This window comes from Streptomyces pilosus, assembly GCF_014649835.1.
GTDB lineage: Bacteria > Actinomycetota > Actinomycetes > Streptomycetales > Streptomycetaceae > Streptomyces > Streptomyces pilosus.
Window position 1 is genome coordinate 56,928 of record NZ_BMTU01000013.1, and the last position, 57,671, is coordinate 114,598.

Annotated in this window: 45 protein-coding genes, 1 tRNA gene and 1 riboswitch (2 of these 47 cut by a window edge); of the genes, 14 read left to right on the forward strand and 32 right to left on the reverse strand. The window is 72.8% G+C overall.

Annotation, left to right across the window (positions count from 1 at the left end; translation table 11 throughout):
* From hutI to hutU, 4 genes are all read right to left on the reverse strand, one after another.
* Positions 1 to 227 carry the beginning of an imidazolonepropionase gene (gene hutI, locus IE118_RS26760; RefSeq protein WP_189560623.1) on the reverse strand. Its footprint begins 949 nt before the window's first position, so the window shows 227 of its 1,176 coding nt (coding positions 1-227); it begins with the start codon at positions 225 to 227; its stop codon lies off the left edge, out of view.
* A 20-nt stretch (positions 228 to 247) separates the two neighbouring features.
* Positions 248 to 1,591 (reverse strand): formimidoylglutamate deiminase, encoded by a 1,344-nt coding sequence (locus IE118_RS26765; protein WP_189560624.1) that lies wholly within the window; start codon positions 1,589 to 1,591, stop codon positions 248 to 250.
* Complete coding sequence (locus IE118_RS26770) at positions 1,588 to 2,790, reverse strand: allantoate amidohydrolase (RefSeq protein WP_189560753.1); 1,203 nt, start codon at positions 2,788 to 2,790, stop codon at positions 1,588 to 1,590. Before IE118_RS26770 ends, IE118_RS26765 begins: the two co-directional genes overlap by 4 nt.
* 92 nt (positions 2,791 to 2,882) lie before the next feature.
* Entirely contained in the window at positions 2,883 to 4,553 is a 1,671-nt protein-coding gene (hutU, locus tag IE118_RS26775; protein ID WP_189560625.1) for a urocanate hydratase, read from the reverse strand.
* A gap of 132 nt (positions 4,554 to 4,685) precedes the next feature.
* On the opposite strand from hutU, the gene IE118_RS26780 reads away from it, so the two are divergent.
* On the forward strand, positions 4,686 to 6,107 hold the full coding sequence (locus IE118_RS26780; RefSeq protein ID WP_189560626.1) for a type III PLP-dependent enzyme domain-containing protein: 1,422 nt from the start codon (positions 4,686 to 4,688) through the stop codon (positions 6,105 to 6,107).
* Positions 6,108 to 6,239: 132 nt separating this feature from the next.
* Here IE118_RS26780 and IE118_RS26785 read toward each other — a convergent pair whose 3' ends face one another.
* Complete coding sequence (locus tag IE118_RS26785) at positions 6,240 to 6,824, reverse strand: hypothetical protein (protein WP_189560754.1); 585 nt, start codon at positions 6,822 to 6,824, stop codon at positions 6,240 to 6,242.
* Positions 6,825 to 6,933: 109 nt separating this feature from the next.
* Positions 6,934 to 7,776 carry a MurR/RpiR family transcriptional regulator gene (locus tag IE118_RS26790; protein ID WP_189560627.1) on the reverse strand — a complete coding sequence of 281 codons (843 nt, stop codon included), beginning with the start codon at positions 7,774 to 7,776 and terminating at the stop codon, positions 6,934 to 6,936.
* Positions 7,777 to 8,083: 307 nt separating this feature from the next.
* Here IE118_RS26790 and IE118_RS26795 point away from each other — a divergent pair, with 307 nt between their 5' ends.
* Positions 8,084 to 9,823, forward strand: coding sequence for an LCP family protein (locus IE118_RS26795; RefSeq protein ID WP_189560628.1), 1,740 nt, complete (start codon positions 8,084 to 8,086; stop codon positions 9,821 to 9,823).
* Positions 9,824 to 9,908: 85 nt separating this feature from the next.
* Positions 9,909 to 10,331 carry a hypothetical protein gene (locus tag IE118_RS26800; protein ID WP_189560755.1) on the forward strand — a complete coding sequence of 141 codons (423 nt, stop codon included), beginning with the start codon at positions 9,909 to 9,911 and terminating at the stop codon, positions 10,329 to 10,331.
* Positions 10,332 to 10,698: 367 nt separating this feature from the next.
* Here the strand turns inward: IE118_RS26800 and IE118_RS26805 are convergent, their stop codons facing one another.
* Positions 10,699 to 12,087, reverse strand: coding sequence for a cystathionine beta-synthase (locus IE118_RS26805; RefSeq protein ID WP_189560629.1), 1,389 nt, complete (start codon positions 12,085 to 12,087; stop codon positions 10,699 to 10,701).
* Between the two features lie 162 nt (positions 12,088 to 12,249).
* Here IE118_RS26805 and IE118_RS26810 point away from each other — a divergent pair, with 162 nt between their 5' ends.
* The 3 genes from IE118_RS26810 to IE118_RS26820 all read left to right on the forward strand — a co-directional run bounded on the left by IE118_RS26810 (position 12,250) and on the right by IE118_RS26820 (position 15,755).
* The gene (locus IE118_RS26810; RefSeq protein WP_189560630.1) at positions 12,250 to 13,278 is read left to right on the forward strand and encodes an SGNH/GDSL hydrolase family protein; all 1,029 of its coding nucleotides are present in this window, start codon (positions 12,250 to 12,252) and stop codon (positions 13,276 to 13,278) included.
* A 183-nt stretch (positions 13,279 to 13,461) separates the two neighbouring features.
* Positions 13,462 to 14,682, forward strand: coding sequence for an acetyl-CoA C-acetyltransferase (locus tag IE118_RS26815; RefSeq protein ID WP_189560631.1), 1,221 nt, complete (start codon positions 13,462 to 13,464; stop codon positions 14,680 to 14,682).
* Positions 14,683 to 14,972: 290 nt separating this feature from the next.
* The gene (locus IE118_RS26820; protein WP_189560632.1) at positions 14,973 to 15,755 is read left to right on the forward strand and encodes a hypothetical protein; all 783 of its coding nucleotides are present in this window, start codon (positions 14,973 to 14,975) and stop codon (positions 15,753 to 15,755) included.
* 49 nt (positions 15,756 to 15,804) lie between these two features.
* Here IE118_RS26820 and IE118_RS26825 read toward each other — a convergent pair whose 3' ends face one another.
* Positions 15,805 to 16,116: a hypothetical protein gene (locus IE118_RS26825; protein ID WP_189560633.1), complete on the reverse strand. Its 312-nt coding sequence runs from the start codon at positions 16,114 to 16,116 to the stop codon at positions 15,805 to 15,807.
* Positions 16,117 to 16,217: 101 nt separating this feature from the next.
* Here IE118_RS26825 and IE118_RS26830 point away from each other — a divergent pair, with 101 nt between their 5' ends.
* Complete coding sequence (locus tag IE118_RS26830) at positions 16,218 to 16,448, forward strand: DUF4287 domain-containing protein (RefSeq protein WP_189560634.1); 231 nt, start codon at positions 16,218 to 16,220, stop codon at positions 16,446 to 16,448.
* A gap of 83 nt (positions 16,449 to 16,531) precedes the next feature.
* Here IE118_RS26830 and IE118_RS26835 read toward each other — a convergent pair whose 3' ends face one another.
* The gene (locus tag IE118_RS26835; protein WP_189560635.1) at positions 16,532 to 17,437 is read right to left on the reverse strand and encodes a Bax inhibitor-1/YccA family protein; all 906 of its coding nucleotides are present in this window, start codon (positions 17,435 to 17,437) and stop codon (positions 16,532 to 16,534) included.
* Between the two features lie 459 nt (positions 17,438 to 17,896).
* A tRNA-Leu gene (locus tag IE118_RS26840) sits at positions 17,897 to 17,983 on the reverse strand.
* A gap of 390 nt (positions 17,984 to 18,373) precedes the next feature.
* Here IE118_RS26840 and IE118_RS26845 point away from each other — a divergent pair.
* Both IE118_RS26845 and IE118_RS26850 read left to right on the forward strand, forming a co-directional pair.
* Positions 18,374 to 19,144: an ABC transporter ATP-binding protein gene (locus tag IE118_RS26845; RefSeq protein WP_189560636.1), complete on the forward strand. Its 771-nt coding sequence runs from the start codon at positions 18,374 to 18,376 to the stop codon at positions 19,142 to 19,144.
* Positions 19,145 to 19,213: 69 nt separating this feature from the next.
* Positions 19,214 to 21,742, forward strand: coding sequence for an ABC transporter permease (locus IE118_RS26850; protein ID WP_189560637.1), 2,529 nt, complete (start codon positions 19,214 to 19,216; stop codon positions 21,740 to 21,742).
* A 58-nt stretch (positions 21,743 to 21,800) separates the two neighbouring features.
* On the opposite strand, the gene IE118_RS26855 is transcribed toward IE118_RS26850, so the two are convergent.
* From IE118_RS26855 to IE118_RS26920, 14 genes are all read right to left on the reverse strand, one after another.
* Positions 21,801 to 23,102, reverse strand: a complete 1,302-nt coding sequence (locus IE118_RS26855; RefSeq protein WP_189560638.1) for a class I SAM-dependent methyltransferase — start codon at positions 23,100 to 23,102, stop codon at positions 21,801 to 21,803.
* A 267-nt stretch (positions 23,103 to 23,369) separates the two neighbouring features.
* Positions 23,370 to 24,761, reverse strand: a complete 1,392-nt coding sequence (locus IE118_RS26860; RefSeq protein WP_189560639.1) for an NAD(P)/FAD-dependent oxidoreductase — start codon at positions 24,759 to 24,761, stop codon at positions 23,370 to 23,372.
* A gap of 454 nt (positions 24,762 to 25,215) precedes the next feature.
* On the reverse strand, positions 25,216 to 26,157 hold the full coding sequence (locus IE118_RS26865; RefSeq protein WP_189560640.1) for a Ppx/GppA phosphatase family protein: 942 nt from the start codon (positions 26,155 to 26,157) through the stop codon (positions 25,216 to 25,218).
* On the reverse strand, positions 26,154 to 26,687 hold the full coding sequence (locus IE118_RS26870; protein ID WP_189560641.1) for a DUF501 domain-containing protein: 534 nt from the start codon (positions 26,685 to 26,687) through the stop codon (positions 26,154 to 26,156). The genes IE118_RS26865 and IE118_RS26870 overlap by 4 nt, the downstream gene beginning before the upstream one ends.
* 31 nt (positions 26,688 to 26,718) lie before the next feature.
* Positions 26,719 to 27,195, reverse strand: a complete 477-nt coding sequence (locus tag IE118_RS26875; protein WP_189560642.1) for an FtsB family cell division protein — start codon at positions 27,193 to 27,195, stop codon at positions 26,719 to 26,721.
* A gap of 117 nt (positions 27,196 to 27,312) precedes the next feature.
* A complete protein-coding gene (gene eno, locus IE118_RS26880) occupies positions 27,313 to 28,599 on the reverse strand; it encodes a phosphopyruvate hydratase (RefSeq protein WP_189560643.1) in 1,287 nt (428 codons plus the stop codon).
* 265 nt (positions 28,600 to 28,864) lie between these two features.
* Positions 28,865 to 29,593 (reverse strand): LysM peptidoglycan-binding domain-containing protein, encoded by a 729-nt coding sequence (locus IE118_RS26885; RefSeq protein WP_189560644.1) that lies wholly within the window; start codon positions 29,591 to 29,593, stop codon positions 28,865 to 28,867.
* Between the two features lie 4 nt (positions 29,594 to 29,597).
* Positions 29,598 to 29,767, reverse strand: a riboswitch (cyclic di-AMP (ydaO/yuaA leader).
* 205 nt (positions 29,768 to 29,972) lie between these two features.
* Positions 29,973 to 30,965: a LysM peptidoglycan-binding domain-containing protein gene (locus IE118_RS26890; RefSeq protein ID WP_189560645.1), complete on the reverse strand. Its 993-nt coding sequence runs from the start codon at positions 30,963 to 30,965 to the stop codon at positions 29,973 to 29,975.
* Between the two features lie 147 nt (positions 30,966 to 31,112).
* Positions 31,113 to 32,444, reverse strand: a complete 1,332-nt coding sequence (locus tag IE118_RS26895) for a cytochrome P450 family protein (protein WP_189560646.1) — start codon at positions 32,442 to 32,444, stop codon at positions 31,113 to 31,115.
* A gap of 172 nt (positions 32,445 to 32,616) precedes the next feature.
* Positions 32,617 to 33,609 carry a nucleoside triphosphate pyrophosphohydrolase gene (locus tag IE118_RS26900; protein WP_373303230.1) on the reverse strand — a complete coding sequence of 331 codons (993 nt, stop codon included), beginning with the start codon at positions 33,607 to 33,609 and terminating at the stop codon, positions 32,617 to 32,619.
* 49 nt (positions 33,610 to 33,658) lie between these two features.
* Positions 33,659 to 34,309 (reverse strand): SurA N-terminal domain-containing protein, encoded by a 651-nt coding sequence (locus tag IE118_RS26905; RefSeq protein ID WP_189560647.1) that lies wholly within the window; start codon positions 34,307 to 34,309, stop codon positions 33,659 to 33,661.
* Between the two features lie 169 nt (positions 34,310 to 34,478).
* Complete coding sequence (locus IE118_RS26910) at positions 34,479 to 35,975, reverse strand: serine/threonine-protein kinase (protein ID WP_268248973.1); 1,497 nt, start codon at positions 35,973 to 35,975, stop codon at positions 34,479 to 34,481.
* A gap of 38 nt (positions 35,976 to 36,013) precedes the next feature.
* A complete protein-coding gene (locus IE118_RS26915; protein WP_189560649.1) occupies positions 36,014 to 36,637 on the reverse strand; it encodes a hypothetical protein in 624 nt (207 codons plus the stop codon).
* 147 nt (positions 36,638 to 36,784) lie between these two features.
* Positions 36,785 to 38,860, reverse strand: a complete 2,076-nt coding sequence (locus tag IE118_RS26920) for an N-6 DNA methylase (RefSeq protein WP_189560650.1) — start codon at positions 38,858 to 38,860, stop codon at positions 36,785 to 36,787.
* A gap of 202 nt (positions 38,861 to 39,062) precedes the next feature.
* On the opposite strand from IE118_RS26920, the gene IE118_RS26925 reads away from it, so the two are divergent.
* Both IE118_RS26925 and IE118_RS26930 read left to right on the forward strand, forming a co-directional pair.
* Positions 39,063 to 39,575, forward strand: coding sequence for a hypothetical protein (locus IE118_RS26925; RefSeq protein WP_189560651.1), 513 nt, complete (start codon positions 39,063 to 39,065; stop codon positions 39,573 to 39,575).
* A gap of 23 nt (positions 39,576 to 39,598) precedes the next feature.
* Entirely contained in the window at positions 39,599 to 40,396 is a 798-nt protein-coding gene (locus IE118_RS26930) for a hypothetical protein (RefSeq protein ID WP_189560652.1), read from the forward strand.
* A 99-nt stretch (positions 40,397 to 40,495) separates the two neighbouring features.
* Here IE118_RS26930 and IE118_RS26935 read toward each other — a convergent pair whose 3' ends face one another.
* The 7 genes from IE118_RS26935 to IE118_RS26965 form a co-directional block, all read right to left on the reverse strand.
* Positions 40,496 to 41,275 (reverse strand): HNH endonuclease family protein, encoded by a 780-nt coding sequence (locus IE118_RS26935; RefSeq protein ID WP_189560653.1) that lies wholly within the window; start codon positions 41,273 to 41,275, stop codon positions 40,496 to 40,498.
* Between the two features lie 279 nt (positions 41,276 to 41,554).
* On the reverse strand, positions 41,555 to 45,088 hold the full coding sequence (mfd, locus tag IE118_RS26940) for a transcription-repair coupling factor (protein WP_189560654.1): 3,534 nt from the start codon (positions 45,086 to 45,088) through the stop codon (positions 41,555 to 41,557).
* Between the two features lie 574 nt (positions 45,089 to 45,662).
* The gene (locus tag IE118_RS26945) at positions 45,663 to 48,242 is read right to left on the reverse strand and encodes an ABC transporter permease (RefSeq protein ID WP_189560655.1); all 2,580 of its coding nucleotides are present in this window, start codon (positions 48,240 to 48,242) and stop codon (positions 45,663 to 45,665) included.
* Complete coding sequence (locus IE118_RS26950; protein WP_189560656.1) at positions 48,239 to 49,027, reverse strand: ABC transporter ATP-binding protein; 789 nt, start codon at positions 49,025 to 49,027, stop codon at positions 48,239 to 48,241. The genes IE118_RS26945 and IE118_RS26950 overlap by 4 nt, the downstream gene beginning before the upstream one ends.
* Positions 49,028 to 49,573: 546 nt before the next feature.
* On the reverse strand, positions 49,574 to 50,458 hold the full coding sequence (locus IE118_RS26955; protein WP_229846947.1) for a cellulose-binding protein: 885 nt from the start codon (positions 50,456 to 50,458) through the stop codon (positions 49,574 to 49,576).
* A 203-nt stretch (positions 50,459 to 50,661) separates the two neighbouring features.
* Complete coding sequence (locus IE118_RS26960) at positions 50,662 to 53,154, reverse strand: SUKH-4 family immunity protein (protein ID WP_189560657.1); 2,493 nt, start codon at positions 53,152 to 53,154, stop codon at positions 50,662 to 50,664.
* A gap of 9 nt (positions 53,155 to 53,163) precedes the next feature.
* Positions 53,164 to 54,180 (reverse strand): SMI1/KNR4 family protein, encoded by a 1,017-nt coding sequence (locus tag IE118_RS26965; protein ID WP_189560658.1) that lies wholly within the window; start codon positions 54,178 to 54,180, stop codon positions 53,164 to 53,166.
* Positions 54,181 to 54,531: 351 nt separating this feature from the next.
* On the opposite strand from IE118_RS26965, the gene IE118_RS26970 reads away from it, so the two are divergent.
* The gene (locus tag IE118_RS26970) at positions 54,532 to 55,065 is read left to right on the forward strand and encodes a YwqJ-related putative deaminase (RefSeq protein WP_189560659.1); all 534 of its coding nucleotides are present in this window, start codon (positions 54,532 to 54,534) and stop codon (positions 55,063 to 55,065) included.
* Positions 55,066 to 55,100: 35 nt separating this feature from the next.
* Positions 55,101 to 55,595 (forward strand): SUKH-3 domain-containing protein, encoded by a 495-nt coding sequence (locus tag IE118_RS26975; RefSeq protein WP_189560660.1) that lies wholly within the window; start codon positions 55,101 to 55,103, stop codon positions 55,593 to 55,595.
* 25 nt (positions 55,596 to 55,620) lie between these two features.
* Here IE118_RS26975 and IE118_RS26980 read toward each other — a convergent pair whose 3' ends face one another.
* On the reverse strand, positions 55,621 to 56,928 hold the full coding sequence (locus IE118_RS26980) for a sensor histidine kinase (RefSeq protein WP_189560661.1): 1,308 nt from the start codon (positions 56,926 to 56,928) through the stop codon (positions 55,621 to 55,623).
* A gap of 161 nt (positions 56,929 to 57,089) precedes the next feature.
* Here IE118_RS26980 and IE118_RS26985 point away from each other — a divergent pair, with 161 nt between their 5' ends.
* Positions 57,090 to 57,671, forward strand: partial view of a hypothetical protein gene (locus tag IE118_RS26985; RefSeq protein WP_189560662.1) — the 5' portion only. The gene runs 297 nt beyond the window's last position; the window shows 582 of its 879 coding nt (coding positions 1-582); the start codon lies at positions 57,090 to 57,092; its stop codon lies off the right edge, out of view.

Genomic DNA, 57,671 nt, shown 5'->3' on the forward strand with positions numbered 1-57,671 from the left:
ACCAGGTGGGAGTGGGAGTCGACGAAGCCGGGCAGGACCGCCCGGCCCGCCGCGTCGACCCGGTTGTCGGTGGCGGGTGCTTTCCTTGATTCACCGGTCCACACGACGCGGTCGCCCTCGATGACGACGGCCGCGTCCCGGACCGTGCCGAGGGGAGAGCCACTGCCGTCCGGGGAGGGGTCGTTGGTGACCAGCGTGGCGATGTTGCTGATGACGGTGCTGCTCATGGCGTCCTCGTGGATGGTCGTCAGGCGCGCAGGGCTTCGACTGCCCGCGCGAGGGCTCCGGGCACATCGGGTACGAGCGTGTGCGCGCCGTCGCGTACGACGTGCCGGCCCGCCACGACCGTGTGGCGCACGTCCGCGGCGGTCGCGGCGAATACGGCCGTCTCGGCGCCCAGCCGGGGCGGCGGCCCCGCCGTTCTGACGGAGTCGAGGGCGAGGGTGACAAGGTCGGCGCGTGCCCCGGCCTCGATGGTGCCGATGCCGTCCCAGCCGAGGGCGGCGTGTCCGTCGGCGGAGGCGGCACGCAGCAGCGCGGCGGCCGTCCAGTGGCCGCGGGTGCGGGAGCGCAGGCGCTCGTTCAGTTCCATCGCCCGCGCCTCTTCCAGCAGGTCGACGACGGCGTGGCTGTCGGAGCCGAGGGAGAGCGGGGAACCCTCGTTCTGCAGGGCGCCGGCGGGGCCGATGCCGTCCGCGAGGTCCCGTTCGGTCGTCGGGCACATGCAGGTGCCGGTGCCGCTGCCGCCGATGAGGGAGATGTCCTCGGCGGTCAGGTGGGTGTTGTGGACGCCGGTGGTGCGCGGCCCGAGCACGCCGTGCAGGGCGAGCAGCTGGGCCGGGGTGCACCCGTGGACCTCGCGGCAGGCGTCGTTCTCGGCGGTCTGCTCGGACAGGTGCACATGGAGCGGGGCCCGCCGCTCCTCGGCCCAGCGTGCCACGGTCGCCAGCTGGTCCGCCGGCACGGCCCGCACGGAGTGGATCGCCGCCCCGATCCGCGCGTGCTCGCGCCCCGCGAGGAGGGAGCAGCGTGCGGCCCAGGCGTCCGCGTCGCCGTCGGAGAAGCGGAGCTGGTGGGTGGTGGGCGGCTGTCCGAAGCCGGAGGAGAGGTAGGCGGTGTCGAGGAGGGTGATGCGGATGCCGGCGTCGGCGGCGGCCTCGACGAGTGCCTCGCCCATGGCGTTGGGGTCGGCGTAGGGGGTGCCGCCGGGGGCGTGGTGGACGTAGTGGAACTCGCCCACCGCCGTGACGCCGGCCAGCGCCATCTCGGCGTACACGGCGCGGGCGAGGGCGTGGTAGGTGTCCGGGGTGAGCCGGTCGGCCGTCGCGTACATGGTCTCGCGCCAGGTCCAGAAGGTGCCGGAGCCCACCTGGACGGTGGAGCGCAGGGCGCGGTGGAAGGCGTGGCTGTGGGCGTTGGCCAGTCCGGGGAGGGTGAGTCCGCGCAGGACCTCGGCGCCGGGCGGCGGGGCGGGCGTGTCCGTGCGGACGGCGGCGATGCGGCCGTCCTTCACGTCCACGGCGACGCCCGGCTCGACGTGGGCGCCGAGCCAGGCGTGCTCCAGCCAGTACGTCCGCGGGGCGGCAGTCACGTGCGGACCAGTCCTTCCAGTACGTCGGCGAGGGCGAGGACACCGGCCACGCAGTCGTCCTCGGTGGCGTGCTCGGCCGGGGAGTGCGAGACGCCGGTGGGGTTGCGCACGAACAGCATGGCGGTCGGGACGCGCGCGGAGAGGATCCCGGCGTCGTGTCCGGCGCCGGTGCCGAGGACGGGCACCGTGAGGTCCGTGCCGCTGCCCAGGATGCGGGCCAGTTCGTCGCGCAGGGCGTGGTCGAACTCGACGACCGGCGTGAAGGACTCGCGTTCGACGTCCAGGTCGACGCCGTGGGCGGCGGCGTGTACGCGGGCGGCCTCCCGCACCCCGTCCACGACGGCGTCGAGGCGTTCCTGGTCGGGGGCGCGGGAGTCCAGCCAGCCGCGCACCAGGGAGGGGATGGCGTTGACGCCGTTCGGCTCGACGGCGATCTTGCCGAAGGTGGCGACGGCGCCGGCCAGCTCGGCCTCGCGGCGGGCGGCGAGGACGGTCTCGGCGTAGGACAGCATCGGGTCGCGGCGGTCGGCGAGCCGGGTGGTGCCGGCGTGGTTGGCCTCGCCGCGGAAGTCGAACCGCCAGCGGCCGTGCGGCCAGATGGCGGACGCGATGCCGACGCGGTCGCCGGACAGGTCCAGGGCCCGGCCCTGTTCGACGTGGAGTTCGACGAAGGCGCCGATGCGGTCGAGCCGTCCGGGGTCGGCGCCGATCGCGTCGGGGTCGTGCCCGGCGGCCTCCATGGCCTGCGGGAGCGTGATGCCGTCGCCGTCGGTGAGCCGGTGCGCCTGCTCGACGGTGAGCGCGCCCGTGGTGAGCCGGGAGCCGACGCAGGCGAGTCCGAAGCGGGCGCCCTCCTCGTCGCCGAAGTTGACGATGCCGAGGGGCCTGGCGCGGTGCGTGCCCCTGCGGCGCAGTTCGTCGAGGGCGGCGAAGGCGGACACGACCCCGAGGGGCCCGTCGAAGGCTCCGCCGTCGGGCACGGAGTCCAGGTGCGACCCGGTGACGACCGCGTCGCCCCGCGCGGGGTCCCCGAGCCAGGCCCACTGGTTGCCGTTGCGGTCGACCTCGTAGGTCAGCCGCCGGGTGCGCGCCTGCTCCTCGAACCAGGCCCGGCAGTCGGAGTCGGCCCCGGTCCAGGCGAACCTGCGGTAGCCGCCGGAGGCGGCGTGGCGTCCGACGGGCTCCAGTTGCCGCCACATCTCGTGGAAGGAGGGCACGTTCCGCGGAGCCGGAGCCGGAGCCGGGGCGGAGGCGGGGGCGGCCGGGCGCACCGCCGGTGAGGTCCTGTCCCTCACGCCTGGTCCCCCTCGCGCATCGGCACCCGTACGCCCCGCTCGTCCGCCACGGACTCCGCGATGTCGTACCCGGCGTCGACGTGCCGGACGACCCCCATCCCGGGGTCGTTGGTCAGCACGCGCCGGATCTTCTCCCCGGCCAGGGCCGTGCCGTCCGCCACCGTCACCTGCCCGGCGTGGAGGGAGCGCCCCATGCCGACGCCGCCGCCGTGGTGGAGGGACACCCAGGACGCGCCGGACGCCACGTTGACCATGGCGTTGAGCAGCGGCCAGTCGGCGATCGCGTCGGATCCGTCCAGCATCGCCTCCGTCTCCCGGTAGGGCGAGGCGACCGAGCCGCAGTCGAGGTGGTCGCGGCCGATGACGACCGGCGCGGCCAGCTCGCCGCTCGCGACCATGTCGTTGAACCGCTCGCCCGCCTTGTCACGCTCGCCGTAGCCGAGCCAGCAGATGCGGGCCGGCAGGCCCTGGAAGTGGACGCGTTCCCCGGCCATCCTGATCCAGCGGGCCAGGGGCTCGTTCTCCGGGAAGAGGTCCAGGATCGCCTTGTCGGTCTTCGCGATGTCGGCCGGGTCGCCGGACAGCGCGGCCCAGCGGAAGGGGCCCTTGCCCTCGCAGAACAGCGGGCGGATGTAGGCGGGCACGAAGCCGGGGAAGGCGAAGGCCCGGTCGTAGCCCGCGAGCCGGGCCTCGCCGCGGATCGAGTTGCCGTAGTCGAACACCTCGGCACCCGCGTCCTGGAAGCCGACCATCGCCTCGACGTGCCGGGCCATGGACTCGCGGGCCCGCGTGGTGAAGCCGGCCGGGTCCTCGGCGGCGGCGTCGGCCATGTCCTCGAAGGCGACGCCGACGGGGAGGTAGGCCAGCGGGTCGTGGGCGGAGGTCTGGTCGGTGACGATGTCGACGGGGGCGCCCATGGCGAGCAGCCGCGGCACCAGTTCGGCGGCGTTGCCGAGGACGCCGATGGAGAGGGGGCGGCGGGCGTCCCGCGCTTCGGTGGCCAGCCGGAGGGCGTGGTCGAGGGAGTCGGCCCGCACGTCGAGGTAGCGGTGCTCGATGCGGCGTTCGATCGCGCGCGGGTCGCAGTCGACGCAGATCGCGACGCCGTCGTTCATGGTCACGGCGAGCGGCTGGGCGCCGCCCATGCCGCCGAGGCCGGCCGTGAGGGTGATGGTTCCGGCGAGGGTGCCGCCGAACTTCTTCGCGGCGACGGCGGCGAAGGTCTCGTAGGTGCCCTGGAGGATGCCCTGGGTGCCGATGTAGATCCAGGAGCCGGCGGTCATCTGCCCGTACATGGTCAGGCCGAGGGCCTCCAGGCGGCGGAACTCCTCCCAGGTGGCCCAGTCGCCGACGAGGTTGGAGTTGGCGATGAGGACGCGCGGGGCCCACTCGTGGGTCTGCATGACCCCGACCGGGCGGCCGGACTGGACGAGCATCGTCTCGTCCTGCTTGAGCGTCCGCAGCGTGCGGACCATGGCGTCGAAGGAGCGCCAGTCGCGGGCCGCCTTGCCGGTGCCGCCGTAGACGACGAGCTTGTCGGGGTGCTCGGCGACCTCCGGGTCGAGGTTGTTCTGCAGCATCCGCAGGGCGGCCTCCTGCTGCCAGCCCAGGGCGCTCGGTTCGGTGCCGCGCGGCGCTCGGACGGGCCGGGGTCCGGATGCGGACATGGGGTGCCTCCTGGGGGCTGCGGACGGGTACGGCGACTTACTGCAGATATTCACATCCTCGACCTGTGAATAGAGCTAGTCAAGACGGGGGGTGCGTCCGCACGGCCGTGCGGGGGATGTTTGGCTGGATGCATGCGCGCGAACATGGAGAACGCCGACGGGACGGGGGACGCGGTGGCTGACGAGGTCGTTCTGGCGGACGAGGTCGATCCCCGGGGTACCGGGCGGGCGGCCCGGCGGGACCGGGCGGTGCGGGCCGCCGTGGAGCAGGGGCTGCTCGACGACGACGTGCCGCTGGTGGCGCTGCTCGACGTGCGGGGCATCCGGGAGTCGGCGGCCGGGCTGCGGGCGGCGTTCGACGCGGTGACGGCACCCGGCACCCCCGTGCTGCACGCCTTCGCGGTGAAGGCCAGTCCGCTGGTGCCGGTGCTGCGGCTGCTGCGCGAGGAGGGGATCGGCGCGGAGGTGGCGAGCCCGGGTGAGCTGGCGCTGGCGCGTGCGGCGGGCGTGGAGCCGGAGCGGACGGTCCTCGACTCGCCCGCCAAGACGCGTGCGGAGCTGAAGGAGGCGCTGGCGCTGGGCATCGCCGTGAACGCGGACAACCCGCAGGAGCTGGAGCGCATCGACGCGCTGATGGCCGCCTCCGGCTCCCGCTCCCCCTTCGGCATCCGGGTCAACCCGCAGGTCGGCGGCGGCTCCATCGAGGCGTTGTCCACGGCGACGGCGACCTCGAAGTTCGGGGTGGCGCTGCGCGACGAGGGGGCGCGGGAGTGGGTGATACGCGCGTACCTGGACCGGCCGTGGCTGACCCGGCTGCACGCGCACTCCGGTTCCCAGGGCATCGCGCTGTCGATGATGGCGCGGGGCGTCTCGGAGACGTACGCACTGGCGGAGGAGATCAACGGGCGTGCCGGGCGGCGGCAGATCGACACCATCGACATCGGCGGCGGACTGCCGGTCAACTTCGCGTCGGAGGCGAGCAGCCCCACGTACGGGGAGTACGCGCGGCTGCTGAGCGAGACGGTGCCGGGGCTGTTCGACGGGCGGTACGGGCTGGTCACCGAGTTCGGCCGGTCACTGCTGGCCAAGCACGGCACGGTGGTCGCGCGCGTGGAGTACGCCAAGAGCGCGGGCGGGCGTCCGGTCGCGGTGACGCACGCGGGCGTGCAGGTGGCGACGCGGACGGTGTACGCGCCGGCGTCGTGGCCGCTGCGGATCGCCGCCTACGACGCGAAGGGGCGCCCCAAGGAGGGGCCGGCGGTCGTGCAGGACGTGGCGGGACCGGCCTGTTTCGCGGGCGACCTGCTCGCGCAGGGGCAGGAGCTGCCGCTGCTGGAACAGGGCGACTACGCGGCGGCGCTGGACACGGGCGCGTACTACTTCGCCCACCACTACGCGTACAACTCGCTGCCCCGCCCGGCCGTCCTCGGTTTCGCCACGGACGGCACGGGCCCGGTCACCTTCGCGACCGTACGCCCGGCCCAGACGATCGAGGAGATCGTCGCCGAATCGGGCGCCGCCCACACCACCAGCCTGACCACCCTCACCCCCTGACCCACCCCGAAGGGGCGCGGGGAACCGCGCGACCAGCCGTCGCGCACCGGCACGGAGTCACGGCGGGGAACTCCCCCAAGGGGCGCGGGGAACTGCGCGAACCCACCCCGCGCCCCGCCCCGAGGTCCCCGCTCAGGCCGCCGCCGCGACCCTCCGGCGAGAGCCGCCCGGCGCCGCGTCCCCCGCCGCGATCCCCGTCGTGCGGTACGCCTTGACCCGCTTGCCCGCGGGCCGCCCCGCCCCCGCGCGGAGCCAGTCGACGCGCACCCACAGCAGCGCCTCACCGTCCTGCTCCAGCCGGCCGATCCACGCCGCCTTCAGCCACAGTCCGACCCCGCAGCCGGCCAGCAGCAGCCCCCCGGTCGCGGGTGCGGCGAACGCCGAGCCGAGGGCGGCGAGGAACGCGAGCAGCAGCCACCACCGGTGCGCCCGCCGCCAGTTGCGCACGGTCACCGCCCGGTCCTGGAGCACGTCGTGCCGGCTCGCCCGTACGGCCTGGCGGACCGGCGCGCGGTACCGCCCCCGTCCCCCGTACGCCACGACGGCCGCCGCCACCAGGAACAGCGCCGCGCCCGCCAGCACGCCGATCCGGCGCCCGGTCAGTCCCGGCACCAGCACCCCCGTGCCCGCGGCGACGGCTCCGAGCCACCACAGCGGCGCGGCCCCGGCCCGTACGACGACGGCCACCCGGGCCAGTCCATGTCCTCCGCGCGTCACGTCCAGCCTCTCGTCTCTCACGCCAGTGGACACAGGAGGGTAGCGGCGCAAGGTGAGACGAGTCTGAGAACGCGCCCCCGGGGGACGCGCCCCGCGGCGGGTCCCGCCGTCAGTCCACGAACAGCCCGCGCGCGGCCGCCCGGACGTCGAACTCCTCGAGCCGTGCCTGCGCGTCGGGCAGGTCGTCGCACATCGCCTCCAGCAGCACCCGGCCCAGCAGCATCGGCGCGCACGCCGTGTCGAAGGCCAGCCCGGTGCCGACCGCCGCGGGCAGCAGCAGGTCGGACACCTTGGCGACCGGCGCGAACGGCGAGTCGGCCACGGTGACGACGGTCAGCCCCGTCTCCCTGGCGTGGGTGAGGGCGTCGACGACCTCCCGCGGGTGGCGGGGCAGCGCGAAGCACAGCAGGGCGCTCGCCCCGGCCCGGGCGGCGGCGTCGATCCGGTCGTGGAGCACCGTGCCGCCCTCGTTGAGCAGCCGTACGTCCGGATGCACCTTGGCGGCGAAGTAGGCGAAGCCGTGCGCCTGGGCCGCGGCGGCCCGCAGCCCCAGCACGGGCAGCGGCCGGCTGCCCGCGAGGACGCGTCCCGCCCGCCGCACGGGCCCGGCGTCGGCCAGCGCCTCCGCCAGGTGCCGCAGGTTTTCGATCTCGGCCTCGACGGCCTGCTGGTAGGCGTTGGACGCGCCGGGATCCGGCGCGGGTTCGACGGGCGCGACCTCCCGCAGGTGCCGGCGCAGCGCGGGGTAGCCGTCGAAGCCGAGGGCCACGGCGAACCGGGTCACCGACGGCTGGCTGACCCCGGCCAGTTCGGCCAGCTCCACACTGGACAGGAACGGCACGTCGGCGGCCCGCCGCACCATGCTGTGCGCGATGCGCCGCTGCGTCGGCGTCAGCCGGTGCCCCTCGAACAGCGCCTGGAGGCGCGCGGCGGGGCTCTCGGTGCCGCTCATGACGTGACGTCCCCCTCGGACCCTCGGACCCCTCGGACTTCCCGGACCACTGAACCGTGCCCCTCGGCCCATTCACCCGTCAGTACTTCTGCATGCCGTTATACAGCCGCACGGGACATCGTGCCGTACACGCGTCCTGGGGGCGGGGATCACCCACGGTGCCCGGTCGGGGACAGATCCGGATCTCGACGATTTTGCTACGACGTCCGCGCATCCCGGAGGAGCCGGATAGCGTAACGCATCGAACAATCGCGCGCCTTGAGGCCCAGGCGTCACCCGGGCCCCCGACGGAAGACTGGTAACGAGCGTGGATGCGCCAAGTCGTGGACAGGCGGACGGGACCGATCCCGCCGACCAGTGGGTGCTCAACCCGGCCACCGGGGACTACGAACTGCGGCTGAACGGTGCCCCGGGACGACCGGCGGTCCCCCGCCCGCGCGGCGCGTCCCGCCCGCGCCCCGCCTCCCCCTCGTCCGCACCGTCGTCCGCCCCGGCCCGGGTGCCCGGGCAGCGCGGCCACCGCGCCACTCCCGCGCCCGCGCCCGCCCCCGACGCGGACGGCCCACAGGACCCCGGGCGGCGCAGGCGCCCGCAGCAGCGCAAGGGCGGCGCCCGCCGTAAGGCCCTGATGTGGACGGGCGGCGCCCTCGGCCTGGTCCTCGTCGGCGGCTCGGCGTTCGCCTACTACTGGTACGACCGCCTCAACGGCAACATCGACACCGTCGACATCGGTGACGTGGGCAGTGACAAGGTCCTGGCGGACGGGCCGGTCAACATCCTGGTCATCGGCAACGACGTCCGCACCGGCGAGGGCAACGAGGCCTACGGCAACCGGGACAACGTCACCGGTCACGCCGACACCACCCTGCTCTTCCACGTCGCCGGGGACCGCTCCAACGCGACCGTGGTGAGCATCCCCCGGGACATGATGACCACGATCCCGGACTGCGAGACCAGGCAGCCGGACGGTTCGACCGAGGTCGTCCCCGGATCGAAGGGCACCACCCGCTTCAACGAGTCCTACGGCGTGAACGGCCGCGATCCCGGCTGCACCATGCGGACCGTCGAGGAGATCGCCGGCGTCGAGGTCGACCACTTCATGATGTTCGACTTCAACGCGGTCAAGACGCTGTCCACCGCCGTCGGCGGCGTCGAGGTGTGCCTGGAGAAGCCCATCAAGGACCTGGACGGCGGGACCAAACTCGACCTGCCGGCCGGCAGGAGCACCATCGAGGGCGAGCAGGCACTGTCGTTCCTCCGCAACCGGCACGGCCTGAAGAACGAGAGCGACCTCGACCGGATCGAGATGCAGCAGAAGTTCGTCGCGTCGATGATCCGGCAGCTCAAGGAGGACACGCTGGACAGCCCGTCGAAGATGCTCGACGTGGCGGACGCGGCCACCAAGTCCCTCACCGTGGACAAGGGCATAGGCAGCGCGTCCAAGCTCCTCACCCTGGCCAGGGAACTCACCAGGATCGACCTCAAGAACATCACGCTGATGACGCTCCCGGTGATCGACAACCCGGCCGAGCCCACGCCGGTCACCGTCGTGCCGGACCCGGTCAAGGCGCCGCAGGTGTTCGCCATGCTCCAGGACGACGTCTCCTTCACCGAGGTGAAGAAGAAGGAGAAGGACGCCAAGGACAAGCAGGCGGCGCTCCTCGACGGCCCGCGGGCGGAGGCGTCCGCCGTGCACGTCGACGTCCTCAACGGCGGCGGCCCGGCCGGCGCCGCGCAGGAGACGCTGGTCTGGCTCCGGACGAGTGAGGGGGTGGCCCGGTCCGCCAACCAGGGCAACGCCCCCGCGAAGGTTGACAGGACCCGGCTGGAGTACGCGCCGGAACAGGCCGACCAGGCCCGCAAGCTCGCGGATCTGATGGGCCTGCCCGCCTCGGCCCTGAAGCCGGGCGGCGAGGACTCGGACGCGGCGCAGCCGATGCGGCTCACCCTCGGCCCCGACTTCAGGAAGGCGGGCGTGCCCGTCGCCGCGCCGAAGAAGGTCGACGTCGGCCAGTCCCGGGCCGACCAGAAGATGTGCGGGAAGTAGGGGCCCGGCGAACCCGAGTCCCGGACGGGGGTTACCCCCAGTGTCAACGGGCCCCCGCCTGCCTACCGTGGTGCCCATGACCGGAATGGACGCGCGGGACGCCGAGCTGAAGAAGGAACTCAACGCCTCCCTGCAGGCGCGCAGGGAGCTGGGCGAGGAGTACGAGTCGGCGCTGGTCGACTCGTTCCTGGAGAAGGTCGACCAGCGCATCGACGGCGCGGTGGAGCGCCGGGTGCGCCGTCAGCTCGCCGAGCGGCAGCTGACGGTGGCCCGGGACGCGCGGTCGCCGAGGGCCACGGACTCCTGGGGGGAGCGGTTCGGCTTCGGCATCGTCTCGCTGGTCCTGGCGGTGCCGCTGTCCGCCATCGGCGGGGGCGTGGGCCAGCTGCCGGGCCTGCTGGTCACCTGGGCCGGCATCGTCGGCGTCAACGTGGTGCAGGCGGTCCGCACCAACCCGGGCCTGTTCGGCTCCCGCAAGAGCCGCCGGGACGGCGACTGGGAGGACTGAGGGCGGGTTTGCGCGGGGACCGCCGCACCCCCGTAGGCCGGGGGGCGGGACGACGGCGGTCCCCGCGGAGGACGCGCGCCCCGTTGAGGAGGCCGCGCGTCCCGGGGCGTCCAGGGAGGTCCGGGAGCCGCTCCGGTAGTCCTTCGACGCCGCGTGGTCGCCGGCGGGTCCGGGGAGCCTCTCCCAAGCTCAACGCCTGGGCGGGGGCCCTTCCTTCCCTGCCGACACCCACCACTGTGCCGGAGCCGTGTTAAGCGAGTGCTGCGCGCACATGACGCCCTCGTACCGCTTCCGCGAAGTCCACGGGGTTGACCCGCGCGGCGGCACCCGGCCGGTCACGGCCGGTCCGCTCCCGCCCGGCGCCCCGTCACTTCCCGGTCTTGGCGAGGAAGGACAGCAGGTCCTGGCGGCCGACCACACCGGTCGGCTTGCCCTCGACGAGGACGATGGCCGCGTCGTCCTTGCCGAGGACGGCCATCAGGTCGGCGACGGGCTCGCCGGAGCCGACCTGCGGCAGCGGCGCGGACATGTGCTTCTCCAGCGGGTCGTCGAGCGAGGCGGCCTTGCTGAACAGCGCGTCCAGCAGTTCCCGCTCCACCACCGAGCCGACGACCTCGGCGGCCATCACGTCCGGGTGGCCGGCGCCCGGCTTGACCACGGGCATCTGCGAGACGCCGTACTCGCGCAGCACCTCGATGGCCTGGCCGATCGTCTCGTCGGGGTGCATGTGGACGAGGGAGGGGATGTGGCCTCCCTCCTTGTCGTTCAGGACGTCGGCGACGCGGGCGCTGGAGCCGGTGTCCTCCAGGAAGCCGTAGTCGGCCATCCACTCGTCGTTGAAGATCTTGCTGAGGTAGCCGCGGCCGCTGTCCGGGAGCAGGACCACGACCACGTCGTCCTCACCGAGCCGGGAGGCGACCTCCAGCGCCGCGACGACCGCCATGCCGCAGGAACCGCCGACCAGCAGGCCCTCCTCCTTGGCGAGGCGGCGGGTCATCTGGAAGGAGTCCTTGTCGGAGACGGCGACGATCTCGTCGGCGACGTCACGGTCGTAGGCCGTGGGCCAGAAGTCCTCGCCGACGCCCTCGACCAGGTAGGGCCGCCCGGAGCCGCCCGAGTACACGGAGCCCTCGGGGTCGGCGCCGATCACCCGCACGCGGCCCTCGCTGGCCTCCTTCAGGTAGCGGCCCGTCCCGGAGATGGTGCCGCCGGTGCCGACGCCGGTCACGAAGTGGGTGATCCTGCCCTCGGTCTGCTCCCACAGCTCCGGGCCGGTGGAGTGGTAGTGCGAGAGGGGGTTGTGGGGGTTGGAGTACTGGTCCGGCTTCCACGCCCCCGGCGTCTCGCGCACCAGCCGGTCGGAGACGTTGTAGTAGGAGTCGGGGTGCTCCGGCGCGACGGCGGTCGGGCAGACGACGACCTCGGCCCCGTAGGCGCGCAGCACGTTGATCTTGTCGGTGGACACCTTGTCCGGGCAGACGAAGATGCACTTGTAGCCCTTCTGCTGGGCCACGATGGCGAGGCCGACCCCGGTGTTGCCGCTGGTCGGCTCGACGATGGTGCCGCCTGGCTTCAGCTCCCCGCTCCGCTCCGCCGCCTCGATCATGCGCAGGGCGATGCGGTCCTTCACGGAGCCGCCCGGGTTGAAGTACTCCACCTTGGCCAGGACGGTCGCCCTGATGCCCTTGGTCACGTTGTTGAGCCGCACCAGCGGGGTGTTGCCGACGAGGCTGATCATCGAGTCGTGGAATTGCACCGTTGTCTCCGGATGCTTGCAAAAGATGTGGTCGTAGTGGTCGAACCAGCCTAGGCCCTCCCCGGCCGAACCCTCCCGGGTCGTTCACCGGCTGTGGGGATTGGACCACGGTGCGTACGGGGCAAGCACTGGGTGTACGGCTTCGAGGAGGTGGCGGCGAGCATGACGGGCATGTCGAGGGCACGGGTGGCCCGGAGGATCGCGGCCGGCGCCGCTTACGGCGGCGGGAGCGTCGGCCTGGCCGGCGCGGCGACCGTGGGTCTGCTGGTGGCCCAGGCGCAGCTCGCACGGCGGCGGGTGGGCAGCGGCCCGCTCGGCTACGTCCCGAACGCGGACGGTCTGTACGGGGCGGCCTACACGGTGCCCGGGGAGCCGGCGCTGCGGCTGACGATGCTGGGCGACTCCACGGCCGCGGGGCAGGGCGTGCACCGGGGCGGGCAGACGCCGGGCGCGCTGCTGGCGTCGGGGGTGGCGGCGATCGCGGAGCGTCCGGTGGGGCTGAGCACGGTCGCGGTGCCGGGGGCCTGCTCCGACGACCTGGACCGGCAGGTGACGCGGGCGCTGGCGGATCCGTCCCGGGTGCCCGACATGTGCGTGATCATGGTCGGCGCCAACGACGTGACCCACCGGATGCCGGCCACCCAGTCCGTGCGCCACCTGAGCGCGGCGGTGCGCCGGCTGCGGACGGCCGGTGCGGAGGTGGTGGTGGGGACCTGCCCCGACCTCGGCACGCTCGAACCGGTGCGGCAGCCGCTGCGCTGGCTGGCCCGGCGTGCCTCGCGGCAGCTCGCGGCGGCCCAGACGATCGGCGTCGTCGAGCAGGGCGGGCGGACGGTGTCGCTGGGCGACCTGCTCGGACCGGAGTTCGCGGCGAACCCGCGGGAGCTGTTCGGGCCGGACAGCTACCACCCCTCCGCGGAGGGGTACGCGACGGCGGCGATGGCGGTGCTGCCGACGGTGTGCGCGGCGCTGGGGCTGTGGCCGGCGGACGAGGAGCGTCCGGACGCCGCCCGCCGGGAGGGCTTCCTGCCGGTGGCCCGCGCCGCGGCCGAGGCGGCCTCGGAGGCGGGCACGGAGGTCGCGGCGGCCATGCCCTCGGGACCGCGGGGCGCCTGGGCGCTGCTCAAGCGCCGCCGGCGGCGCCGGGTCCCGGCGAGCGAGCCCCAGCCCTCACCGCAGCCGTCGCCCTGACCTCCCGCCTCGCGACAGGGCTGTCACCGACCGGCGGCAGGGAGGGGCCGCACAGCCAAGCAAGCGCTTAGAAAGTTGCGGCCCATGTCACACCGCGGAGGCAGTGACCGGGACGGTACGGACAGGTAACTTCCCAGAGAGCTGCACCAACCCGCCGGTTCGCCCACCCGCTCTGGAGCCGTGATGCCCGAAGCCGTGATCGTCTCTGCCGCCCGCTCCCCCATCGGCCGCGCCTTCAAGGGCTCCCTGAAGGACGTACGTCCGGACGACCTGACCGCCACGATCATCCAGGTCGCCCTCGCCAAGGTCCCCGAGCTGGACCCGAAGGACATCGAGGACCTGATGCTCGGCTGCGGCCTCCCCGGCGGCGAGCAGGGCAACAACCTCGGGCGCGTCGTCGCCGTGCAGATGGGGATGGACCACCTCCCGGGCTGCACCGTCACCCGCTACTGCTCGTCCTCGCTGCAGACCTCCCGCATGGCCCTGCACGCCATCAAGGCCGGCGAGGGCGACGTCTTCATCTCGGCCGGCGTCGAGACCGTCTCGCGCTTCGCCAAGGGCAACTCCGACAGCCTCCCGGACACCCGCAACCCGCTGTTCGCCGAGGCCGAGGCCCGTACCGCCGCCGTCGCGGCGTCGGAGGGCTCCACCTGGCACGACCCGCGCGAGGACGGCCTGCTGCCCGACCCGTACATCGCGATGGGCCAGACCGCCGAGAACCTGGCCCGCCTCAAGGGCGTCACCCGCCAGGACATGGACGAGTTCGGCGTCCGCTCGCAGAACCTCGCCGAGGAAGCCATCAAGAACGGCTTCTGGGAGCGCGAGATCACCCCGGTCACGCTGCCCGACGGCACGGTCGTCAGCAAGGACGACGGCCCCCGCGCCGGCGTCACCCTGGAGGGTGTCCAGGGCCTCAAGCCGGTCTTCCGCCCGGACGGGCTCGTCACCGCGGGCAACTGCTGCCCGCTGAACGACGGAGCCGCGGCGCTCGTCATCATGAGCGACACCAAGGCCCGCGAGCTCGGCCTCACCCCGCTCGCCCGGATCGTCTCCACCGGCGTCTCCGGCCTCTCCCCGGAGATCATGGGCCTCGGCCCGGTCGAGGCGAGCAAGCGGGCGCTCTCCCGCGCCGGCCTGACCGTCGACGACATCGACCTGGTCGAGATCAACGAGGCGTTCGCCGCCCAGGTGATCCCCTCCTACCGCGACCTCGGCATCCCGCTGGAGAAGGTGAACGTCAACGGCGGTGCCATCGCCGTCGGCCACCCCTTCGGCATGACCGGCGCCCGCATCACCGGCACGCTCATCAACTCCCTGCAGTTCCACGACAAGCAGTTCGGTCTGGAGACGATGTGCGTCGGCGGCGGCCAGGGCATGGCGATGGTCATCGAGCGCCTCAGCTGACCGCCGCGGTCCCGGCGGCGACCGCACGGTAGCCGCCGGACCACGGTGCGTGCACCACAGGCCCGGAACCCCGGCAGGCCGGGGGTCCGGGCCGTTTTGTGATCCAATCTCCCCCAGGATGTGACCTATCCCTCCCGCCGGAGGGATCCTCGCAGGTCAGCGTCGACCCCCGGACGGGCCCGGAACCAAAGAGCTGTCCGTTTCGTGATGTTACGCACTGACAGAAGGTCAGTCCGCCCTTCAAGCTGATGTAGGAAGTCGGGGGTCGACTTTGAACCGGGAGTACGTCAGTGAGCGCCATGCCGATCGCCCTGTTGATCACCACGGCCGCCACGGGCGCCGTGGGCGTCGCCGTGTTGCGCAGCATCATGGTGCTGCGCCGGCAGGTCGCGGCCCTGCACACCGAGCTGGCGGGGAACCGGGCCGCCGACGCGCGGGCCCGCGTTCCCTCCGCCCGCGCGGCCGACGCCGACGAGATACGCGCGGCGGTGGCGGACGCGCTCGCCGAGGAGCGGGAGCGCGAGCTGGCCGAGGCGCGGGCGTTCTGGGCCGCCCAGGAGGCGCGTGACGCCTCCGACGCGCCGTCCCTGCTGGGCGGGCTCGCCGACAGCGAGCTGTTCCTGCCCCGGCAGGCCGACTTCGCGGGCCTGGAACCGGTGACCGAGCCGGGCGCCGACCTGGAGGACCACCCCGGGGACTCGCCCGAGCTGGCGGCGGCCCGCCGCCGTCACCCCTCGCACCCGGACTTCGTGCCGAACCCCTCGCCGGTGGTGAACGACCACGAGCGCACCGTGACCCTCCTGGAGGAGCTGGCCGGTTCCCGCACGGAGCTGACCGACGTCCGCCCGGGCCCGCTGGGCACGCTGGACGTCTACGTGTTCGCCGACGGGACGACGCTGTGCATGACGCCGGGCCACCGGGAGACCGCGGAGCGGCTGGCGGCGGCCCTGCGCGCGGGCGAGACCCCGTTCCTGCTGGGCGGGTCCGGCATCTCGGGGGCGTACACGCTGACCTTCTCCTGCGGCGAGGAGAGCGTCTACATCCTGGCGGACCGCGTCATCGCGTCCCTGTAGCCCCCGGGCCCCGGCCCGCGGGTCGGCCGCCGGTCCGTCTCCGGGCCGGCTACACCCCGGCGCGTTCCCGCGCCTCCTCCACCAGCCGTACCGCTTCCTCGACCTCCTCGTCGTTCTTCAGTACGAGGGCCAGGTCGTGCCCGGCGACGGTGATCTGGTCGGCGGCGGCGAACATGCCCGCGTCGGGCATCTGGCGCGGCTCGGTGCCGGGCTCCTCGACGAGCTGGGTGCGCCGCGCCATTTCCCTGGCCAGGGCGAGCGCCTCGGCGGCCCCGCCGCGTTGCAGCCGGCTCTGCGGCGCGGCCCGCAGGCGGTCGGCGAAATGATCCACGGCACGGGTGAAGGGCGTCGTATCAACCACGCGGCGAGCGTACGCGGCCCCGCAGGACTGTTGCCAACGGGCGGACGCTCGGGCACGGTGACCTGAAGGACCGGCTTACATCCCAGCGTCCGGAGGCGCCGATGTCCCAAGTCTTCTCCGCAGAGACCCATCGCAACATGCTCGCCCGCATCCCGCACTGCACCGGCCGGGAGATCTCCGACTGGCTGCGCACCGTCGAAGAAGGCCCGTCGCTGTTCCGTTTCGAGGAGAAGGTCAGCTGGCTCCGGCACGAGCACGACCTGGCGTACGGCCACGCCAAGGCGATCGTCCACGAGTACGACCTGCGCAGGGCGGCCCGCAAGCTGGGCTAGGGCCTCCCCCTGCACGACGAAGGGCCCCGGTGGGAACCGGGGCCCTTGGTGGCGTCGGGGGGCGTGCGGGACGCCGGCCGTCGTCAGTCGCTGCTGTTGAAGATCGCGATGAGTCGCAGGAACTCCATGTAGATCCACACCAGCGTCAGCGTGAGGCCGAAGGCGGCGAACCAAGCCTCCTCGCGCGGGGCACCGTAGGCGATGCCGTCCTCGACCTGCTTGAAGTCCAGGGCCAGGAAGCAGGCACCGAGGATGATGCCGACGATTCCGAAGACGATGCCGAGCGGGCCGCTGCGGAAGCCGAGGCCGTCACCGCCGCCGATCACCGCGAACAGCAGGTTCACCGCCATCAGCAGGATGAAGCCGAGGGCGGCCGCCATCACGAAGCCGTAGAAACGGCGGTTGACGCGGATCCAGCCCGCCTTGTACGCCACCAGCACACCGGCGAAGACCGCCATCGTGCCGAGCACGGCCTGCATGGCCGCGCCGTCCGCGATGCGGTTGTCGACGATGCTGGAGATCACGCCGAGGAAGACACCCTCGAACGCGGCGTAGGTCAGGATCAGCGCGGGCGTGGGCTTGCGCTTGAAGGACTGCACGAGCGCCAGGACCATGCCGATCAGGGCGGCACCGATGGCGATGCCGTAGGACCGGCTGATGTTGGCGTCGTCGACCGGCAGCAGCGCCCAGGAGAGCGCGGCCGTCACGATCAGCAGACCGAGGGTGCTCGCCGTGCGGATGATGACGTCGTCGATCGTCATCCGGCCGGTGGTGGCCGGCGCCTGCGGGGCGCCGTACTGCTGGTCCTGCTGCGCGTAAGGGTTCTGCGCGTAGGGGTTCTGCGCGTACGGGTTGCCCGTCGGCTGCGCGTACGGGTTGGCCTGCGTGGCGACAGCGGGACCCCCGGCCTGCGGCGCGGTGTTGAAGCCCGCGTAGCCGTTGTCGCGGCTGAACCCCCGTCGCGAGAAGACCGGGTTTCTGCTCCTCATTTCACTCCTCCATGGCCACTCAGTGCGGCCTTGGCTCAAGAGTAATAGGTAGGCAAAGGATTGACCCTAATGCTTGGGGAGGATCTTTCCCTCGTCTTGCTGCGCAACACGCTACGCGGCCCGGTGATTCCCTACACCACGAGGGACGGGACCATGACCGACCCGGTACCCGCCCGGAACCGGACGGAGATCATCCGCCCCGGCGGAGGGGGAAGCCGTCGCCCGCTCCGGGCCGGCTCGGTGCCGGCGGCGCGGGAGGGAGTGAGGCGGTCCGCGGGGCAGGCGTCGGGCGAGCCGGCCGGCCCGCTCCGGTGATCATGACGGTGACGCGCGCCGGCCGTCGCGCTCACCGTGCCGGGCGCGCGCTCCCCCGCCGTTCGTGAATGCGATGTGCGCCCACCCCGTGGACACGCGAGGACCGCGGCAGGGGCCTCCTGCCGATCATGAGGGGAAGCGTGGTGGTGCCCGGAGCCGGACTTGAACCGGCACGCCCGCTCAGGGGCAGCGAGGTTTAAGCTCGCCGTGTCTGCATTCCACCATCCGGGCAGGCCATGGGCTCCGCTTCGCGGCTCCGAGCCTATCGGTGACCCCCGCGCCGCCGACGGCGGGAGGGACCGATCTTGTCTTATTTTATTGGCGCCTGAGGGTGCATCAGGACTTGGAACTCGCCGTCAGCACGTGCCAACAGCCTCGCGGCTGACGCCCCGCCATGTATGCGGAATGACGGAATTTCACCGTCCGAACAAGGGCGCTCCACCCGTTCTCGGCACGATCGGCTCAGGGTGCGCGGTCATCCTCAGGTATGACGCGAGGCCCCGTGGTCCGTCCCTGGTTGCTCCCCGGAACGGGAGCAGCGGGTGACTACACGGCGGCAAAGCGCCGAAAGGATGGACGCGTCCCCCGAGCACACGCCGTCCCGACAGGAGCGTCCATCCCGTGACCACCGCACCCCCAGCCGACCGGACCACCACCGTGGCCGCGCGCGCCACGGAGCTGTCGAAGATCTACGGTCAGGGCGAGACCCAGGTGGTCGCCCTGGACCGGGTCTCCGTCGCCTTCCGGCAGGCCGAGTTCACCGCGATCATGGGCCCCTCCGGCTCCGGCAAGTCCACGCTGATGCACTGCGTGGCCGGACTCGACACGTTCTCCTCGGGGTCCGTGCGCATCGGCGAGACCGAGCTGGGCTCGCTGAAGGACAAGCAGCTCACCCGGCTGCGCCGGGACAAGATCGGCTTCATCTTCCAGGCGTTCAACCTGCTCCCGACGCTGTCCGCCCTGGAGAACATCACCCTCCCGATGGACATCGCCGGCCGCAAGCCGGACAAGGAGTGGCTGGACAGCGTGATCCGGATGGTCGGACTGGCGGACCGGCTGAGCCACCGCCCCTCGCAGCTGTCCGGCGGTCAGCAGCAGCGGGTCGCCGTGGCCCGGGCGCTGGCCTCCCGGCCCGAGATCATCTTCGGTGACGAGCCCACCGGGAACCTCGACTCCCGCTCCGGCGCCGAGGTGCTGGGCTTCCTGCGCAACTCCGTGCGGGAACTGGGGCAGACGGTGGTCATGGTGACCCACGACCCGGTCGCCGCCGCCTACGCGGACCGCGTGGTGTTCCTCGCGGACGGCCGGATCGTGGACGAGGTGTACGGGCCGACGGCCGACTCGGTGCTCGACCGGATGAAGCGGTTCGACGCCAGGGGCCGCACCAGCTGACCCGACCGGCGGCTCCGCCGTCCCGCCCGTCCGCCCCTCTTCCGTACGTCTGGACTCGAGAAGACTCCCATGTTCCGTACCGCCTTGCGCAACGTGTCCGCGCACAAGGCCCGGCTCCTGATGACCGTGCTCGCCGTGATGCTCGGCGTGGCCTTCGTGTCGGGGACCCTGGTCTTCACCAACACCCTCTCCGCCGCCCTGCAGAAGCAGTCCGCCAAGGGCTTCGACCACGTCGACGTCTCCGTCACCCCCGACTGGCAGGAGGCCGAGGGCGACAAGGTCGGCGAGCCGCGGGAGCTGACCCGCGCCCTGGTCGACGACAGTGCCCGGGTGCCCGGCGCCGAGCGGGCCATCGGGGTCGTCACCGGCTTCACCGCGCTCGCCGGCAAGGACGGCAAGCTGATCGGCAGCGGCTTCCAGTCGCAGGGCGGCAACTACTGGGGTGACGAGGACCCGCGCTATCCGCTGACCGAGGGCCGCGCGCCCCGGGGCGAGGGCGAGATCCTCATCGACTCCGAGACGGCGGAGCGGGCCGGCTACCGGGTCGGCGACACCGTGCGGATGTCGGTCGACGGTCCCGTCCTGGAGCCGGAGATCACCGGCGTCTTCACCACCGACGACGGCAATGTCGCGGCCGGCGGCAGCCTCACGCTGTTCGACACCACGACCGCGCAGAAGCTGTTCGGCAAGGCCGGCACCTTCGACGAGATCGCCGTCAAGGCGAAGGACGGCGTCGGCGAGAGCGCGCTGCGGGCCCAGCTGGACGAGGCGCTGCCCGCCGACGTCGTGCAGACCACGACCGGCACGAGGCTCGCCGACGACCAGGCGGAGGCGATCGCCTCCTCGATGAGCGGACTGAAGCAGGGGCTGCTGGTGTTCGCCGGCATCGCGCTGTTCGTCGGCACGTTCATCATCGCCAACACCTTCACCATGCTGGTCGCCCAGCGGACCAAGGAACTGGCGCTGATGCGCGCCGTCGGCGCCTCCCGCCGCCAGGTCACCCGGTCGGTGCTGATCGAGGCGTTCGTGGTGGGCGCGGTCGCCGCGGTCGCGGGGCTGGCCGCCGGCGTCGGCATCGGCGTCGGTCTGCGCTCCCTGATGGGAACCCTGGACGCGCCCATGCCCGACGGGCCCCTGGTGATCAGCCCGGGCACGGTCGCCTCCGCCTTCGCCGTCGGCATCGTGGTCACGATGCTCGCCGCGTGGCTGCCCGGACGCCGGGCCGCGAAGATCCCGCCGGTGGCGGCGATGAGCGCCCTGCACGCCCAGGCGACCACCAAGTCGCTGGTGCTGCGCAACACGCTGGGCGCGCTGTTCTCGGCGGCGGGTGTCGCGGTGGTGCTCGCGGCCACCACGATGAGCGGCTCCGACGGCCAGGCGCCCATGGGCATCGGCGCGGTGCTGCTGATCATCGGTGTCTTCATCCTGACCCCGCTGCTGTCCCGTCCGCTGATCGCCGCGGCCGCTCCGGTCCTGCGCGTCTTCGGGGTCTCCGGCAAGCTGGCCCGGCAGAACTCGCTGCGCAACCCGCGCCGTACCGCGGCCACCGCGTCCGCGCTGATGATCGGGCTCACCCTGATCACCGGTATGACGGTGGCGGCCGGCAGCCTGCAGAAGTCCATCGACAAGATGGCGGCCGAGTCGATCGAGGCGGACTACGTGGTCTCCATGGCGAACGGCAACGCGCTGTCGCCGGATGTCGCGAAGACGCTGCAGGGGGCCGACGGGGTCACCGCCACCAGCCCGATGCGCAACGCCGTCTCCCGCATCGACGGCGAGACCGAGTACCTGACCGGTGTCACCGGCTCGGCGATCAACGAGCTGACCGAGTTCGAGATGAAGTCCGGCGCCTTCCAGGTCGGTGGCGCGCGGGTGGCCGTGGACGACGGCACGGCGAAGGCGCGCGGCTGGAAGACGGGGTCGGTCTTCACCGTCGCCTACGAGGACGGCGAGAAGCAGCGGCTGACGGTCTCCGGCGTCTACCTGGCCAACGAGATGATCAGTGGCATCATGATCGACACCGCGACGCTCGCTCCGCACGAGTCCGAGCCGTCCGACATGATGGTCATGGTGAAGACCGCCGACGGCGCGTCCGACGCGGTGAAGGAGTCGCTGGAGAAGGCCCTCGGCAGCAACCCGGGGATCCGGGTCCAGGACAAGCAGGACCTCTCGAACCAGATCGCGCAGATGTTCACCGTGGTGCTGAACATGGTCTACGGCCTGCTGGCGATGGCGGTGATCGTGGCGGTCCTCGGTGTGATCAACACTCTGGCCATGTCGGTGTTCGAGCGTGCCCAGGAGATCGGCATGCTGCGGGCGATCGGCCTGGACCGCAAGGGCATCAAGCGGATGGTCCGCCTGGAGTCCCTGGTGATCTCCCTGTTCGGCGGGGTGCTCGGCATCGGCCTCGGGGTGTTCTTCGGCTGGGCGGTCGGTGAGCTGATGGGGACCACGATGGCGACGTACGAACTGGTCCTGCCGTGGGCCCGGATGGGCGTGTTCCTGCTGCTGGCCGGCCTGGTCGGTGTGCTGGCGGCGCTGTGGCCGGCGCGGCGGGCGGCCCGGCTGAACATGCTGCAGGCGATCAAGGCCGAGTAGCCGGGCGGCGGCACGGCGGTGCGGGCCCCGTTCCGGGTGGGACGGGGCCCGTCCCACGTCAGTTCCAGGCGCGGGCGCGCAGGGGGAGGCCGGAGGCGCCGGACCCGGGGGTGCGCACGGCGAGGACCTGGTTGACGCCGATGCGGCCGCGTTCGAAGGCGAGGGCGGAGGCGGCCATGTAGAGCTGCCAGACGCGGACCCGCCCCGGTCCGGCGAGGGCCACCGCGCGGGCCCGGCCGGCTTCCAGGTTCGCCACCCACTGGCGCAGGGTGAGGGCGTAGTGCTCGCGGATCGACTCCACGTCGCGCACCTCGAAGCCCGCCCGCTCCAGCAGGGACACCGTGGTGCCCAGCGGGGCGAGTTCGCCGTCGGGGAAGACGTAGGCGTCGATGAAGTCGTCCACCCGGTACGACGTCTCGTCGCGCTGCGGGCGGCGGGCGATCTGGTGGTTGAGCAGCCGGCCGCCCGGCTTGAGCAGGCCGTGCAGGGCGGTGGCGTACTCCAGGTAGCGCTCGGATCCGACGTGTTCGGCCATGCCGATGGAGGAGACGGCGTCGTACGGGCCGTCGGTGACGTCCCGGTAGTCCTGGACGCGGATCTCGACCCGGTCGGTCAGTCCCTCGTCCGCGACGCGCTTGCGGGCGTGGGCGGCCTGTTCCCGGGAGAGGGTGATGCCGACGACCTCCACGCCGTGGTCGCGGGCGGCGTGGACGGCCATGGAACCCCAGCCGCAGCCGACGTCCAGCAGGCGCCGGCCCGGGGCCAGGGCGAGCTTGCGGGCGACGAGTTCGAGCTTGTCGTGCTGGGCCTGTTCGAGGGTGGCGTGCGGGGGCGGGGCGGGCCAGTAGGCGCAGGAGTACACCATCGACGGGCCGAGGACGATCTCGTAGAAGTCGTTGCCGACGTCGTAGTGGTGGCTGATCGCGCGTCTGTCGCTGTGCCTGGTGTGCAGGCCGCGACGGGGGCGGCGGGCCTCCTCCGGGGGCGGGGCCGGCGGCAGCGGGGGCCCGGCGAGGGCGAGGAGGCCGCAAACGGCGGAGCGGAAGGCGGGGTCGCGCAGGGCCCGGGGCAGGGTGCGGTGGTCGTCCTCGCCGCGCTCCCAGATGTGGCCGGCGAGCCGGTCCAGCACGGTGTAGAGGTCGCCCTCGACGGTGACGTCACCGGCCACCCAGGCGCGGGCCAGGCCCAGTTCACCCGGCTTGCGCAGGAGGTGGCGCACGGCGCGGCGGTTGCGTACGACCAGGGTGGGGGCGTCCGGGGGGCCGGCCTGGGAGCCGTCCCAGGTGCGGACGCGGACGGGGAGCGTGGTGCCGATCAGCTGTTCCAGGGCGCCTTTCAGCCGCGGGGCGGCGTCTGCCATGGTGTACACCTCCGTGACGGGGAATCCCGGAATGTCCTCACCACGTAAACACCCGGGGGGTGGCTCCGCAGTCCCCGGCACGCGTCATCTCCGGGCAAAGCGCGGAAACGCACCCGCTGGGACGCACGGGCCCCCGGAGCGCCCGTCCCTGCGCCGCTCCCGGGGGGGGTCCGTCCCCCGGTGGCCCTCCGGCCTTCGCCCGCCCATGGCGAAGGGGCCGCCCGCACCACGGATGGCGGGCGGCCCCTTCGACGGGGTGACCTGGGGTCAGGAGGCCTTGGCCTCGGTCTTCTTCGGCTCCTGCTGGGCCGCCGCGGGGGCGGGCGCCGGCTTGGCCGCCTCGTAGAACTCCTCGCGCGGCGACTCGATCGCGCCCAGGGACACGACCTCGCGCTTGAGGAACATGCCGAGGGTCCAGTCGGCGAAGACGCGGATCTTGCGGTTGAAGGTCGGCATCGCCATGCCGTGGTACGCCCGGTGCATGTACCAGGCGAGACGGCCCTTCAGCTTGATCTTCATCTTGCCGACGACGATCATCGCGACGCCCTTGTGCAGGCCGAGGCCCGCCACCGCGCCCTTGTTGGCGTGGCTGTACTCCTTCTGCGGGAAGCCCCGCATGCCGGAGACCACGTTGTCGCCGAGGACCTTGGCCTGGCGCAGCGCGTGCTGGGCGTTCGGCGGGCACCAGGCGTTCTCGTTGCCGGCCTTGCGGCCCACGAGGTCCGGGACCTGGGCGTTGTCGCCCGCGGCCCAGATGTAGTCGGTGCCGGTGACCTGGAGGGTCGGCTGGGTGTCGACGTGGCCGCGCGGGCCCAGCGGCAGGCCGAAGCGGGACAGCGCCGGGTTGGGCTTGACGCCCGCGGTCCACACGATGGTGTTGGAGTCGACCTCTAGGCCGTTCTTCAGCACCACGTGGCCGTCGACGCAGGAGTCCATCGACGTGGACAGGTAGACCTCGACGCCGCGGCTCTCGAGGTGCTCCTTGCCGTACGCGCCGAGCTTGGGACCCACCTCGGGGAGGATCTTGTCGGCTGCGTCGACCAGGATGAAGCGCATGTCCTCACGGGACACCGTCTTGTAGTACTTGGCCGCGTCCCGGGCCATGTCCTCGACCTCACCGATGGTCTCCGCGCCGGCGAAGCCGCCGCCGATGAAGACGAAGGTGAGCGCCTTGCGCCGGATCTCCTCGTCCGTGGTGGAGTCCGCCTTGTCGAGCTGCTCGAGGACGTGGTTGCGCAGGCCGATGGCCTCCTCGACGCCCTTCATGCCGATGCCCTGTTCGGCGAGGCCGGGGATCGGGAAGGTACGGGAGACCGCGCCCAGCGCGATCACCAGGTAGTCGAAGGGCAGCTCGTACGCCTCGCCGACCAGCGGGGCGATCGTGGCGACCTTGCGGTCCTGGTCGATGGTGGTGACCCGGCCGGTGAGGACCTCCGCCTTGGGCAGCACGCGTCGCAACGGGACGACGACGTGGCGCGGGGAGATGTTGCCGGCGGCGGTTTCGGGGAGGAAGGGCTGGTAGGTCATGTACGACCGCGGGTCGACGACGGTGACGGTCGCCTCGCCGTAACGCATCTTCTTCTGGATGCGCCGAGCTGCGTACAGGCCTACGTACCCACCGCCTACTACGAGGATCCTGGGACGCTCCGTGGTGCTCATGCCATCGAGTATCCACCCGCCCGAGGGGGGTACTTCGTGCGCCCCTTCACAAGCTCCGACAGGGCCTGTGTTACCATCCCGCACTTCTTGATCCACATCACAGTGCGAAACGGGAACCGGAACACCTCGCGGCGCGTTGTCAATGCCGCGTGAGCTGCCTCTCTGCCCTTCCGAGGCCGCCGTGAGGCCGTTCCGCGACGCAGGCCGGCACCCCCTCCCAAGGTGCCCTGCGCCACCTTCTGAACGTGTTCAAAGGGGTGTTGAGGCCTCGAATGGGTCAACACGGCGCACTTCTTCGTTCTCCCGGGGCCAAATCCTTGTGAAGAACTTCACGAACTTTCCCGCGGGCCCCTCCCGGAACGGCTCCCGAGGGGCCCCGAAAGGCTCCCCGGGCGCCGCTCAAACGGTATCCCGACTGCTCAGCGGAGGGCTACTGGCCAGTAGCAACAGAGAGCTACGCCACGGACCACGCGATGCCGTCGAGGATGTCGTGCTCCGAGACCACGACCTCCTCCGCACCGGTCCGCTCCATGATCGAGAGCAGGACCAGGGCGCCGGCACCGATCACGTCGACCCGGCCGGGGTGCATCGACGGCACCCGCGCGCGCTCTGCGTGGGTGGAGCGCAGCAGCCACTCGGTGATCTCGCGGACCCGCGCGCGGGAGACCCGCGAGTGGTGGATGGCCGTGGAGTCGTACGCGGGCAGGTCCTGGGCGATCGCCGAGACCGTGGTGACCGAGCCCGCCAGGCCGACGAGGGTGCGCGCCTCGCGCAGCGGGACCGTCTCCTCGGCGCGGTCGAGCGCGGCCTCGATGTCGGCGCGCATCGCCGCGATCTGCTCCGCGGTGGGCGGGTCGCTCACCGCCCCGTCCCGCACCAGGTGCCGCTCGGTCATCCGTACGCAGCCCACGTCCACGGAGCGGGCGGCGCGCACGTGGTCCTCGCCGACGACGAACTCGGTCGAGCCGCCGCCGATGTCCACCACCAGGAAGGGGCGGTGCAGGTCGGTCCGCCCCGACAGTTCCCTGGTGGCGCCGGTGAAGGAGAACTCGGCCTCCTGGTCGCCGGTGATGACCTCGGGCTCCACGCCCAGGATGTCCAGCACCCCGCGCACGAACACGTCGCGGTTCTCGGCGTCCCGGGAGGCGGAGGTGGCGACGAAGCGGAGGCGTTCGGCGCCGTGCTCCTTGACGATCTCCGCGTACTCGCGGCAGGCGGCGAACGTCCGCTCCAGCGCCTCGGGGGCGAGACGGCCCGTGCGGTCGACGCCCTGGCCGAGCCGCACGATCGTCATCCGCCGGTCCAGGTCGGTGAGTTCACCGGTCGCGGGGTCGGCGTCGGCCACCAGCAGCCGGATGGAGTTCGTACCGCAGTCGACGGCGGCGACGCGGGTCACCGGTCCTCCTCCCGGGCGGGGAGCGTCACGCAGGCGCCCTTGCGCCACCACTCGGGCAGCATCGCCAGCGCCTCGTCGCCCAGCGGGTTCACCCCGGGGCCGGCGGCCAGCGAGTGGGCGACCAGGACGTGCAGGCACTTCACCCGGTCCGGCATGCCGCCCGCGCTGGGGAAGTTCTTCAGCTCCTCGATCTCGTCGCGGCGCCGGACGTAGTCCTCGTGCGCCGCGCGGTACGCGGCGGCCAGCTCCGGGTCGGTGGCGAGGCGCTCCGTCATCTCCTTCATCACGCCGTTCGCCTCCAGCGTGCCGATCGCGGAGTTCGCCTTGGGGCACGTCAGGTAGTACAGCGTCGGGAAGGGGGTGCCGTCGGGCAGCCTCGGCGCGGTCTCCACGACGTCCGGCTGCCCGCAGGGGCAGCGGTGGGCGATGGCGCGCAGGCCGCGCGGGGGCCGCCCGAGCTGCTGCTTGAAGGCCTCGACGTCCGCGTCGGTGGGCTCGGTGCGGGGGGTCGTGGGCGGAGGGGTTTCCATACCTGTCTTTTCTGCGGCTTTCACTCAGGGGTCACTGGCCGGCGGCGTCGGCCTTGTCGACGCCGTCCCAGACGTTCGCGTACCAGGGGCGGTCGGCGGCTTCGAGGTCCGTGCGGGACTTCTCGGCCGCGCCCGGGTCGATGACGACGTAGCCGGTCTCGCCGGGCATGACGTGGTGCAGCCGCCGGCGGATCTCCTGCTCGGCGTACGCGTCGTCCTGCCAGCGCGCCTTCATGTCGCGCAGCCGCTCGACCCGCTCGCGGGCCTCGTCCTGCTCCTGCTGGAGGTCGGCGATCTCCGCCCGCTGGGAGACGTACTGCCGCATGGGGTAGGCGAGCGCCACGACCAGGGAGCAGACCACCAGGGCGAGCAGCGCCGCCCGGCCGGTCAGCCGGGAGCGGCGGGCCTGGCGCTTGGTCTGCGAGCGGTAGACCCGGGCCGCGGTCTGCTCGCCGATCAGCCGGATCCTGGTCGCGGTGGAGAAACGGTCCCGGTCCTTCACCGCCATGGTTCCCGCCTCCGGTTCGCCTTCGTCACGCGCGTACGTCCCCGCACACGGTACGGGACCGGGTGCGGGGACGTACGTACGACGCTGCCCACCGGAGGGGTGCTCGGCCCTCGCCGGCTACTGGCCGGCGCGGAACCGCGGGAAGGCGCTGCGGCCGGCGTACACCGCGGCGTCGTCGAGGATCTCCTCGATGCGCAGCAGCTGGTTGTACTTGGCGACGCGCTCGGAGCGGGCCGGGGCGCCGGTCTTGATCTGGCCGCAGTTGGTGGCGACGGCGAGGTCGGCGATGGTGACGTCCTCGGTCTCGCCGGAGCGGTGGGACATCATGCACTTGAAGCCGTTGCGCTGGGCCAGCTCGACGGCGTCGAGGGTCTCGGTCAGCGAGCCGATCTGGTTGACCTTGACCAGCAGGGCGTTGGCGGCGCCCTCCTCGATGCCGCGGGCGAGGCGCTCGGGGTTGGTGACGAACAGGTCGTCGCCGACGAGCTGGACCTTGTCACCGAGCTTGTCGGTGATGGTCTTCCAGCCCTCCCAGTCGTCCTCGAACAGCGGGTCCTCGATGGACACGAGCGGGTACGCCTCGACGAGCTCGGCGTAGTACTCGGTCATCTCGGCGGCCGTGCGCTCCTTGCCCTCGAAGGTGTAGGAGCCGTCCTTGTAGAACTCGGAGGCGGCGACGTCGAGGGCGAGGGCGATCTGCTCGCCGGGGGTGTAGCCGGCTTCCTTGATGGCCTCGAGGATGAGGTCGAGGGCCTCGCGGTTGGAGCCGAGGTTCGGGGCGAAGCCGCCCTCGTCGCCGAGGCCGGTGGCCAGGCCCTTGCTCTTCAGGACCTTCTTCAGCGTGTGGTAGACCTCGGTGCCCCAGCGCAGGGCCTCGGAGAAGGACTCCGCGCCGATCGGGGCGATCATGAACTCCTGGATGTCCACGTTGGAGTCGGCGTGCGAGCCGCCGTTCAGGATGTTCATCATCGGCACCGGCAGCAGGTGCGCGTTGGGGCCGCCCAGGTAGCGGAAGAGCGGCAGGTCGGAGGCCTCGGAGGCGGCGTGGGCCACGGCGAGCGAGACGCCGAGGATGGCGTTGGCGCCGAGCGAGCCCTTGTTGTCGGTGGCGTCCAGGTCGAACATGGCCTGGTCGATCAGGCGCTGCTCGGTGGCGTCGTAGCCGACGAGCTCCGGGCCGATCTGCTCGATGACGGCCAGGACGGCCTTCTCCACGCCCTTGCCCAGGTAACGGCTCGCATCGCCGTCACGGAGTTCGATGGCCTCGAAGGCGCCGGTGGAGGCGCCGGACGGGACGGCGGCACGACCCGTGCTGCCGTCGTCGAGGCCGACCTCGACCTCGACCGTGGGATTGCCTCGGGAGTCCAGGATTTCCCGGGCTACGACGACGTCGATGGACGGCACGAGCATCTCCTTCTTGGATGTGACGCGAGTGAGCGAGACCACGGTGGGTCTTGCGAGACCGAGCCTAACCGGCTCCGGGCGATCGGCCAGCGGTCGCCCGCCCCGTGGACAGGACCGAGCGTAGATTGTTTCCGACCGGAACAAAGACTGTTCGGCACATCGTGACCGGAAAGTGCCCGGAGAAATGCCCCGCCCCGGTGCGTACGGGGGAGAACGCACCGGGGCGGGGGGCCCGTGGGGGGACCGGGGAGGACCCGCGGCTGCCCTACTTCAGGTGCAGCTGCTGGCCCGGGTAGATGAGGTCGGCGTCCGCGACGATGTCGTCGTTGAGCTCGAACAGCTTGGCCCAGCCGCCCTTGACGTCCTGCTCCGCGGCGATGGAGCTGAGGGTGTCGCCGGTGACGACCTTGTACTCGCCGTCGCCCTTCTCGACCTTCTTGCCGGTCGGGGTGGTGACGGTCTTCTTCTCGACCTTCTTCTCCACCTTCTTCTCCACCTTCTTCTCGACCTGCTGCTCGGCGGCCGGACGCTCGCTGGAGCGGGAGGCCTTCTGCTCGCTCTCCCGGGTCTCGGTGGTGTTCTGCGAGGAGCCCGAGCCGTTCGAGGAGGAGCCGGTGTAGGCGGCGTTGGACAGGCCCTTGCCGCAGACCGGCCAGGCGCCCTTGCCCTGGCCCGCCAGGACCTTCTCGGCGATCTCGATCTGCTGGGCCTTGCTGGCCCGGTCGGCGGTGGAGGCGTACTTCGTGCCGCCGTAGCCGGCCCAGGTGGAGGCGGAGAACTGCAGGCCGCCGTAGTAGCCGTTGCCGGTGTTGATGGACCAGTTGCCGCCGGACTCGCACTGGGCGACGGCGTCCCACTCGGAGGCGGTGGCGGCGGAGGCGTTGCCGGCCGCCATCAGCGGGGCGGCGACGGCGGCGGACGCGACGCCGGCGACGGCGATGGCGCGGGTGGCCTTGGACGGACGACGGTGCTTGCCCTTGCCGGAAAACAGCATGGATGGATCCCCTCACCGACGCCTGCGAGGTGAGCTGTCGGGTTCGGGCCGGTTGAGTTGCCCGGCCACGTCCCGTGCGGGACGCGGCTTCACCCCGAGCCGTATCCGGCGTCAACTGCCCGGATCCGGCGCCTACCTTGGGTCCCCCGCTCCTGCCTACGGCGCATGACGCGACGACTGTTCCCGTGCTGCCACTGGCAGGATTCGGCGTGGCGGCAGCCGGGGCCCGCGGTGGCGAGCGATCACGACCGTAGACACGTGATCCGCGGAATATCAAAGACGATCACGGCTTCTGAGACCTATCTCTCACAGCCTTTAAATCGGACATTCACCGCGAAACATGACGCCAACTGCCGCCGTGTTCAGGCGTTTTCGAATGTCACTTTTCGCCCGCTTCCGCCCCGACCTCGAGCTCCTGACCCGGCAGGATGTAGTCCGGGTCGGCACCGATGAGCTGCTCGTTCACCACGTAGAGCGCGCGCCATCCGCCGTCCACCGAAAGGGAGTCGGAGATGGTCGAGAGGCTGTCTCCGGGCGTCACGGTGTAGGAGTCGTCGGAGGTGCCGCCGCCCCAGGCGTCGATGCCCCGCGAGGCGTGCCGGCCGGACGAGTCGGACGCGGAGTCCTCCCCACCCTCCTCGGCGCTCGCGCCGCGGTGCTTGCCGGTCCCGGCGCTCTCGGTGCCCTCGGTCTCCGAAGGGCCCTTGTTCTGCCCCGTCTCGCCCGGCTTGCCCGACTCGTCGGACTCGGGCTTCGCCGAAGCGGAGGGGGTCGAGGTGGCCGTGTCCGCGCCCGCACCCCCGCTCGCCTCGGCGTCCGGTGCGGCGGACGCGCCGGACGCACCCGGTTCGCCCGTCGCCTGAGGGCTCTTCGTCTCTCCCCCGGTGCCGGACGACGGGCCGGTCGTGGCCGACGGGGTGGGGGACGCGGACGCGTCGCCGGACCCGGGCGTGGCGGTCGAACCGGGCGTACCGGGGTCGACGTCGGCCGCGGGCGCGTTCTGGTCGAGCCCGCCGAGCAGTCCGCAGGTGCGCCACGCGCCGACACCCTGGTCGGCGAGGATCTTCTCGGCCACGGCTATCTGCTGGCCGCGGCTGGCCTGGTCGGCACTGGGCGCGTAGTCCAGGCCGCCGTACTTCTCCCAGTCGTCCTGGGTCAGCTGCAGGCCGCCGTAGTACCCGTTGCCGGTGTTCTGGCTCCAGGAGCCGCCGCTCTCGCACTCGGCGACCCGGTCCCAGGCCGTGCCGTCGGCGGCGCTCGCGCCGCCGGCTCCGAGGAGCGGGATCGCGATGGCGGAGCCGGTCACTCCGGCCGCGACGAGGAGAGCCGGAGCCTGGCGGGGGCGACGGTGCCGACCGTTCCCGGAGAGCATGCGGAGACCTTTCGCAGAACAGCAATGACAGGCGCGGTGAGTGGAGCCTCGGGCACCGCACTTGATGGGTGAACGTATCGGCAGACGATCACTTGTCACAAGTTCATGCCGCGCAGATCACGTGAAGATCACAGAGTTGAGGGCGTGTCATGTTTGCGCTGGTCCGCCCGGGGGCATCGGCGGGCGTCCCGTTCCGTCACCGTGCGGTGGTGTGAACTCCACCGGGAGTGTGCGCAGTCCCCGCATGATGAGCCCGCCGCGCCAGCGGAGTTCGGCCGGTTCCGCCGCGAGCCGCAGGTCCGGCAGCCGGGTGAGCAGGGTGGCGAGCGCGGTCTGGCCCTCCAGCCGGGCCAGCGGGGCGCCCAGGCAGTAGTGGATGCCGTGGCCGTATCCCAGGTGCTGGTTGTCACGCCGGCCGAGGTCGAGGACGTCCGGGCCGTCGAACCGTTCGGGATCCCGGTCCGCGGCGGCCAGGACGACCAGCACCGGGTCCCCGGCGGCGATGCGCCGGCCGCCGATGGTGACCGGTTCGGTGGCGAACCGCCAGGTGGCGAGCTCCACGGGGCCGTCGTAGCGCAGGAGTTCCTCCACGCCCGTCTCCAGCAGCCCGTGGTCCCCGGCGGCGAGGGCCCGTTGCAGCCGCTCGCGCTGCGCGGGATGGGTGAGCAGGGCGTAGGTGCCGTTGCCGATCAGGTTGACGGTGGTCTCGAAGCCGGCGAACAGCAGGATGAACGCCATGGCGGCCGCCTCGTTCTCCGTGAGGTGCTCGCCGTGGTCGGAGGCGCGGATGAGGCCGGAGATGAGGTCCTCGCCCGGCGCGGGCTCGGCGGGCAGCGCCGCGCGTTTGCGGTGGATCAGCTCGGCGAGGTAGCCGCGCATCTTCTTCACCGACCGGGCGACACCGCCGCGCGGGCCGCCGCCGTGACGGATCATCATGCCCGCCCAGTCGCGGAAGTCGTCCTGGTCCTCGCGCGGGACGCCGAGCAGGTCGCAGATGGCGTAGATGGGCAACGGGAAGGCGAATTCGTGGATGAGGTCGGCGGAGCCGCTGCCGGCGAACGCGTCGATGAGTCCGTCGGTGAGCTCCTGCACCCGGGGCGCGAACTCGGCGACCCGGCGCGGGGTGAACGCCTTGCTGACCAGCCTCCGCAGCCGGGTGTGGTCCGGCGGGTCGATGTTCAGCAGGTGCGTCATCAGGTCCGCCTGCCGCTCACCGGGGATGCCCGTCCTGCCCCGGGCGTGCGCGGGCTCGTCGTGGTGCGCGGGGTTCTTGGACAGCCGGTTGTCGGCGAGGGTCTGCCGGGCGTCGGCGTACCGCGTGACCAGCCAGGCCTCCACGCCGCTGGGCAGCCGGGTCTTGCGCACGGGCGCGTGCTCGCGCAGCCAGGCGTAGGCGGGGTACGGATCGGCCGCGAACTCCCAGCTGAACAGTTCGGGGACGGGTCCCTGCGGGGCGGCGGGGCAGTGCTGGTCATGCATGCGGCGACCCTAACCGGCGGGGCCGGGTGGCTGCGCCGGCCGGCTCGGAGGGCGCGCCGGGCGGGTGCGGGGGCGCGTGGGGGCTGGTCGCGCAGTTCCCCGCGCCCCTGAAGGAGCGGGACGGGAAGGGGCGGCGGGGGCGGAAACACCCTCGGTCCACCCCCGCCGGTACTCACGCCCCGGACTCGGCCTCCCGTATCGCGTCCCGGTACACGCGCGCCGCCGCGCGCAGCGCCGCCTCCGGGTCCACCCCTGCCGCCTCCGCCCGCGCCGCCAGCGCCAGCAGCTCGTAGCCGACGCCCTCCCCCGCCGGCAGCGGTACGTCCAGCCCCGCCACCCGCGCCCGCGACGCCAGCTTCGCCGCCAGCGCCAGCCCCGGCTGCCCCAGCGGCACCCCCTCGGTCACGGAGCTGCGCTGCTTCTCCTCCGCCTTGGTCCGCAGCCAGTGCGCCTTGACGTCCTCCGGGGTCAGGGCCGTCTCCTCACCGAACACGTGCGGATGCCGGTGGATCAGCTTCGCCACGATTCCGCCCGCCACGTCGTCGACGGAGAAGGGTTCCTCCGGGTGCTCCTGTGCGATCCGGGCGTGGAAGACGACCTGGAGCAGCACGTCCCCCAGTTCCTCCCGCAGCTCCGCCCGGTCCCCCTCCTCGATGGCCTCGACGAGCTCGTACGCCTCCTCGATGCCGTACTTCGCCAGCCCCTCGTGGGTCTGCTGCGACGACCAGGGGCACTCCACCCTGATCCGGTCCATCACCTGCACGAGGTCCAGCAGGCGGGCGCCCGGCAGGTCGTAGGAGGCGGGCAGCAGCTCCAGCTCGGGCATCCGCACCCGGCCGGAGCCGGCCAGCCGGGCCAGCCCGTCGGTCAGCGCGGGTTCGCCCTCCCCCGTCGCCACGACGACCACCGTCCGCCCGCCCGCACAGGCGTCGACGAGCTCCCCGGCGGTCGGCGAGGCCTCCTCGACCGGGACGCCCGCCTCCCGCAGATACGGCAGCTGCGGATGGGCGCCGTCCGCGCAGAGCACCCGGTCGGCCGCGTGCAGCAGCTGCCAGGCCGGCCAGGACAGCAGGCCGGGCGCGACACGGTGGCTGGTGGTGAGCAGGACGACGCGGCCGGGGTCGCCCCCGGGCGTCGGCGTCGGTGCGGGGCTGATTGCGTTCACCCTCCGAAACTAGCCCACGGCCGCGCCCGCCTCCCCGGACGTCACGGCCTCACAGCGTCAGCGGGGCCGCGGCCGTCGCCGTCACGTCCCGCACCCACGGCGTCTTCGCGTCCACGCGGCTGCTCTTGCCGACGTCCCAGTCGCCGTAGCGCGGGTTGAGGTCGACGTCGAGTTCCTTGCCGGCCTTCGACAGCGCCTGCCAGAACTCCGGCCGGCTGGTGTCGGTGCCGAGGCTCTGGGCGAGCTTCTGTGCCTGGAGCTGGAGCCGGAGGTTCTCCTCCAGGCGCTGCGGCGGGATGCCGTACTGCTGGAGCCAGGCGGCCTCCAGCCCCTCCGCTCCGCCGGCCTGCTCCTCCAGGCCGGACCGCATCTGCTGGATCTCGCGGTCCGTGACCGTCACCCCGGCGTTCCGCGCGGCGTGCTCCAGCACCCGGTCCAGGACCATGCCGTGCAGGGTGTCGCGGGTCAGGCTCCCGGTCCGCGCGATGGCCTGCTGGTACTGCGCCTCGTCCGGTACGGCCGCCCGCTGGGCCGCGCGGACCTCGCCGACCCTGTTCTCCAGCTGCGACACGGTGATGCGTTCCCCGCCGACCACGGCGGCGGCGCCGGGATGCGCGTCGCTCCCGCAGGCGGTGAGCAGGGGTGCCGCCGCGGCGATCGCGGCGGTGAGGAGGAGCGCGGTGCGACGGCGGCGGTGCAAGGAGACCTCCTGAGGAGAGCTTGTGCGGCGGTGCACAAAGTCTTGCGGTGATCGATGGTAGGCATCGGCCAAGCTCTGGCCAACCCATTCGACCAACGATTCACCGCGACTTCCGGCACCGCCGCGCCCGCGCCGTCCGGCCGCACGGCCGCACGGCGGCCTCCGACCCCTATCCGCGCACCTGTCCCAGCCACTGCAGCGTCCGGCGGACCTCGGCGGCGAGCGGGTGCCCGGGCCCCTGGACGCGCTCCACGTCGTGGAGCAGGCGTACCAGCGTCTCGTGCGCGGCGGCCCGGTCGCCGAGGGCGAGCAGCAGGTGGCCGATGCGGCGGCGGACGTCGTGGGCGAGCTGCGGGTCACCGGCGGCGACGTACTGGTTCTCGTAGTACGGCAGCAGCGCCCGGTACTCGGCGAGCGCCGCCGCCGGTTCGCCGAGCTGCTCCAGGCACTGGGCGGCCTCGTAGCGGTGGCGCAGCGACTGCGGGTCGGCCCGGCCGGCCTCGGCGGCGCGTTCGTCGGCGAGGCGGCGCAGTTCGGGCAGGGCGCGCCGGTACTGGCCGTCGTCCAGGAGCGTGGCGGCGTACTGCTTGCGCAGGGTGCGCACGACCGGGGAGTGCTCGCCGTGCTGGCCGGCGGCGACGGGCAGGATCGAGCCGAGGATGTCGACGGCCTGGGTGATGCGGCCCTCGCCGAGCAGCCGCTTCACCTCGTCCACGGCGGCGGCGACGTCGGCCTTCTCCCCCGTGGGCGCGGGCGGCGTGGCGGGCGCCGGGGCGGGCGCGGGGGTGCGGGCGCGGTCCGGCCAGGGGGCGTGCGGGCGCAGGAAGGGACGGGTGGGGTCCAGGGGCGAGCCGGTGGGGGTGCCCCGCGCGGGGAGCAGCAGCGCCAGGTGCTCGTAGACCTCCTGCGCGGAGTCCGGCCGGTGCTGCGGGTCCTTGGCGAGGAGCCTCAGCACCAGCGCCTCCAGCCCCTCGGGCACCTCCGGGCGTATCCGGCGCACCGGCACCGGCGGCTCGTACAGGTGCCGGTGCAGCACCCCGAGGGCCGTCGATCCGGAGAACGGCACGTCGCCGCTGAGCAGTTCGTGCATCAGCACGCCGAGCGCGTACAGGTCCGTGTACGGGCCGACCGCGCCGCCCATCGCCTGCTCGGGGGCCATGTAGGCGGGCGAGCCTATGGGCGTGCCGGTGTGCGTCAGGCGGGTGGTGTCGGCGTCCATGACGGAGGCGACGCCGAGGTCGAGCACGGTGACGGTGCCGTCCTGCTTCACCATCACGTTGCGCGGCTTGAGGTCGCGGTGGACGATCGGCACGGCGTGCACGGCGCTCAGGACGGCGCACAGCTGCGCGGCCACCGCGACCGCCCACTGCCACGGGTAGGGGTCGTGTTCGGCGAGGTGGTCGCCGAGGTCGGCGCCGTCGACGTACTGCATGACGAGGAACAGTTCCTCGCCCTCGCTGCCCGCGTCGTGCACGGTGACCAGGCCCGGGTGGTCGACCTGGGCGGTCACCCGGCACTCGCGCACGAAGCGCCGGCGCAGTTCGTCGGCCTCCTGGCCGGCGACCTTGTCCGGGCGCAGCAGCTTGACCGCCACGCGCCGGTCCAGCCGCTTGTCGTAGGCCGTCCACACCTGTCCCATGCCGCCCTGTCCGATGAGCGTGGACAGTTCGTAGCGGCCGGCGACGACACGTCCCGTCGTCACGCTCACCTTCCGCCTTCGCCGGTGCCCTGCTGACCGTCCTGCCGGCGCAGGTAGTCACTGAGTTCGTCGAGCTCGGCGCGCACCTGGTCGATCCGGGCCGGCGCGGGGCGCTGCGGCGGCTGCGCCTGCGGCGGGGCGGGGGGCGGGGTGTGCGGGGGCTGCGGCTGCGGTACGGGGGTGGGCGCGTAGGACCCGGCCTGCTGCGGGAAGCCGTACGGGGTGTGCGGGGTGTGCGGGCCCGGGGCGTGGTGCAGCGTCGTGGTGGGCGGCGGCACCGGCATCCCGGCGGGGTGCGGGCCCCTGCGCTGGTAGTGCAGGCGGATGTCCACCACCAGGTAGTAGGCGGCGGCGGCCGCGCCGAGCAGCAGCATCGTGAACACGGCGATGTCGGTGCGGTAGTCCGTCTCCGGCAGCGAACCGGTCACCGCGACGCAGGCGATGACGAGCGGGATGCTCACCCAGGCCATCGCCCAGTCGATGGTGCGCGACCGCAGGAACGCCACGCGGAACAGCGGTACGCAGGACAGCATGCCGCAGCTCAGGATGCCGGCGGCGGCGTACAGCACGCGCTGCGTGGTGACCGATGCGCCGCTGGGTGGGGGCGGCGCCGCGCCGTGGCCGTACATGACTGCTCCTGCACAGGTGTAGCCGATGGGAACTCGGAGTCCGAGCGTATAGGCCATCGGCGGCAACGGGCCCGGCTTGTACCGAACCGTTGTCGTCCCGGGGCCTGCCGGAGGCACCACGGGGTCCGGCGGAAGGCGGCCGGGGGGTCAGTCCGGGGTGATCGTGCCGTCGGTCAGCCCGTCGTACATCCCGCGCACGAGGTGTTCGCCGAGCCGGCCCGCCTGCCTGAGCGCCCGCTCGAACGCGTCGAGTTCGCGGAACCGGGCGCCGTAGCGCCGCTGTTCCTCCAGCGGCAGCCGGGGCAGTTGCAGGCGGCGCACGTCGAGCCGGGTGGCGGTGGACGCGTAGCTGCTGGCCTGGCGGTTGTTGGTGGTGCCGCGCAGGAAGCCGGCGAGGAACCAGGCGTCGAGCGCGGCGGGGTCGGGGCGCAGCAGCACGAGGTTGCGGCCGAGGGCGGCTCCGGCGGTCGTCTCGTCGACGACGCGGGCGACGGCCCCGCCGCCGAGCACGGGGACGACGACGTCGCCCGGCGCGGTGAGCACCGCCTCCTCCTCGCTCTCCGGGAGTGTCCCGGAGGGGGCGGTCCCGGCGAGGACGTCGTGGTCGGTGAGGACCGGCACGCGCGCCCGTCCGCCGGTTCCGCCGGTGCGCAGCACCAGGGCGCCGCCGCGGGCCAGTTCGCCGACCGTGGTCAGCGGCAGGCGTCCGGACGCGGCGGGCGGCGCCGGGTCCACCGGCGGCGGGGTCAGCGCGGCGGTCAGCCGCAGCGTCTCGCCGAGCCGTTCGCGTACGTCGCTGAGCCGGCCGGCGCCGTCCGCGGCGGCCGGGGGCGGCAGGTGGCGGGCCGGGGCGAGGTCCACGTCGTCGTCGAGGAGTTCGATGACGGGCAGGGAGCGGGCCAGTCCCGGCCGTTCGTCGAGCCGGCCGGCACGGTCGAAGGCGCGCCAGGCGTCGAGGACCGTCTCGCGCACGCCCGGCCAGTCGGGACCGCCGCGCCCGTCGGTGGCGAACGGCGCGGCGTCGGCGAGGAGCACCTCCGGCTGCGCGGACGTCCGGTGGGGCCGGCGCAGCACCCACAGGTGCAGGGGGATGTTGTAGGGGGGTGCCGCGCCGACCGGCAGGGCGACGACGGCGCGCAGCGCGCCGCGGCGCAGCAGGTCGGCCCTGATGCGGCGTCCGGAGCGGCGGGAGGCGGCGGCGGGCGGCATCAGCAGCACGGCGGTGCCGCCGTCGCGGAGCCGGGCGAGGGCGTGCTGCACCCAGGCGAGCTCGGACTCGGTGCGGGCCGGGAAGCCGTACTCCCAGCGCGGGTCGTAGGCGAGTTCGTCGTGGCCCCAGTTGCGCTCGTTGAACGGCGGGTGGCACAGCACGGCGTCGGCCCGCAGGTCCGGGTGGGCGTCGGCGCGCAGGGCGTCACCGGCGGCGGTGTGCAGGTGGGCGCGGGTGTGCAGGGCGAGGCGGAGCGCGGTGAGGGCGGCGAGTTCGGGTGCGCTGTCCTGGGCGTACAGCCGCTGGCCGGGGCGGGGGGTGACGGCGCGGAGCAGGGCGCCGGTGCCGCAGGCGGGGTCGAGGACGGTGTCGGGGGTGCCGGCGAGGGCGGCCATGAGGTCGGCGAGGTCGGCGGGGGTGAGCGTGTACTGGCGCGGGTTGGCGTCGAGGTGCCGGCCGAGGAGGAATTCGAAGGTCTGCCGGGCGCCGAGTTCGGCGGCGAGTTCGGCCGCGCCCCGCAGGAGGGGGACGGAGGGAAGCAGGTGGGGGCCGGTCGGGGGGTCGAGGGCGAGCTCGCGGTGCGCGGCGGCCGGCGGGTGCACGGAGGAGCCGTCCGGGCCGGCGTGCCGGGGTGTGAGCACTTGTTCCAGTGCCGTGGGGAGCATCGCGGCGAGCCGCTCGTCGGAGCCGGAGCTGACGTCCAGCCAGACCGGGGGGCGCTCGTGGATCAGCAGCAGGGCGCAGCCGGCGTGGGTGAGGGCGGTGACCGGTCCGGCGGGATGGCCGCAGAGGTGCTGCCAGACGCGTTCCCTGAGGGGGACTTCGGCGAGTTTGCGGTGCCGTCGCAGCCAGTCCTCGACGTCGGTGAGGGCGAAGGAGGGGCTGGTCTCGGTGCCGCCGACCGGCCGGGGGAAGTCGGCGTGCCGCCGCCGCCAGTTGCTGACGGCCGCGCGGCCCACGCCGGCCAGCCGTGCGATTCCGGCGGCGGTCACTTCTGTCGCGTTGTCCTGCATGCCCGGCATCCGCCCCGTTTCCCCTCGTCGCGTGTGTGACGGCGAGCATACCGACGCACGTCGCGCACGACGGGTTCACGTGCGTGCACTGCCGTCTCCATGTGAACCGTGTTGACTCGGTTCACACTCTCTGCTGTCATTGACCCGGCGAACGAGCGACCGCCGCAAGGGTGACGGTCGCCGCTTCCGGGAGGGGACAGTCATGGGTATGAAGAGCAAGATCGTGCTGGGCGCCGTCGTGGGGGTCGTCGTCCTCGGTGCCGTCTCGGCGAACGCGGGTGACACGGACGGCGGGTCCACGGACAAGGGGTCCGCCGCGTCGGCTCAGCAGCAGTCGGGCGGGGCCGGATCGGCCGGCGGGACCGGCGGGGACGGCACGAAGCAGGCCGGCGGAGAGGGCGCCGCGAAGGACGCGGGGAAGGACGCCGGGAAGGCCTCCCAGGCCGAGCAGTTCAAGGCGTTCGTGCAGAAGAACGGCACGCCCCAGGAGAAGGAAGCGGTCGCCCACGTCACCAAGGTGCAGGGCGCCGACGAGCAGAACGACATCCTCGACGCCGCCGACGTCCACACCGACCTCACCGGCGGGATCACGGGCGAGGGCACGGGCCCCGCCAAGCTCATCGCCTCCGCGTTCGCCGACTGGAAGCAGAGCGAGAACGGCCTCGTCACCGTCTACGACGCCGAGGGCGAACTGCTCGGCAACGGCAATTTCTGATCATCCGCGGAGGAGATCCCATCATGCGTCGCACCGCACTCGCCGCCCTCGCTCTCGCCGCCGTGACGGCCGCCGGTCTCACCGGCTGCGCGGGCGGGGACCAGGCGAACACCGGCTCCTCGGCCGACCCGGCCGGGCAGAGCAGCACACCGAAGACCTCCCAGAAGCCCAAGGAGGAGCCCTTCCCCGGGCTGACCGGCGGCGAGATAGCCGAGAAGGCCTTCGCCGCGACGACCGCGGCACCATCCCTGCGGATGACCGGCAGCGTCCCGGACGAGGAGGGCGGCGGCACCATCCAGGTCGACATGGCCCTGGACAAGCGGGGCGAGTGCGCCGGCACCCTGGGCATGGACGGCCAGGGCGAGGCCGAGCTGATCAAGACGGGTGACACCGTCTACCTGCGCTACGACGAGAAGTTCCTGCGGGCCCAGGGCGAGGGCGAGCCGAAGGGCGAGGTCGACGCGGCCGTGGCGATGCTGGCCGGCAAGTGGATGAAGACCTCGGCCACCGGCCCGGACGCCGAGGACCTGGCCGGCTTCTGCGACCTCGACGCGGTCCTCGGCGGTGCGGAGAAGGGCGACGCCGACGCGGCCCGGGGCGCCACCACCACGATCGACGGCACCCCCGCGATCACACTGACCGCGCGGGACGGCCAGGACCGCTTCACGCTGTACGTCGCGACCGAGGGCGAGCCGTACCTGCTGCGCCTGGACAGCACCTCCGCCACCGACCCGGGCACCCTCTCCTTCAGCGACTACGGCACCCCGGTCGCGGCGAAGAAGCCCACGGGCGACGTCCTGGACCTCGACTCCCTGGGCTGACCCGCCCGGCGCGGGCCCGCGGGGGGACGGGGCCCGCGCCCGCTCGGCGCACGGCGGGGCGGCCGGAAGTCCCGGCGGAGACGACGGCGGGCCGGACGGTCAGGCGCCGCACTGCTCCAGCATCGTCTCCTTGTCGGCCGCCGTCACCGCCATCTCGTACTTGAGGGCGACCTGGGCGAAGCGGACCGCGTAGGAGCAGCGGATCCGCTTGTCGGGCGGCAGCCAGGAGGCGGGTCCGGAGTCGGACTTGGCCGAGTTGGCGCGGCCCTCGACGGGGAGCAGGTTGAGGGCGTCGTTCGCGAGCTGTTCGCGCTTGGACTCCGGCCAGCGCGACGCGCCCAGCTGCCAGCTGTAGGACAGCGGCACCACGTGGTCGATCTGCACCTCGGCGGCCTTCGCCTTCTTCCAGGCGATGTCCTTGCCCGTGTACGGGTCGTACAGGTCCATCGAGACGACGACGCAGTCCGAACCACTGCGGAACTCGACGTTCCGCCCGTGCAGCCTGAGCAGGTCGTTGCGCGTGTCACAGCCGTTCCTGGCCAGCGGCACCCCGTCGGCCGTGTCCATCCAGGCGTAGCCGAACTTGTCCCGCTCGTAGCCCGTCTTCGGCCCGCGGCCCTTGGTGGTCACCTTCTCGATGAGGCCGGCGGCCGCCGCGCGGTCCTTCTCGCCGGTCACGGGCGCGAGGCCCGGTGCGGTGCCGTCCGGGTTGTCCAGCGGGCTCACGGCGCGCCCGTCGGACGCGGACTCTCCGCCGGCGCCGCCGGCCGGGGAGTCCACCTCCTGGAGTCCGTCGCAGCCGGCGAGGAGAGCGACCGAGGCGATCACCGCCGGTCCCGTGTGCCGGATTCTCCTGCCCCACCCCTTGTGTCGCGTCACCGCGCCCCTCCCTCACTCCCCTGAACTCTGCCCCGGCACGGCCGACCGACGCCGGATCTCACCGTAACGAGCGAGAGGTCCGAGCCGAACCCGTACGAACCGGGCGTTCGCCGCCCATCACGCGTATCGCCGGGACGGAGCCGCGTGACGCCGCGGGCGGCCCCCACGCACCAGCGAGGGCCGCCCGCGGCGTCACGCGCCGTGGACGGCCCTGAGCCGTCACCGTCCCCCGGGCCGGGACCCGGGCACCGGCGTCCTGCCCCGGCCCGAGCCCCCGCGTCAGGACCCGAGCACCGACGTCAGGAACTCCCCGACCCAGCCGAGCAGGTCCCGTCCGACCAGCGGCTTCCCGCCCACCTTCGCGGTCTTCGGGCGGGGCACCAGCACCTGGTGGGCGGCCGGCTTGACGACCGTGCCGGGGTAGAGGCGCTTCAGGCGCAGTTCCTGCGACTCGCGCAGCTCCACCGGCGCGAAGCGGACGTTGGTGCCCTGCAGCACCACCTCACCGACCCCGCACGCCCGGGCGAGCATCCGCAGGCCCGCCACCAGCAGCAGGTTCTCCACCGGCTCCGGCAGCTTGCCGTAGCGGTCGACGAGCTCCTCGCGCACCGCCTTGATGTCGTCCTCGCTGTTGGCGGAGGCGATCGCCCGGTACGCCTGGAGCCGCAGCCGCTCACCCGGCGCGTAGTCGTGCGGGACGTGCGCGTCGACGGGCAGCTCGATCTTCACCTCGAGCGGCGGCTCCTCCTCGATCTCGCCGCTCTCCAGCTGCCGCCGGTAGTCCGCGACCGCCTCGCCCACCATCCGCACGTACAGGTCGAAGCCGACGCCCGCGATGTGCCCGGACTGCTCGCCGCCGAGGAGGTTGCCCGCGCCGCGGATCTCCAGGTCCTTCATCGCCACGTACATGCCCGCGCCCATCTCGGTGTGCTGGGCGATGGTGGCGAGGCGTTCGTGCGCGGTCTCCGTCAGGGGCTTCTCCGGCGGGTACAGGAAGTACGCGTAGCCGCGCTCCCGGCCCCGGCCCACCCGGCCGCGCAGCTGGTGCAGCTGGCTGAGGCCGAAGTTGTCGCCGCGCTCCACGATCAGGGTGTTGGCGTTGGAGATGTCGATGCCGGACTCGACGATCGTCGTCGACACCAGCACGTCGAACTTCTTCTCCCAGAAGTCGACGACGACCTGCTCCAGCGCCGACTCCGACATCTGGCCGTGCGCGGTGGCGATCCGCGCCTCCGGCACGATCTCGCGCAGCCGCGCCGCCGCGCGGTCGATCGACTCGACCCGGTTGTGGATGTAGAAGACCTGTCCCTCGCGCAGCAGTTCGCGGCGGACGGCCGCGCCGATCTGCTTCTGCTCGTAGGGGCCGACGAAGGTGAGCACCGGGTGGCGCTCCTCCGGCGGGGTGGTGATCGTCGACATCTCGCGGATGCCGGTGACCGCCATCTCCAGGGTGCGCGGGATCGGCGTGGCGGACATGGTCAGCACGTCGACGTTGGCGCGCAGCTTCTTCAGCTGCTCCTTGTGCTCGACGCCGAAGCGCTGCTCCTCGTCGACGATGACCAGGCCCAGGTCCTTGAACTTGGTCTCCGAGGAGAACAGCCGGTGGGTGCCGATGACGACGTCGACCGAGCCGTCCTTCAGTCCCTCCAGGACCGCCTTGGCCTCGGTGTCGCTCTGGAAGCGGGACAGCGCCTTCACGACCACCGGGAACTGCGCGTACCGCTCGCTGAACGTCCCGAAGTGCTGCTGCACCAGCAGCGTGGTGGGGACGAGCACGGCGACCTGCTTGCCGTCCTGGACGGCCTTGAAGGCGGCCCGGACCGCGATCTCGGTCTTGCCGTAGCCGACGTCGCCGCAGATCAGGCGGTCCATGGGGACCGTCTTCTCCATGTCCTCCTTGACCTCGGCGATGGTGGTGAGCTGGTCGGGCGTCTCCGCGTAGGGGAAGGCGTCCTCCAGCTCCCGCTGCCAGGGGGTGTCGGCGCCGAAGGGGTGGCCGGGGGCGGCCATCCGGGCGCTGTACAGCTTGATCAGGTCGGCGGCGATCTCCTTGACGGCCTTCTTGGCGCGCGCCTTGGTCTTGGTCCAGTCGGCGCCGCCGAGCCGGTGCAGGGTGGGGGCCTCGCCGCCGACGTACTTGGTGATCTGTTCGAGCTGGTCGGTGGGGATGTAGAGGCGGTCGCCGGGCTGGCCGCGCTTGGCGGGGGCGTACTCCACGACCAGGTACTCGCGGGTGGCGCCCTGCACCGTGCGCTGGACCATCTCGATGTAGCGGCCGACGCCGTGCTGTTCGTGGACGATGTAGTCGCCCGCCTCCAGGGTGAGCGGGTCGATGGTCTTGCGCCGCCGGGCCGGCATCCGCGCGCCCTCGCGGCCGGAGGCCTTCTGCCCGGTCAGGTCGGTCTCGGTGAGCACCGCCAGTTTCAGCGCGGGGTCGACGAAGCCGTGGTCGATGCAGCCGCAGGAGACGTGCACCACGGACGGGGTGATCTCGCCGAGGTCCTTGTCCAGACGGGCGGCGATGCCCTCCCCGCCGAGCACCTCGACCGTGCGGGCGGCCGGTCCGTGCCCCTCGGTGACGAACACCGTGCGCCAGCCGTCGGCGAGCCAGCCCTTGGTGTCGGCGAGCGCCCGCGCGGTGTCGCCGCGGTAGGTCTCGGGGGCGTGCATGCCGAGCTTGAGGGTGTCCGCGTCCAGTTCGTCGTCGGCGGCGAACGGCGACACCGACCACCACATCATGTCCAGCTCGCGGGCCCGGTCCCGGACGTCCGCGAGGGACCACAGGGAGGCGGCGCCGACGTCGATGGGGGCCTCGCCGCCGCCCGCGGTGGCCGCCCAGGAGGCCTGGAGGAACTCCTGGCTGGTGGCCACGAGGTCGGAGGCGCGGGTGCGGACCCGCTCGGGGTCGCAGACGACGGCCATGGCCCCCTCGGGCAGCACGTCCAGCAGCAGCTCCATGTCGTCGACGAGGACGGGGGCGAGGGACTCCATGCCCTCCACCGCGATGCCCTCGGCGATCTTGCCGAGCAGTTCGCCCAGCTCGGGATGGGCCTCGGCGAGGACCCGCGCCCGTTCCCGTACGTCGTCGGTGAGCAGCAGTTCGCGGCAGGGCGGCGCCCACAGGCCGTGCTCGGCGATCTCCAGGGAGCGCTGGTCGGCGACCTTGAAGTAGCGGATCTCCTCGACGTCGTCGCCCCAGAACTCCACCCGCAGGGGGTGTTCCTCGGTGGGCGGGAACACGTCGAGGATGCCGCCGCGCACGGCGAACTCGCCGCGTTTCTCGACCAGCTCCACGCGCGCGTACGCGGCGGCGGCGAGGGCCTCGACGACCTCGTTCAGGTCGGCGGCCTGTCCGGTGCGCAGGGAGACCGGCTCCAGGTCGCCCAAACCCTTGACCTGCGGCTGGAGCACGGACCGTACGGGTGCCACGACGACGGAGACCGGGCCGGTCTCGGGGTCGTCGGGGCGGGGGTGGGCCAGGCGGCGCAGGACGGCGAGGCGGCGGCCGACGGTGTCGCTGCGGGGGCTGAGGCGCTCGTGCGGGAGGGTCTCCCAGGACGGGTACTCCACGATGCCCTCGGGCGGGAGCAGCGAGCGCAGGGCGGCCGCCAGGTCCTCCGCCTCGCGGCCGGTGGCGGTCACGGCGAGGACGGGGCGGCCGGTGTCGCGGGCCAGGGCGGCGACGGCGAAGGGGCGGGCCGCGGGCGGACCGACCAGGTCGACGTGCGTGCGGTTGCCGTCCGAGGCGGCGGCGACCGCCTCCGCGAGGGCGGTGTCCTCGACTACGGCGTCGAGCAGACCGTGCAGGCTCATTCGGGGCGCTTTCCGTCCGGGGGTGTGCAACACGACGGGCCCGACGCGCGCTGCGGGCCGGGGGTGTCCAGGGTACGTCGGCGCGTCCGCGGGCGCGGGGGCTGTGGACCACGACCGCCGCCCGGCCACCGGTGGCGCGGGGACCACCGGTGGGCTCTCTCCCCCGGGCCCCGGGTCCTCCTGTCCTCCGCACCGGGGCGCCGGGCCTTCCCGCCGCGGGGCCGCCGGCCCACGGGCGACCCCGGCCCGGCCGGCCCGGCAGGGGCCCGGTCGGGGCAGGTGACTCGGTCGGGGCAGGTGACCGGGGCGGGGCCGGCGGCCCGGCAGGAGCCGGTGACGCGGCAGGGGCGGGTGGCACGGCAGGAGCCGACGGCCCGGCAGGAGCCGGCGGCCCGGCAGGAGCCGACGGCCCGGCAGAGGCCGGCGGTGCGGTTCCCCGTGCCGCCGGGCAGCCGGGCGGGCCCCGGGTGACCACGCGCCCGGCACCCGTGCGGGCGGGCACGCACGCGGCGCCGGGGAGTCCCCATGGACTCCCCGGCGCCGCGTGCTCCCCCGCAACCCCCGTGTGCGGTGGCTACTCGGTGGCGATGGCGTTCAGGACGTTCATGCGGCCGGCGCGGAAGGCCGGGACCAGGGCCGCGAAGAGGCCCACGAACGCCGATCCGATGAACACCCCGATGATCGTCGGCCACGGGATGTCGAGGACCTTCAGGCCCTCCAGGGCGAGCAGCTGCTGCGCGGTGGCTCCCCAGCCCATGCCCAGTCCGAGGCCCAGCAGGGCACCGAAGAGGGCGATCACGACCGACTCCAGGCGGATCATGCGGCGCAGCTGGCGGCGCGAGAGGCCGATGGCCCGCATCAGGCCGATCTCCCGGGTCCGCTCGACGACCGACAGGGCCAGGGTGTTGACCACACCGAGGACCGCGACCACGATCGCCAGGGCCAGCAGGCCGTAGATCATGTTCAGCAGCTGCCCGATCTGGTCCTGCAGCGCCTCCTTGTAGTCGGTCTGGTCGCGCACCTTGTACTGCGGGAAGTCGTCCAGCGCCTTCTTGAGGGCGGTGTAGGCGGCGTCCTGCTGCCCGTCCTTCGCCGAGGCGAAGACCAGCTGGTCCAGGGGCATCCTGTCGGCCGGCACGTACTTCGCGAGGGTGGCGGTGGACGTGTACATCGCGCCCGCGTCGACGACGCCCTCGCTGCTGGTGATGGCCCGGACCGTCAGGGAGCCCGTCGTGCCGTCCTTGAAGGCCACCTCGATCGTGGAGCCGATGCGGACGTCGTGGTCCTTGGCGAAGTCCTCGTGGACGGACATCGAGTCGGGCCGGTAGGCGTCGGCGAGCTTCCCGGCGACGGTCTCGACCCGCAGGTCGGTGGCGTACGTCGGGTCGGCCGCGGTGATCGCGGTGTCGTCGAGGGTCTTTCCGTCGGGCGTGGTGAAGTCCGCCTCGGTCCACTTGTACTGGGTGACCCGCTCGACCGCGTCGACGGCCTTGACGGCCTTGACGGCTTCGGGGACGACCAGCTGCCCCATGTCGTTGCCGATGATGAAGTCGGTACCGACGGTCTTGTCGAGTTCCTCGGTGGCCGAGGCGACCATGGAGGAGCCGACCACGGACAGGCACGCCACCAGCGCCAGGCCGATCATCAGCGCGGCGCCGGTCGCGCCGGTGCGGCGCGGGTTGCGCAGCGCGTTGCGCTCGGCCATGCGGCCCACCGGTCCGAAGGCCCGCAGCAGGACGGCGCCGAGGACGCGGACCACACCGCTCGCCAGCACCGGGCCGACGACGACGAAGCCGATCAGGGACAGCACCACGCCCAGGCCCAGCCACAGGGAGCCGTCGGTGGCCTTGTCGGCGGTTCCCGCCAGGTAGAGGCAGGCTCCGCCGGCGCCGGTGAGGAGCAGTCCGATGCCGCCGCGGATCCAGCCGGCCTTGGCGTCCGCCGGGGTTCCGGCGTCGCGCAGCGCGGCCATCGGGGAGATCTTCCCGGCCCGGCGGGCGGGCAGGTAGGCGGCGAGGACGGTGACGACGACGCCGAGGAGCAGTCCGAGCGCCGGGGTCGTCCAGGCGACGGTGAGGTCGTCGGTGGACAGCTCCATGCCGATCAGGCCCATGAGCTTCATCAGTCCGACGGCGAGGCCGATGCCCGCGCCGACGCCGAGGACCGAACCGATCACGCCGAGCAGCAGCGCCTCGATCAGCACCGAGCGGTTGACCTGCTTGCGGGAGGAGCCGATCGCCCGCATCAGGCCGATCTCCCGGGTGCGCTGGGCGACCAGCATGGAGAAGGTGTTGATGATCAGGAAGATGCCGACGAGGAAGGCGATCCCGGCGAAGCCGAGCATCGCGTACTTCATGACGTTCATGAAGTCGCCGACGCTCTCCTTGTTGGCGTCCGCGGTCTCCTCGGCGGTCTGCACCTTGTACGTGCCGCCGAGGGCGGCCAGCACGTTCTCCTTCAGCCGGTCGTCGCTGACGCCGGCCTCCGCGGTGACGTTGACGCTGGTGTAGACGCCGCTCTCGCCGACCAGGGTCCGCTGCGCGGTCGGGAGGTCCAGGAAGAACATCGCGGCACCGGGGTTGGTGACGGTGAAGTCGGCGATGCCGGAGACCTTCGCCCGGTGCGTGCCGATCGCGCTGATCACGCCGATCTCGTCACCGAGCTTCAGGTCGTGCTTGTCGGCGGTGTCGGCGTCGATCATCACCTGGTCGGCGCCCGCGGGCGCCGCGCCGGAGGTGATGTCCATGGTGCGGGCGTCGTTGGTGTTCCAGTTGCCGACGATGGTCGGTCCGCCGCTGGTCGGCGAGAGGCTGTCCTTGTCGCCGTCGACGACGGTCACCGAGGTGGAGAACACCGTGCCCTCGGCGGACTTCACGCCGTCCGCGCCCTTCACCTCGTCGAGCACGGAGGCGGGTACGACGGGCGGCCTGCCGTTGCCGGAGGTCGTCTCGCCACCGTCGGAGGCGCTCTTGGAGCTGACCGTGACGTCCGACGAGGTGGCCGCGAACAGCTTGTCGAAGGTCGTGTTCATGGTGTCGGTGAACACCAGCGTGCCGCAGACGAACGCCACCGACAGCAGCACCGCCACCGCCGACAGCGCCATGCGGCCCTTGTGCGCGAAGAAGTTGCGCATCGAGGTCTTCAGGACGGTCATGACGTGCGCCCCCGGGCGTCGAAGTCCTTCATGCGGTCCAGGACCTGCTCGGCGGTCGGCTGGTGCATCTCGTCGACGATGCGGCCGTCGGCGAGGTACAGCACCCGGTCCGCGTAGGAGGCGGCGACCGGGTCGTGGGTGACCATGACGATGGTCTGCCCCAGTTCGTCGACCGAGCGGCGCAGGAAGCCGAGGACCTCGGCACCGGCGCGGGAGTCGAGGTTCCCGGTCGGCTCGTCCCCGAAGATGATCTCCGGCCGGGCGGCGAGGGCCCGGGCCACGGCGACCCGCTGCTGCTGACCGCCGGAGAGCTGCGTCGGCCGGTGCCTGAGCCGTTCGGCGAGGCCGACGGTCTCCACCACCCGGTCCAGCCACGCCTTGTCGGGCTTGCGGCCGGCGATGTCCATGGGCAGCGTGATGTTCTCGATCGCGTTCAGCGTCGGCAGCAGGTTGAACGCCTGGAAGATGAACCCGATCCGGTCCCGGCGCAGCCGGGTGAGCTTCTTGTCCTTCAGGCCGGTGATCTCGGTCTCGTCCAGGTAGATCTGTCCGGACGTCACCGTGTCGAGACCGGCGAGGCAGTGCATCAGGGTGGACTTGCCGGACCCCGAGGGGCCCATGATCGCGGTGAAACGGCCGCGGGCGATGTCCACGTCGACGTGGTCGAGGGCGACGACCCGGGTCTCACCGGACCCGTACGCCTTCACGACCTGCCGCGCCCGCGCGGCAACGGCCGTGCTCCCGCCAGTGCCCCCGTGCCTGGGAATGGTCACAGCCGATGTCACGGTAAGTCTCCTATGTCGGTCAGCAGATGAAATGCACTGCTCCTGCGGCCACCCGCCTGCTCGGCGGCCGTGCGGTGCGTGCTCGGCGCGTGTTCGTCCGGCGTGCTTCAGTCTCGCGGTGGAGGGGGGCCGGGCGCGCTGGTGCCCAGCGCAGTCTTGCCCTGGGGAAAACCCCACCCCCGTTGCTGTGCTCCGCCACCCCCCGATGGCGTGAAGCCAGGTTAAGGACGACTCCCGCCCCGTCTCGTCCTCCGCCGGTACGAACCCTCCCCGAGCCGTAGTACGGAGGTACCCCTAGGGGCCCTCCACCCAAGTGAGGAGCCGGTCTCGGGGTCGCCTCCTCCCCGAGGGCCACACGGAGGTCCGACCGGCGGCCCGACCTGCGGCCCCTCCGGGGCCCGTCCGGCGGCCCGTCCGGCGCCCTGTCCAAGACTCCACCCTGCCGCCGCGTCAGGGTCAACCCGCCCTCCGGCCGGGGCACGTGAACGTGCGGTGACCCGCCCCGCCGTCCCGGGTCCGGTCCGCCCGCCCCGGCCGGGTGCGGACTCAGTCGACCACCCGGCCCGTCAGCGCGCTGAGACTGGCGCACACGTGGTCCATGTGCGTCTGCACGTCCTCCCGCCGGTCGGCGTGGTCACGCAGCACCCGCTCGGTCTCCCGCCCGATGCCCTCCGCGCGGACCCGCGCCTCCTCGAGCACCTCCGCCGCCCGCTCCCGCGCCTCCTCCGCGCGGCGGCGCGCCGCCTCCTCCGCGTCGGCGAACACCTGCCGCGCCTCGGCCAGCGCGCGCTCCGCACGCGCCTCCGCCTCCGCCTGACGGGCCGCCAGCTCGGCCACCCGCGCGGCCTCCTCCCGTTCCACCGCGTCCATCCGCTCCGCCTGCTCGCCGGCCACCTCGGCGAGCGTCCGCGACGTCCGCTCGCGCATCTCCCGCAGCTCCGCCAGCGTCCGCGCGCGCTGCTCCTTCACCTCCAGCCGGGCCTCGATCCGGATCTCGTCCGCCTCCGCGCGGGCCGCGGCCAGCCGCTCACCTGCGTGCGCGTCCGCGCCGGCGCGGACCGTCTCCGCGTACGCGCGCGCCGCCTCCCGCACCCCGGCCGCCTCCTCCCGCGCCAGGTCCACCACGTCCCGGGCGTGCTGCCGGGCGCCGTCCCGCACGGCCGCCGCCTCCTCACCGGCCAGCTCGAACAGCCGCCGCGCGCTCTCCCCCAGCGACTCGTACGTCTGCTCCGGCAGCGCCGCCACCCGCACCCGCAGCAGCTCCAGTCCCTCCTCCATCTCCCTGGCGAGCACGGTCAGACGCGCCGCCCGCTCCCAGGCCGCGTCGCGGTCCTTCGAGAGGGCGTCCACGTACGCGATCACCTGCAAGGGACGGTAACCACGCCCCCGTACGACCTCGAAGCCCTGCGACGACACCGATGCGCTGCTCACCCTGGAACCCCTCTTTCACCGACGGACTCGAAGCCCAGCACGACGACCGAGCACGAAATGGGATGAATCGCGCACATCTTGCGGGATCACACGGAAGGGTTCATAACGCGACACTCCGCACAGAGGACACGCAGAAGCCGGGCCCGGTCGTCCTTCCGACCGGGCCCGGCTCCTGACCTCACACGGGATTCAGCGACGGCAGGTCACAGCAACCCGTCCCACATCTGCTCCAGCAGCACCGACCACCAGCTCTCCGGCGACCCCAGCGCCGCCGGGTCCAGCGCGGCCAACTGCGCCTGGAAATCGACCGTCCAGCGACCCGCCTGCTCCTGGTTCAGCCCGAACCGCAGCCGCCACATCCGGCCCAGCAGCGCCAGACACCGCGCGAACTCCGGCAGCCCGGTGTTCACGAACTGCGGCGGCACGGACACACCGCCCGGCCCGGCCTCCACCGGCACCGCGACGATGTTCGCCGTGCCGTACTGCACACAGATCGCCTTGCCGAAGTCACTGCCCATCACCAGGTACGAACCCGCGTCCGGGGCCGCCTGCACACCCCGCTCCACCGCCAGCTCCGCCAGCGTCGGCACCGGACGGCCCGGCTGCGCCTGCGCCCAGAAGAACGGGCCCATGTCCATCGGCAGCCCCGCCGCCACCAGGGTGTGCGCCACGACCGGCGGCACACCCTGCCGGGACACCGCAGCCTGCTCGAACCGGAACACCCCCGGCCCGAACGCCGCCGCCAGCTCCTGCGCGATCGCCTCCGGCGGAACCGGCGGCACCGGCGGCACGGGAGGAATCGGCGCACGCACCGGCGCCGGACGCGCCGGACCGTCCGCCACCTGATGCAACTCGCCCTGGTGCGCCAGCAGTTGCTGCATGCCCTGCTGACGGCTCGCGTGATCCGTGCCGTACGGCGCGATCGACGTGATCCGCGCCTGCGGCCACTGCTCGCGGATCATCCGCGCGCAGTACGCGCCCGGCAGCGCGCACGACTCCAACTCGGTGTGCAGCTCCAGCACCTGGTCCGGCGGCACGTTCATGGCGCGCAGCTCGTGGAAGATCTGCCACTCCGGGTGCGGCGTACCCGGCGCCGAACGCCGGATCAGCTGCTGCTCACTGCCGTCCTGCGCCCGGTAGCGCAGCACGGCCTGGTAGCCGGGACCGACCGTCGGCTGACCGGCCGGCTGCGGCGGATACCCGTACGCCGGCGGCTGCCCCACGACGCCCGGCGGAGGCGTACCCGGCGGCGGCACGGCTCCCGGCGGCACCGGGGGAACACCGCCCGGCACACCGGGCGGAGCCGGCGGCGGGGGCACACCGGGACCACTCACCGGGGGCGCGGCCAGCACCGTCTCCGCGTGGTGCACCGGCCCGCGCCCGCCCCCCGCGGTCCCCGGAACGGCCGGAGCACCGGGCGCACCCGGGGGCTGGGGAGCGCCGGGCGCACCCGGAGCACCGGGCGCACCAGGGGGACCCGGAGGCACGGGCGCACCCGGCCCGCCCGGGTCGGCGAACATCGTCGCCGCGTGGTGCACCGCACCCGGCGGCGTCCCCCCGGGCACGCTCGGCGCACCGGGCGGAGGCGGGGTCGGCGTGCCGGACCCCTCCGGGCCCAGCGACGACACCATCTGCGTCGGCACGTACCCGCCCGCCGGACCGGCCGCGGGCGCACCGCCCGGCCGCGCGCCCGGGGTCCCCGGAGCGCCCGGAGGGGGCGGCGTCGTCGGACCCGCACCCCGCCGCGGCGGCGGAGTCGCCTTGCTCGTCGCGGCGTCCGCGATGTCACCCGCGTTCGGCGCGAGCGGCCGCTCCGGCACGCCCGGACCGGCCGGAGGCGGCGGCGTCCCCCGCCCCTCGGCCGCATCCGGCACCGCGGGCGAGAGCGCCGTCGGCGGCAGCTGACTGCCCCCCGCGATCAGCGCCGTCCGCGCCTCCGGCGCCGCCGCCGGCGGAGCGTCCTCACCCGACTCGCTCACCTGCTGCGCGAACACGGTCTCCGGCAGCGGCACGGAACGGTCCTCACCGGCCTCGGCGTTGGTGTCCGTACCGGCCCACGGAGTCGCCCCCGCGGCCCCGCCGCCGTCCGCCCCGGAAGCGCCCCCGCCCGCGGCGGGCCACGCCGGCCCACCACCGGACCCGGCACCGGCACCGGCACCCGGCACCGCGTCCCGCGGACCCGCACCCACGTCCACCGGCCCCGGACCCGCCGGCCGCGCGTCCTGCGGCTCCGCAGCGACCGGCCCCGCGTCCCGCGCACCCGGCACGGCATCCGCGACCGGCGCCACGGCCGACCCCGAACCCTCCCCGCGCCGATCCGGAATGCCCAACCGGTCCGCCGCCTCCTGCAACCACTCCGGCGGACTCAACAGGAACGACGTCTGATTCAGATCCACCCGCGCCGCGGGCGCCGGCGCCGGCTCGGCCACCGCCGCGTCACGGCCGTACTCCTCCTCGTACCGGCGGATCACCTCACCCACCGCGAGACCCGGCCACAACGTCGCCTCGCCACTGTCCCGGGCGATCACCAGCCGCTGCGCACCACCGTCCGACCGCGGCCCGTCCGCACGGTCCTCGGCCCACACCACGAACCCCAGACCGAACTCCCGTACCCGCACCTCACGGTGCTGGTACGCCGGCACATCCCCGTTGACCCACTCCTCGGCGCGCTCCTGCGCCTGCGCGAACGTCACCATCGCCGAGCCTCACTCCCCAGCCGCAACCGGAACGACACGCGCGAACCCGCCGTCCACCATCAGATTCGCCACCGTCTCCAGCTCCGGCGGAGACCCCGCGAGCCGCGACAGGAACACGTCGAAATCCTCACCGCACGACAACAGCAGCCGCTCCACCCGCTCCGCGGGCGGCACCGACGGATCCACGTCCCGCACGTCGTCGTACGCGCAGAACCACACCGAACCCTGCCGCTCACCGCGCACCTTCACCGCCAGCAGACCACCCTGCACGAAGGCCACACACAGATAGTCCTTGGTGAGATGGTCCCGCAGACATTTGTTCACGTACACGAGGTCGTTGACCGCCGCCTCGTCCCGCACCGTGAAGAACGGCTGGTCCACCAGCAGCCCCAGCTCCGCGTCCAACGCCGTCCCCACCGGCGCACAACCACCCGCCGCCTTCAGGAACGACCGGTACGCACCCGGCAACCGGTACCCGAGATCCTCCTCGACCCCTAGCACCTGCGACTCCGACACCGCCACACCCGACTTCGGCAGCCCGAAGTGCGCCGGACGCGTCTCCTGCAACGGCCGCGTCCCCCGCTTGCCGTGATCCACCGCCGACGTCGCCACACCACCGTGATGCCGCAGCAGCGCCTTCACCTCGACCGGCACCAGCTCCAGCCGCCGCGACCCCACCACGTGATGCCACGTCCAGCCGTGCGGCGTCGCCACCGCCGGCACCGTGTCCCACAGGTCGTGCCCGTCCGCCGCCAGCGCCGCGTTGGCCGACACGTAGTCCGTCAGACGCAACTCGTCGACACCGAAACCCTCCGGCGGATCCGCGATCTCCACCGCCGCACGCGCATAAGGAGAGAAATCCGGATAACCGCGCTCGTCCACCCGCACCCCCCGCGGATGACGGGCCGCCCGCACCGGGTCCGGGAAGTGCACGACCTGCCCCGCATAGGCAGCGTTCGGCGGCGCGATCCCGCCCCCAGCCTGGCGGCCGGGAGCAGCCCCCAGCCCGAGCCGACCTGTCGTCATGGCGGTTGCCCCCTGCGGCACTCTGTACGACCCGCCCCGCCCCCTTCGGACGGTCACGGAACGTAATCGACTGTCACGTCTGTCTCGACTACTTACCGCCCCGACCCCCACGGCGCCCGCACACACAACCGCACGGAACACCGCATGGATCGCGGTGCCGACAGCCTATGCGGTACGCCTCCACCGGTCACCGGCGCCGGTCACCCACCCCTCCACTTCCGTGACCAACCGTCACCCTCCCGTGACAGCCCGCCCAAACCCGGGCGTGTCGCCACGCCCCAGCTTCCGCATCAGCCACGCCGTTTGGCACTCTGTGACCTCCGGGGAGACACCCGGGAGGGGATGACGATCATGAACGTGACGCAAACGGGAACGCACACCGGCCCATCCGGCGACCCCCGCACCGGCGACCCGCGCATCGGCTGGAGCGCCACCGACACCACCCACACCCCCACCCTCCACCACCGCCGCGACGGCATCCTCCCCACCATCGCCGCCGCCCTCACCGTCCGCGGCACCACCCTCACCGCCACCCCCGCACGCGGCGACACACCCCCCGCCCTCCACCCCCTCGTCCAGGACTTCCTCGACACCCTCACCAGCGACCAACGCGACCGCTTCACCGGCCGCTGCGCCGAAACCATCCTCATCTCCCGGCACATCACCACCATCGACACCCAGCGCAGCAAACGCGCCGCACGCAGACCCATGACCAACGGCGAAGCACGCAAAGCCCTCAAACAGGCCAAACTCACCACCCGGCGCATCCGCGAGGACGGCGACCCCCTCCACGACAGCTACGCACCCCTCTGCCGCGCCTGCACCGCCCTCACCGCCCACTTCGGCGTCCGCACGGTCGACCCCGCCGCCACCACCGACGGCTGAACCCCCACCCCCCGACCACGACGAACGAAGAGCAGATGCACACCGACCGCACCTCCACCACCCGCTTCGCCGTCCCCGTCGACGCAGCCCTGCGCACCGCCGGATGGCAACCCGGACACTGGGACATCAAACAAGCCGAGATCTGGGCCGACACCCTCCGCGACCACACCTCACCCGCCGGACACCGCCACGCCGTCTTCCCCGCCGCCGTCGAAGCCTGGGCCGAATTCGGCGGACTCCACATCGCCCCCACAGGACCCGGCCGCCAGATCGCCCCCGCGACCCTCCACCTCGACCCCCTGCACGGCCTCCACGCCGCCCGCACCCTCGCCGACCTCGGCCGCGCCCTCGACACCGACATCAGCCCCCTCGGCACCGAAACCGACACCCAGGCACTCCTCGCCATCGACGCCCAGGGCCGCGTCTACGCCCTCGACCACACCGGCGACTGGTACCTCGGCCCCACCATCGACCACGGCATCACCACCCTCGTCACCGGCCTCCAGCCCACCCGCCTCACCGCCGGCTGACCCCCCACCCGCCGCCGACCCCCGCCTACGACGACGGAATCACCGCCGACACCCGGAAACCCCCCGCATCCGTCGGCCCCGACACGAACACCCCACCCAGCGCCGACACCCGCTCCTTCATCCCCACCAGACCATTGCCCCCCGACGGCAACCCCGCCGCCGACCCCGCCCCCACCGGCGGCTCGTTCTCCACCTGCATCGCGATCTCCGACACCCGGTACGCCAGACGCACATACGTCTTCGCACCCGCCGCATGCTTGTGGACGTTCGTCAACGCCTCCTGCACCACCCGGTACGCCGTCGACTCCACCTCCGGCGCACACACCCGGCTCTCCCCCTCCACCGACAGATCCACCACCATCCCCGCAGCCGCCGACTGCCCCACCAACTCCTCGATCTCCGACAGACACGGCCCCTCACCCGAACCCGCCGGCTCACCCACCGCACGCGACGCCGCCGCCGCGGCCGCCGCCCCCACCGCCGCCAACGGCACCTCCCGCGACCGCCCGCCACCCCCGGACGACCGCAACACCCCCAACATCTCCCGCAACTCCGTCAACGCCTGCCGCCCCATGTCCCCCACCAGCGCGGCATTGCGCACCGCCTTCTCCGGATCCTTCCGCGCCACCGCCTGCAACGCCGCCGCATGCACCACCATCAGACTCACCCGGTGCGCCACCACGTCGTGCATCTCACGGGCGATCCGCGTCCGCTCCTCCCCCCGCGCCCACTCAGCCCGCTCCTCGGCCCGCTCCGCCAGCAACTGCAGCTCCCGCTCCAGACTGTCCGCACGCTCCCGCAAGCTCTCCATCAACCGCCGCCGCGCCCCCACGTACAACCCCAGCAGCAGCGGAGGAGCCGTCACCCCCAACGCCGTCGTGATCGACGCGAACGGCACGATCCAGTCCTCGACGTCCACACCCTCACGCGCCAGGTCCTGCCCCATCCGCACGAACATCACGATCAGCACCGCGACCAACTGCATCCCGGCCAGCGAACCGATGAACCGCCGCGGCACATCCGACGCCGCCAGCGAATACAGACCGACGATCCCCAGCAGGAAACCCATCGACGCCGGCGTCACCGCGATCGCCACCAGCACCACCACGATCGGCCACCGCCGCCGCACCAGCAGCACCGACCCGGCCAGCAGACCGAACACCACCCCCACGGCCACCGGGATCCCCGTCGCCCACGCGAACGGAACCCCCTCCAGACCGCACTCCAGCGCGGACACCACCGCGAGACCCACATCCAGCACGGCACCGCGCCGCCGCTCCCACCACCACGGCCCTCCCCGGGCCGCCACCAGCTCTTCCCCCGTCGTGGTCATACCTCCACCCTACGGGCGCCCCCCACCCGATATCCGGCGAGTTTCCACGACCGACCCCCACCACACAGGGTGACCGATCGGACGCGGTACGCCCCGAAATCCCTCGAACTGCTGAATCGCTCACCGTTCGACCGCGGAACACACCATTCCGCCCGGACGGTATGCGGGTGACACATGCACCCGGCAAGTACGCCGACTTCGAAGCCCTGCGCGACCGGGCGCTGGCCCTGCGACGGGCGGGGCTCAGCCGACGCCAGATCCGCGACCGGCTCCACGTCGACAACAACGACCTCCTCAACCGCCTGCTCGAGGGCGAACCGCCCCCGGAATGGACGAAACGACCCAACGCCAAGGACGACCTGCGGGAGAAGGCGCGGGAGCTACGCCTCCAGGGCTGGACGTACGACCGGATCCAGGTCGAGCTCGGCTGCTCCAAGAGCTCCATCTCCCTGTGGGTACGGGACCTGCCGAAACCGGAGCGGAAACGAAGCCGCGAAGAGGCGTCAGCGATCGCGAAGCGTGGCTGGGAAGCCACGCTCCGACGCCGCGAGGAGGAACGGCAGCGGACGAGAGCCGCCGCGAAGCGTGAGATGGGCGCGCTGACCGACCGCGAGCTGTTCACCGTCGGCGTGGCCCTCTACTGGGCTGAAGGCTCCAAGAGCAAGCCATACAGCCGCCGTGAGCGCATCACCTTCGTCAACAGCGACCCGAACATGATCACAGTGTTCCTCGCCTGGCTCGCC

Bases quoted from the DNA above. Each gene is read 5' to 3' on its own strand.
- IE118_RS26980 (WP_189560661.1), bottom strand. From the start codon at position 56,928: ATGACCACGACGGGGGAAGAGCTGGTGGCGGCCCGGGGAGGGCCGTGG.
- IE118_RS26835 (WP_189560635.1), bottom strand. From the start codon at position 17,437: ATGAGGAGCAGAAACCCGGTCTTCTCGCGACGGGGGTTCAGCCGCGAC.
- IE118_RS26860 (WP_189560639.1), bottom strand. From the start codon at position 24,761: ATGAGCACCACGGAGCGTCCCAGGATCCTCGTAGTAGGCGGTGGGTAC.
- IE118_RS26930 (WP_189560652.1), top strand. From the start codon at position 39,599: ATGCGTCGCACCGCACTCGCCGCCCTCGCTCTCGCCGCCGTGACGGCC.
- IE118_RS26895 (WP_189560646.1), bottom strand. From the start codon at position 32,444: ATGCATGACCAGCACTGCCCCGCCGCCCCGCAGGGACCCGTCCCCGAA.
- IE118_RS26920 (WP_189560650.1), bottom strand. From the start codon at position 38,860: ATGCAGGACAACGCGACAGAAGTGACCGCCGCCGGAATCGCACGGCTG.
- IE118_RS26885 (WP_189560644.1), bottom strand. From the start codon at position 29,593: ATGCTGTTTTCCGGCAAGGGCAAGCACCGTCGTCCGTCCAAGGCCACC.
- IE118_RS26800 (WP_189560755.1), top strand. From the start codon at position 9,909: ATGGACGCGCGGGACGCCGAGCTGAAGAAGGAACTCAACGCCTCCCTG.
- IE118_RS26815 (WP_189560631.1), top strand. From the start codon at position 13,462: ATGCCCGAAGCCGTGATCGTCTCTGCCGCCCGCTCCCCCATCGGCCGC.
- IE118_RS26810 (WP_189560630.1), top strand. From the start codon at position 12,250: ATGACGGGCATGTCGAGGGCACGGGTGGCCCGGAGGATCGCGGCCGGC.
- IE118_RS26970 (WP_189560659.1), top strand. From the start codon at position 54,532: ATGAACGTGACGCAAACGGGAACGCACACCGGCCCATCCGGCGACCCC.
- IE118_RS26830 (WP_189560634.1), top strand. From the start codon at position 16,218: ATGTCCCAAGTCTTCTCCGCAGAGACCCATCGCAACATGCTCGCCCGC.
- IE118_RS26870 (WP_189560641.1), bottom strand. From the start codon at position 26,687: ATGGAAACCCCTCCGCCCACGACCCCCCGCACCGAGCCCACCGACGCG.
- hutU (WP_189560625.1), bottom strand. From the start codon at position 4,553: ATGTCCGCATCCGGACCCCGGCCCGTCCGAGCGCCGCGCGGCACCGAA.
- IE118_RS26975 (WP_189560660.1), top strand. From the start codon at position 55,101: ATGCACACCGACCGCACCTCCACCACCCGCTTCGCCGTCCCCGTCGAC.
- IE118_RS26850 (WP_189560637.1), top strand. From the start codon at position 19,214: ATGTTCCGTACCGCCTTGCGCAACGTGTCCGCGCACAAGGCCCGGCTC.
- IE118_RS26790 (WP_189560627.1), bottom strand. From the start codon at position 7,776: ATGAGCGGCACCGAGAGCCCCGCCGCGCGCCTCCAGGCGCTGTTCGAG.
- IE118_RS26770 (WP_189560753.1), bottom strand. From the start codon at position 2,790: ATGTGGCGGCAACTGGAGCCCGTCGGACGCCACGCCGCCTCCGGCGGC.
- mfd (WP_189560654.1), bottom strand. From the start codon at position 45,088: ATGAGCCTGCACGGTCTGCTCGACGCCGTAGTCGAGGACACCGCCCTC.
- IE118_RS26875 (WP_189560642.1), bottom strand. From the start codon at position 27,195: ATGGCGGTGAAGGACCGGGACCGTTTCTCCACCGCGACCAGGATCCGG.
- IE118_RS26915 (WP_189560649.1), bottom strand. From the start codon at position 36,637: ATGTACGGCCACGGCGCGGCGCCGCCCCCACCCAGCGGCGCATCGGTC.
- IE118_RS26855 (WP_189560638.1), bottom strand. From the start codon at position 23,102: ATGGCAGACGCCGCCCCGCGGCTGAAAGGCGCCCTGGAACAGCTGATC.
- IE118_RS26890 (WP_189560645.1), bottom strand. From the start codon at position 30,965: ATGCTCTCCGGGAACGGTCGGCACCGTCGCCCCCGCCAGGCTCCGGCT.
- IE118_RS26945 (WP_189560655.1), bottom strand. From the start codon at position 48,242: ATGACCGTCCTGAAGACCTCGATGCGCAACTTCTTCGCGCACAAGGGC.
- IE118_RS26925 (WP_189560651.1), top strand. From the start codon at position 39,063: ATGGGTATGAAGAGCAAGATCGTGCTGGGCGCCGTCGTGGGGGTCGTC.
- IE118_RS26965 (WP_189560658.1), bottom strand. From the start codon at position 54,180: ATGACGACAGGTCGGCTCGGGCTGGGGGCTGCTCCCGGCCGCCAGGCT.
- IE118_RS26780 (WP_189560626.1), top strand. From the start codon at position 4,686: ATGCGCGCGAACATGGAGAACGCCGACGGGACGGGGGACGCGGTGGCT.
- IE118_RS26960 (WP_189560657.1), bottom strand. From the start codon at position 53,154: ATGGTGACGTTCGCGCAGGCGCAGGAGCGCGCCGAGGAGTGGGTCAAC.